Source organism: Pseudomonas sp. URIL14HWK12:I5, from assembly GCF_900176445.1.
GTDB classification, from domain to species: Bacteria; Pseudomonadota; Gammaproteobacteria; order Pseudomonadales; family Pseudomonadaceae; genus Aquipseudomonas; species Aquipseudomonas monteilii.
Genome location: NZ_FWXQ01000012.1, coordinates 1 through 56268, shown reverse-complemented (window position 1 = coordinate 56268; position 56268 = coordinate 1). Strand labels below are relative to the sequence as shown.

General features: G+C 62.8%; 50 protein-coding genes, 4 tRNA genes, 1 rRNA gene and 3 pseudogenes (1 of these 58 only partly in view). 19 read left to right on the top strand and 39 right to left on the bottom strand.

What is annotated here, in order from left to right:
- On the bottom strand, positions 1–111 hold the start of the coding sequence (locus B9A31_RS24130; RefSeq protein ID WP_019097588.1) for an arylesterase. The gene continues 495 nt to the left of window position 1, outside the view; 111 of the gene's 606 nt are visible here — the first part of the coding sequence; it begins with the start codon at positions 109–111; the stop codon falls past the left edge of the window.
- 10 nt (positions 112–121) lie between these two features.
- Between B9A31_RS24130 and B9A31_RS24125 the strand changes: the two genes are divergently transcribed.
- Positions 122–805: an ABC transporter ATP-binding protein gene (locus tag B9A31_RS24125; RefSeq protein WP_027609730.1), complete on the top strand. Its 684-nt coding sequence runs from the start codon at positions 122–124 to the stop codon at positions 803–805.
- The gene (locus B9A31_RS24120) at positions 805–3312 is read left to right on the top strand and encodes an ABC transporter permease (RefSeq protein WP_027609731.1); all 2508 of its coding nucleotides are present in this window, start codon (positions 805–807) and stop codon (positions 3310–3312) included. The genes B9A31_RS24125 and B9A31_RS24120 overlap by 1 nt, the downstream gene beginning before the upstream one ends.
- A 64-nt stretch (positions 3313–3376) precedes the next feature.
- Here the strand turns inward: B9A31_RS24120 and greB are convergent, their stop codons facing one another.
- The 4 genes from greB to B9A31_RS24100 all read right to left on the bottom strand — a co-directional run bounded on the left by greB (position 3377) and on the right by B9A31_RS24100 (position 6363).
- Positions 3377–3850 carry a transcription elongation factor GreB gene (gene greB, locus B9A31_RS24115; RefSeq protein ID WP_019097174.1) on the bottom strand — a complete coding sequence of 158 codons (474 nt, stop codon included), beginning with the start codon at positions 3848–3850 and terminating at the stop codon, positions 3377–3379.
- A gap of 11 nt (positions 3851–3861) precedes the next feature.
- Entirely contained in the window at positions 3862–4170 is a 309-nt protein-coding gene (locus B9A31_RS24110; RefSeq protein ID WP_019097175.1) for a hypothetical protein, read from the bottom strand.
- 223 nt (positions 4171–4393) lie between these two features.
- Positions 4394–4831 (bottom strand): DoxX family protein, encoded by a 438-nt coding sequence (locus B9A31_RS24105; protein WP_019097176.1) that lies wholly within the window; start codon positions 4829–4831, stop codon positions 4394–4396.
- Positions 4832–4944: 113 nt separating this feature from the next.
- Positions 4945–6363, bottom strand: a complete 1419-nt coding sequence (locus B9A31_RS24100; RefSeq protein ID WP_019097177.1) for an MltF family protein — start codon at positions 6361–6363, stop codon at positions 4945–4947.
- 156 nt (positions 6364–6519) lie between these two features.
- On the opposite strand from B9A31_RS24100, the gene B9A31_RS24095 reads away from it, so the two are divergent.
- The 3 genes from B9A31_RS24095 (at position 6520) to B9A31_RS24085 (ending at position 9349) form a co-directional block, all read left to right on the top strand.
- On the top strand, positions 6520–7317 hold the full coding sequence (locus B9A31_RS24095) for a TatD family hydrolase (RefSeq protein ID WP_019097178.1): 798 nt from the start codon (positions 6520–6522) through the stop codon (positions 7315–7317).
- A 109-nt stretch (positions 7318–7426) separates the two neighbouring features.
- On the top strand, positions 7427–8905 hold the full coding sequence (locus tag B9A31_RS24090; protein ID WP_019097179.1) for a methyl-accepting chemotaxis protein: 1479 nt from the start codon (positions 7427–7429) through the stop codon (positions 8903–8905).
- A gap of 75 nt (positions 8906–8980) precedes the next feature.
- Positions 8981–9349 carry an Mpo1-like protein gene (locus tag B9A31_RS24085; protein ID WP_016714764.1) on the top strand — a complete coding sequence of 123 codons (369 nt, stop codon included), beginning with the start codon at positions 8981–8983 and terminating at the stop codon, positions 9347–9349.
- Positions 9350–9381: 32 nt separating this feature from the next.
- Here B9A31_RS24085 and B9A31_RS24080 read toward each other — a convergent pair whose 3' ends face one another.
- From B9A31_RS24080 to B9A31_RS24070, 3 genes are all read right to left on the bottom strand, one after another.
- Positions 9382–10179: an acyl-CoA thioesterase gene (locus B9A31_RS24080; protein ID WP_025754400.1), complete on the bottom strand. Its 798-nt coding sequence runs from the start codon at positions 10177–10179 to the stop codon at positions 9382–9384.
- 86 nt (positions 10180–10265) lie between these two features.
- On the bottom strand, positions 10266–11033 hold the full coding sequence (locus tag B9A31_RS24075; protein WP_027609733.1) for a CHAD domain-containing protein: 768 nt from the start codon (positions 11031–11033) through the stop codon (positions 10266–10268).
- A 14-nt stretch (positions 11034–11047) separates the two neighbouring features.
- Complete coding sequence (locus B9A31_RS24070; protein WP_003250254.1) at positions 11048–11326, bottom strand: lipoprotein; 279 nt, start codon at positions 11324–11326, stop codon at positions 11048–11050.
- A gap of 180 nt (positions 11327–11506) precedes the next feature.
- On the opposite strand from B9A31_RS24070, the gene B9A31_RS24065 reads away from it, so the two are divergent.
- Positions 11507–12547, top strand: a complete 1041-nt coding sequence (locus B9A31_RS24065) for a patatin-like phospholipase family protein (protein WP_026020349.1) — start codon at positions 11507–11509, stop codon at positions 12545–12547.
- Positions 12548–12602: 55 nt separating this feature from the next.
- On the opposite strand, the gene B9A31_RS24060 is transcribed toward B9A31_RS24065, so the two are convergent.
- From B9A31_RS24060 to B9A31_RS24010, 11 genes are all read right to left on the bottom strand, one after another.
- Positions 12603–14474, bottom strand: a complete 1872-nt coding sequence (locus B9A31_RS24060) for a SurA N-terminal domain-containing protein (protein ID WP_019097183.1) — start codon at positions 14472–14474, stop codon at positions 12603–12605.
- A gap of 181 nt (positions 14475–14655) precedes the next feature.
- Positions 14656–14928: a nucleoid-associated protein HU-beta gene (gene hupB, locus B9A31_RS24055; RefSeq protein WP_003250246.1), complete on the bottom strand. Its 273-nt coding sequence runs from the start codon at positions 14926–14928 to the stop codon at positions 14656–14658.
- A 152-nt stretch (positions 14929–15080) separates the two neighbouring features.
- Positions 15081–17477: an endopeptidase La gene (gene lon, locus B9A31_RS24050; protein ID WP_025754403.1), complete on the bottom strand. Its 2397-nt coding sequence runs from the start codon at positions 17475–17477 to the stop codon at positions 15081–15083.
- A 164-nt stretch (positions 17478–17641) separates the two neighbouring features.
- Complete coding sequence (clpX, locus tag B9A31_RS24045; protein WP_003250242.1) at positions 17642–18925, bottom strand: ATP-dependent Clp protease ATP-binding subunit ClpX; 1284 nt, start codon at positions 18923–18925, stop codon at positions 17642–17644.
- Positions 18926–19033: 108 nt separating this feature from the next.
- Positions 19034–19675 carry an ATP-dependent Clp endopeptidase proteolytic subunit ClpP gene (gene clpP, locus B9A31_RS24040; RefSeq protein WP_003259400.1) on the bottom strand — a complete coding sequence of 214 codons (642 nt, stop codon included), beginning with the start codon at positions 19673–19675 and terminating at the stop codon, positions 19034–19036.
- Between the two features lie 91 nt (positions 19676–19766).
- A complete protein-coding gene (gene tig / locus B9A31_RS24035; protein ID WP_019097185.1) occupies positions 19767–21080 on the bottom strand; it encodes a trigger factor in 1314 nt (437 codons plus the stop codon).
- 247 nt (positions 21081–21327) lie between these two features.
- Positions 21328–21627 (bottom strand): DUF6388 family protein, encoded by a 300-nt coding sequence (locus B9A31_RS24030; protein WP_084297465.1) that lies wholly within the window; start codon positions 21625–21627, stop codon positions 21328–21330.
- A gap of 243 nt (positions 21628–21870) precedes the next feature.
- A tRNA-His gene (locus tag B9A31_RS24025) sits at positions 21871–21946 on the bottom strand.
- 44 nt (positions 21947–21990) lie between these two features.
- Positions 21991–22075, bottom strand: a tRNA-Leu gene (locus B9A31_RS24020).
- 52 nt (positions 22076–22127) lie between these two features.
- Positions 22128–22203 (bottom strand) — tRNA-His (locus B9A31_RS24015).
- Positions 22204–22244: 41 nt separating this feature from the next.
- A tRNA-Arg gene (locus B9A31_RS24010) sits at positions 22245–22321 on the bottom strand.
- Between the two features lie 270 nt (positions 22322–22591).
- Here B9A31_RS24010 and folD point away from each other — a divergent pair.
- The gene (gene folD, locus B9A31_RS24005; protein ID WP_016714772.1) at positions 22592–23446 is read left to right on the top strand and encodes a bifunctional methylenetetrahydrofolate dehydrogenase/methenyltetrahydrofolate cyclohydrolase FolD; all 855 of its coding nucleotides are present in this window, start codon (positions 22592–22594) and stop codon (positions 23444–23446) included.
- A 76-nt stretch (positions 23447–23522) separates the two neighbouring features.
- On the opposite strand, the gene B9A31_RS24000 is transcribed toward folD, so the two are convergent.
- Genes B9A31_RS24000 through B9A31_RS23975 form a run of 6 tightly spaced genes read right to left on the bottom strand, consistent with a single transcriptional unit; the run spans position 23523 to position 29442 of the window.
- Positions 23523–25262, bottom strand: coding sequence for an ABC transporter substrate-binding protein (locus B9A31_RS24000; RefSeq protein WP_019097187.1), 1740 nt, complete (start codon positions 25260–25262; stop codon positions 23523–23525).
- 39 nt (positions 25263–25301) lie between these two features.
- Positions 25302–25574, bottom strand: a complete 273-nt coding sequence (locus tag B9A31_RS23995; RefSeq protein ID WP_013971877.1) for a DUF2160 domain-containing protein — start codon at positions 25572–25574, stop codon at positions 25302–25304.
- 12 nt (positions 25575–25586) lie between these two features.
- Positions 25587–26387, bottom strand: a complete 801-nt coding sequence (locus B9A31_RS23990; protein ID WP_016714775.1) for a carbohydrate ABC transporter permease — start codon at positions 26385–26387, stop codon at positions 25587–25589.
- A 3-nt stretch (positions 26388–26390) separates the two neighbouring features.
- A complete protein-coding gene (locus B9A31_RS23985) occupies positions 26391–27254 on the bottom strand; it encodes a carbohydrate ABC transporter permease (protein ID WP_016714776.1) in 864 nt (287 codons plus the stop codon).
- Positions 27251–28348: an ABC transporter ATP-binding protein gene (locus B9A31_RS23980; protein WP_025754406.1), complete on the bottom strand. Its 1098-nt coding sequence runs from the start codon at positions 28346–28348 to the stop codon at positions 27251–27253. The genes B9A31_RS23985 and B9A31_RS23980 overlap by 4 nt, the downstream gene beginning before the upstream one ends.
- The gene (locus B9A31_RS23975; RefSeq protein ID WP_019097190.1) at positions 28348–29442 is read right to left on the bottom strand and encodes an ABC transporter ATP-binding protein; all 1095 of its coding nucleotides are present in this window, start codon (positions 29440–29442) and stop codon (positions 28348–28350) included. The genes B9A31_RS23980 and B9A31_RS23975 overlap by 1 nt, the downstream gene beginning before the upstream one ends.
- 223 nt (positions 29443–29665) lie before the next feature.
- Between B9A31_RS23975 and B9A31_RS23970 the strand changes: the two genes are divergently transcribed.
- Positions 29666–31414: a sigma-54-dependent Fis family transcriptional regulator gene (locus B9A31_RS23970; RefSeq protein WP_027609735.1), complete on the top strand. Its 1749-nt coding sequence runs from the start codon at positions 29666–29668 to the stop codon at positions 31412–31414.
- Between the two features lie 22 nt (positions 31415–31436).
- Here the strand turns inward: B9A31_RS23970 and B9A31_RS23965 are convergent, their stop codons facing one another.
- The 3 genes and pseudogenes from B9A31_RS23965 to B9A31_RS27870 form a co-directional block, all read right to left on the bottom strand.
- Positions 31437–33125: a putative bifunctional diguanylate cyclase/phosphodiesterase gene (locus tag B9A31_RS23965; protein ID WP_025754408.1), complete on the bottom strand. Its 1689-nt coding sequence runs from the start codon at positions 33123–33125 to the stop codon at positions 31437–31439.
- A 13-nt stretch (positions 33126–33138) separates the two neighbouring features.
- Positions 33139–33633, bottom strand: a pseudogene (locus tag B9A31_RS27875) (methyl-accepting chemotaxis protein); the annotation flags it as partial.
- A gap of 741 nt (positions 33634–34374) precedes the next feature.
- Positions 34375–34704, bottom strand: a pseudogene (locus B9A31_RS27870) (PAS domain-containing protein); the annotation flags it as partial.
- A gap of 265 nt (positions 34705–34969) precedes the next feature.
- Between B9A31_RS27870 and B9A31_RS23955 the strand changes: the two are divergent.
- The 5 genes from B9A31_RS23955 (at position 34970) to B9A31_RS23935 (ending at position 39444) form a co-directional block, all read left to right on the top strand.
- On the top strand, positions 34970–35284 hold the full coding sequence (locus tag B9A31_RS23955; RefSeq protein ID WP_025754409.1) for a helix-turn-helix domain-containing protein: 315 nt from the start codon (positions 34970–34972) through the stop codon (positions 35282–35284).
- A 228-nt stretch (positions 35285–35512) separates the two neighbouring features.
- A complete protein-coding gene (locus tag B9A31_RS23950) occupies positions 35513–36826 on the top strand; it encodes a C4-dicarboxylate transporter DctA (protein ID WP_019097194.1) in 1314 nt (437 codons plus the stop codon).
- 44 nt (positions 36827–36870) lie between these two features.
- Positions 36871–37575, top strand: coding sequence for a FadR/GntR family transcriptional regulator (locus B9A31_RS23945; protein ID WP_016714784.1), 705 nt, complete (start codon positions 36871–36873; stop codon positions 37573–37575).
- Positions 37576–37591: 16 nt separating this feature from the next.
- Positions 37592–38260, top strand: a complete 669-nt coding sequence (locus B9A31_RS23940; RefSeq protein WP_016714785.1) for a GntR family transcriptional regulator — start codon at positions 37592–37594, stop codon at positions 38258–38260.
- 122 nt (positions 38261–38382) lie between these two features.
- Entirely contained in the window at positions 38383–39444 is a 1062-nt protein-coding gene (locus B9A31_RS23935) for a hypothetical protein (RefSeq protein WP_016714786.1), read from the top strand.
- Between the two features lie 41 nt (positions 39445–39485).
- On the opposite strand, the gene B9A31_RS23930 is transcribed toward B9A31_RS23935, so the two are convergent.
- On the bottom strand, positions 39486–39914 hold the full coding sequence (locus tag B9A31_RS23930; protein ID WP_027609737.1) for a PACE efflux transporter: 429 nt from the start codon (positions 39912–39914) through the stop codon (positions 39486–39488).
- A 103-nt stretch (positions 39915–40017) separates the two neighbouring features.
- On the opposite strand from B9A31_RS23930, the gene B9A31_RS23925 reads away from it, so the two are divergent.
- From B9A31_RS23925 to B9A31_RS27860, 3 genes and pseudogenes are all read left to right on the top strand, one after another.
- Positions 40018–40896, top strand: a complete 879-nt coding sequence (locus tag B9A31_RS23925; protein ID WP_016714788.1) for a LysR family transcriptional regulator — start codon at positions 40018–40020, stop codon at positions 40894–40896.
- Between the two features lie 97 nt (positions 40897–40993).
- Positions 40994–42070: pseudogene (gene mcpA / locus B9A31_RS27865) on the top strand (methyl-accepting chemotaxis protein McpA); the annotation flags it as partial.
- A 114-nt stretch (positions 42071–42184) separates the two neighbouring features.
- On the top strand, positions 42185–42925 hold the full coding sequence (locus tag B9A31_RS27860) for a methyl-accepting chemotaxis protein (protein WP_371851099.1): 741 nt from the start codon (positions 42185–42187) through the stop codon (positions 42923–42925).
- 34 nt (positions 42926–42959) lie between these two features.
- Here B9A31_RS27860 and B9A31_RS23915 read toward each other — a convergent pair whose 3' ends face one another.
- From B9A31_RS23915 to B9A31_RS23905, 3 genes are all read right to left on the bottom strand, one after another.
- Complete coding sequence (locus B9A31_RS23915; protein ID WP_084297463.1) at positions 42960–44024, bottom strand: YkvI family membrane protein; 1065 nt, start codon at positions 44022–44024, stop codon at positions 42960–42962.
- Positions 44025–44095: 71 nt separating this feature from the next.
- Entirely contained in the window at positions 44096–44473 is a 378-nt protein-coding gene (locus B9A31_RS23910) for a RidA family protein (protein ID WP_084297462.1), read from the bottom strand.
- Between the two features lie 12 nt (positions 44474–44485).
- A complete protein-coding gene (locus B9A31_RS23905) occupies positions 44486–45622 on the bottom strand; it encodes an NAD(P)/FAD-dependent oxidoreductase (protein WP_084297461.1) in 1137 nt (378 codons plus the stop codon).
- A 115-nt stretch (positions 45623–45737) separates the two neighbouring features.
- Between B9A31_RS23905 and B9A31_RS23900 the strand changes: the two genes are divergently transcribed.
- The gene (locus B9A31_RS23900) at positions 45738–46331 is read left to right on the top strand and encodes a helix-turn-helix domain-containing protein (protein ID WP_016714792.1); all 594 of its coding nucleotides are present in this window, start codon (positions 45738–45740) and stop codon (positions 46329–46331) included.
- A 105-nt stretch (positions 46332–46436) separates the two neighbouring features.
- The gene (locus B9A31_RS23895; RefSeq protein WP_012271535.1) at positions 46437–47222 is read left to right on the top strand and encodes a sulfite exporter TauE/SafE family protein; all 786 of its coding nucleotides are present in this window, start codon (positions 46437–46439) and stop codon (positions 47220–47222) included.
- A 3-nt stretch (positions 47223–47225) separates the two neighbouring features.
- Here the strand turns inward: B9A31_RS23895 and B9A31_RS23890 are convergent, their stop codons facing one another.
- The 5 genes from B9A31_RS23890 to B9A31_RS23870 form a co-directional block, all read right to left on the bottom strand.
- On the bottom strand, positions 47226–47765 hold the full coding sequence (locus B9A31_RS23890; RefSeq protein ID WP_019097197.1) for a histidine phosphatase family protein: 540 nt from the start codon (positions 47763–47765) through the stop codon (positions 47226–47228).
- Between the two features lie 98 nt (positions 47766–47863).
- Complete coding sequence (locus B9A31_RS23885) at positions 47864–48196, bottom strand: DUF3325 domain-containing protein (RefSeq protein ID WP_019097198.1); 333 nt, start codon at positions 48194–48196, stop codon at positions 47864–47866.
- Positions 48193–49713 carry a PepSY-associated TM helix domain-containing protein gene (locus B9A31_RS23880; protein ID WP_084297460.1) on the bottom strand — a complete coding sequence of 507 codons (1521 nt, stop codon included), beginning with the start codon at positions 49711–49713 and terminating at the stop codon, positions 48193–48195. Before B9A31_RS23880 ends, B9A31_RS23885 begins: the two co-directional genes overlap by 4 nt.
- The gene (locus B9A31_RS23875) at positions 49710–49997 is read right to left on the bottom strand and encodes a hypothetical protein (protein WP_019097199.1); all 288 of its coding nucleotides are present in this window, start codon (positions 49995–49997) and stop codon (positions 49710–49712) included. Before B9A31_RS23875 ends, B9A31_RS23880 begins: the two co-directional genes overlap by 4 nt.
- A gap of 157 nt (positions 49998–50154) precedes the next feature.
- Entirely contained in the window at positions 50155–52395 is a 2241-nt protein-coding gene (locus tag B9A31_RS23870) for a TonB-dependent siderophore receptor (protein WP_084297459.1), read from the bottom strand.
- A 271-nt stretch (positions 52396–52666) separates the two neighbouring features.
- Here B9A31_RS23870 and B9A31_RS23865 point away from each other — a divergent pair, with 271 nt between their 5' ends.
- Positions 52667–53869, top strand: coding sequence for an MFS transporter (locus B9A31_RS23865; protein WP_084297458.1), 1203 nt, complete (start codon positions 52667–52669; stop codon positions 53867–53869).
- 57 nt (positions 53870–53926) lie between these two features.
- Here B9A31_RS23865 and B9A31_RS23860 read toward each other — a convergent pair whose 3' ends face one another.
- On the bottom strand, positions 53927–55735 hold the full coding sequence (locus tag B9A31_RS23860; RefSeq protein ID WP_084297457.1) for an ABC transporter ATP-binding protein/permease: 1809 nt from the start codon (positions 55733–55735) through the stop codon (positions 53927–53929).
- Positions 55736–55995: 260 nt separating this feature from the next.
- Positions 55996–56111: ribosomal RNA gene (rrf, locus tag B9A31_RS23855) — 5S ribosomal RNA — on the bottom strand.
- Positions 56112–56268 lie beyond the last annotated feature (157 nt).

The window sequence follows — 56268 nt, the reverse complement described above, 5'->3', positions numbered from 1 at the left end:
CAGGCCAAAACCGGCGCTGATACTATCGCCAACAATCAGCAGTGTTCCCGCCGCCGCGCTCTGGGCCAGGCAATACAGGGCCAGACCGGCACTCAACCACCACACTCGCATCGGATTCTCCATGGGCCCCAGCATTCTCGTTGCGCAGAACCTTAGCAAAGTGGTCCCCAGCGCGGAAGGTGACCTGACCATCCTTCACGCACTCTCCCTCGACCTGGCCCAAGGCGACAGCCTGGCCATCGTCGGCGCCTCGGGCTCCGGCAAGTCGACCCTGCTCGGTTTGCTTGCCGGCCTCGATCAGCCCAGCGCCGGCAAGGTCATCCTCGCCGGCCATGACCTGGCCCCCCTGGATGAGGACCAGCGCGCCCGGGTGCGCGCCGAACATGTGGGCTTCGTGTTCCAGTCGTTCCAGCTGCTCGACAGCCTCAACGCCCTGGAAAACGTGATGCTGCCATTGGAGCTGGACGGCCGCCGGGATGCCCGCGAACACGCGCGCACACTGCTGGAACGGGTCGGCCTCGGCAAGCGCCTGAGCCACACGCCCCGTCAACTGTCGGGCGGTGAGCAGCAGCGGGTTGCTATCGCCCGCGCCTTCGCTGCACAACCGGCGGTGCTGTTTGCCGACGAGCCCACAGGCAACCTCGACAGCCACACGGGCGAGCGCATCAGCGATTTACTGTTCGAGTTGAACAAGGAGCGCGGTACCACCCTGGTGCTGGTCACCCATGACGAACGCCTGGCCCGGCGCTGCCGCCGCCAGATCCGCCTGGACGCGGGGCGCCTGGTGGCCTCGGTGGAGGCCTGATGACCCACATGCCGTTGTCCCGCCTGTGCGGCCTGGCCCTGCGCCAGCTGCTGCGCGACATTCGCGCCAGCGAAGTACGCGTGTTGTTCTTTGCCCTGCTGGTGGCCGTGGCGGCCAGCACCGCCATCGGCTATTTCGGCGCCCGCCTCAACGGCGCCATGCAGCTGCGGGCCAGTGAATTCCTGGGCGCCGACCTGGTGCTGCAAGGCAGCGCCCCGGCCCGTGCGCAGCAGATCGATAGCGGCACTGCACTTGGCTTGCGCCATGCACAGGTGGTCGAATTCACCAGCGTGGTAAGCGGCGACAATGGCATCCAGCTGTCCAGCGTCAAGGCCGCCGACGGCGCTTATCCGTTGCGCGGGCAGGTACGCAGTGCGCCGGCCCCTTATGCCGAGGAGATGCCTGGCGGTGGCCCGGCACCGGGTGAAGCCTGGGTCGAACCCCGCCTGCTGGCGGCGCTGGGCCTGGCGATTGGCGACAGCATCGACGTGGGCATGAAAACCCTGCGCATGAGCCGCGTGCTGACCTACGAACCCGACCGCGCCAACAACTTCTACAGCCTTACCCCCCGGGTGATGATGAACCTGGCCGACCTCGAGGCCACTGGCGTCATTCAGCCGGGTAGCCGGGTTACCTACCGCGACCTGTGGCGTGGCGATACCGAGGTACTGGCCCAATACCGCCAGGCCGTGGAAAAAGACCTGGCCGCCAACCAGCGCCTGCGCGACACCCGCGATGGCAACCAGCAGATCGGCGGCGCCCTGGGCAAGGCCGAACGCTACCTGAACATGGCCAGCCTGGTGGCGGTGCTGCTGGCAGGCGTGGCCGTGGCCCTGTCGGCCAGCCGCTATGCCGCACGCCGCCTGGACGCCAGCGCCCTGCTGCGCTGCCTGGGCCTGTCGCGCCGCCAGGCACTGGGCCTGTATTGCCTGCAACTGGCCATGCTCGGCCTGGTCGCCGCCCTGGCCGGTGCCCTGCTCGGCTGGCTGGCCCAGCTGGGCCTGTTCCGCCTGCTGCAGGGGCTGTTGCCAAGCGTGGTGCCTGCCGGTGGCATCGTTCCGGCCCTGGCCGGCATCGGGACCGGGCTGGTGGCACTGGCCGGTTTCGCCCTGCCGCCGATCGCTGCACTGGGCCAGGTGCCCCCGCTGCGGGTGCTGCGCCGCGACCTGCTGCCGATACCGCCCAGCAGTTGGCTGGTGTATGGCGCCGCGCTGTTTGCCTTGGGCCTGATCATGTGGCGCCTGAGCCTTGACCTGCTGCTCACCTTCGCCTTGCTCGGTGGCGGCCTGGTCGCCGCATTGTTGCTCGGCGGCCTGCTGTTGCTCGGTTTGCGCAGCCTGCGCCAGTTGCTGGCCGGCGCACCGCTGACCTGGCGCCTGGGGTTGGGCCAGCTGCTACGCCACCCCACGGCCGCCGCCGGCCAGGCCCTGGCCTTCGGCCTGATCCTGCTGGCCATGGCCCTGGTCGCCCTGCTGCGCGCCGAACTGCTCGACACCTGGCAAGCCCAACTGCCCAAGGATGCACCCAACCATTTCGCCCTGAACATCCTACCGGATGACCGCGAACCGTTCGCGCAACGCCTGCACCAGGTCAATGCAGCCTCGGCGCCGCTTTACCCGGTTACGCCCGGGCGCCTGGTGCAAATCAACGAGCAGCCGGTGCAGCAAGTTGTCAGCAAAGACTCGGCGGGTGAACGCGCCGTGCAGCGAGACCTTAGCCTGACCTGGGCCGCCGAACTGCCCGAAGGCAATCAACTCACTGCCGGCAGTTGGTGGCAAGCCTTGCCGGCCGACAGCGAAATACCCGGCGTTTCGGTGGAAGCGGAGCTGGCCACCAGCCTGAAACTGCACATGGGCGACCTGCTGACCTTCGACATCGGCGGCCAGCAGCGCCAGGCCAGGGTCAGCAGCCTGCGCAGCGTGCACTGGGACAGCTTCCAGCCAAACTTCTACATGATCTTCCAGCCCGGCACGCTGCAGGGGTTGCCGACCACTTACCTGACCAGTTTCTACCTGGCACCCGGCCACGACCTGGATGTGGTGGCGCTGTCGCGGGCATTTCCGGCGGTGACCATCCTGCAGGTGGACGCCTTGCTCGACCAGCTGCGCAGCATCCTCGCCCAGGTGACCCTGGCGGTGGAGTATGTGCTGTTGTTCGTGCTGGCGGCCGGGCTGGCGGTGCTGTTCGCCGGCTTGCAGGCAACGCTGGACGAACGCATTCGCCAAGGTGCCTTGCTACGTGCGCTAGGGGCGGCGCGGCCATTGCTGGTGAAGGCGCGGCGTATCGAGTTCGGTTTGCTGGGTGCGGCCAGTGGGCTGTTGGCGGCAGTGGGTTGTGAACTGATTACCCTGGTGCTGTATCGCTATGCCTTCGATTTGCAGTGGAGCCCACACCCGTGGCTGCTGGTGTTGCCACTGGCGGGGGCGCTGCTGGTGGGCGGTGCAGGTGTGCTAGGGACGCGGCGGGCGTTGAATGCCAGCCCTTTGGCGGTGTTGCGGGAAACTTGAGTGTTACATTTGCCGGCCTCTTCGCGGGCTCGCCCGCGAAGAGGCCGGCACAAACAACATCAATCTATTGCCCGTACGAGATGCTGTTCACATACCAGGTCGCTTCACCGGTAGGCGTATGCACCAACACCTCATCGCCCTCCTCCTTTTTGAGCAAGGCACGGGCCATGGGCGAATCGATCGAGATGTAGTCGTTACGCCCGTAGATTTCGTCATAACCGACAATGCGAAACTTCATGGTCTCGCCATCATCATTCTCGATCTCGACCCAGGCGCCGAAAAACACCTTGCCTTCCTGCTGCGGCGAATAAGCCACCACCTTCACATCTTCAAGACGCTTTCGCAGATAACGCACCCTGCGGTCGATTTCGCGCAGCAGCTTCTTGTTGTACTGGTAGTCGGCGTTTTCGCTGCGATCCCCCAGGGATGCCGCCCAGGCAACCTTCTGAGTGATCTCCGGGCGATACACCCGCCACAGGTGGTCCAGCTCTTTCTTCAGCGCGTCGTGGCCTTCCGTGGTAATGATGTTGGTGCTCAACAGCGCACTCCTTAGCGGCGGGTAATCAGGCCTTGGCGCGCGATACGGGTGAGGTGGCCAATAACGTCTGCGGCCTCATCCTGCGCCGGAGCCTGGATGACGGCCAGGTCAAAACGGTCATTGCCGTACTGCGCCAGGTGGCAGCCGGTATCGGCGAACTGAATCAGAAATGCGCGCGCCTGGCCCTTGCGTCGAGACAGGCCTTCGAGGTGACGCAAAAGGGTGGGCTGATGCTGGCCGCCGAGCAGAATGCGCGGTGTGCGGGACGCCTGGTTGGCAGGCAATGGGCTTAAACAGACACTGGTACGTGGGCAACTCATGGAGCTTCTCTCCGCCTCGCGAATCCCGCTGGGCAGCGGTGGGAGGCGTCACCGAACCAGCGCTTTAGCGGTATTTCGGATAACCCGGATGGGGGCTTTCCTGCGCCCCGCAAGTAGCTGTTTAAATCGGCGCAGGCGGTATGCTAGAGCTACAAGCGGCAAGATACAAGCCTCAAACCGAAAGTGATCGGCCTGAGGCTTGGATCTTGCCGCATGGGTGGTATCAGCGGGCGATCAGGCGGTCCAGCGAGAAGCGGCCAGCGCCTTCGATCATGACGGCGACAGTGCCCGCCAGCAGGGCCAGGGCGAACTCATAGCCGTTATTGGACATGAACAGGCCGTTGCCGATATGCACCGAGAAGATCGCCACCACCAGGGTCACGGTCAGCGCCAGCGCCGCCGGGCGGGCCAGCAGGCCGATCACCAGGGCCAGGCCGCCGAAGAATTCTGCGCTGCCGGACAGCAAGGCCATCAGGTATCCCGGCGCCAGGCCGATGCTTTCCATCCACTGGCCGGTACCTTCCAGGCCATAACCGCCAAACAGGCCGAAGAGTTTTTGCGCGCCATGCGCCATGAAGATGATGCCAACCAGGATGCGGATCACGCTGAGGCCAGCGCCGGCGCGGGTGGAGAACAGGGCGTTGAGGGTCGTGTTGTTCATGTCGAAGCGTCCTTGAAGCGGAGAAGTTGTGTTGGGTTGGGCGCCATCATAATCAATTCAATAGATATGAAAATGGCAAAAAATCCAACATAACAATCGATAAAATCGATTTTTCAACGCCTCGCTACGCGCTCCAGGACCGCACGCTCGCGGTTGAACGCCAGGAAGTACTTGTTGACGCTATTGACGAAGTTGACCGGCCCCATGCCCACCTGCTCCATGGCGATGCGCTCGGTCTGGAAGAACCACTGGTTGCCGTTGAGGCCGCGCCGCCGAGCCTCCGCACGCATGGCCTGGACCCGCTCGGGGCCGAGGTTGTAGGCCGCCAGTACAAAGGCCATGCGTTCACGCTCGTTGATCTTGGGGCTGGCAAAGAACTTGCGACGGATCAGCGCCAGGTAACGGGCACTGGCTTGTACATTGCCATCTACCGTGGCGGTGTTGCTCACCCCTACCCGCTGTGCCGCCGAAGGCGTTATCTGCATCAGGCCGTGGGCACCGCCAGTGCCACGCGCGGCCGGGTTGAGGGTGGACTCCTTGAAGGCCAGCGCGGCCAGGTTGAGCCAATCGATCTGCTGCGCCTGGCCATGCTTCTGCAGTACTGCACGCACCGAGGCCAGGCGCTGACGATCCTTGCCGGCCAACGGGTTGTGCACCCGGTACTGGCGGCGGTAGATGCGCTCGAAGGCGGCATCCTGGTTGTCCGGTGCACGGTAGCCCTGCAGGAAACGATCGACCGTGGCCAGCAATTGCGGTGCATCGCGCCCTACATACCAACGCATGGCCTGCGGAGCCCCCAGGTGCACCCGGGTGTCCAGGCGCAGGCGTGGCATCACCCGTGCCCAGCGCCGGGCAATGGGTTGCTCGACCACCGTCAGGTGATAGATGCCCGCCTGCACCATCTCCAGCACATCCTCTACCGCCAGCGTTGAGTCGACCCACTCCACCTTGATCGGGGGCCGTTTGCGCAACGCCAGTTGCTGGTTGACCTGCTGGATCAGCGGCCCGGCGGCACTGGCACTGGTCAAGGCCACGGTGCGCCCGGAAAGCTGTTCGACCTTGCTGAAGCTTCGCTCGCCTTTGCGCCCAACCAGCGTCAGCGGCACCTGGTCGAGAATCGGCGCACTGCTGCTGACACCGCGCACGGTGCCGGGGTCAAGCAGCTCGCCCGGCGCTGCCAGGTCACCCTCGCCGCGGGCCAGTGCGCCTAGCAGTTGTTCCTTGGCCCGTGGGATGAGCTTGAGTTGAATCTCCTGGCCATCGGCGGCACGAGCATTGAGGTAATGCTCCAGGGCGCGCAGGCGGTAGTATTCGATGCCGACCGGCTCACCCTTGACTTCGCCTGAGCTGTTACGGCTTTGATTGACCAGCACCCGCAACACCTGGCTGGAGCGAATCTGTTGCAGGTCGCGCACCTTGGCAGGTGGGATATTCTGCTGCGGCCCCGGCGCGCGCGCATGGGCGGCACCGGACAGGGTCAGCCCAATCGTCAGCCCGAGCGTGAACAGGAAGGTGAGCCAGCATCGCAGCATGCAAAACGTGTCCGTGGTCGGTGGGCGGCATCCATGGTTTGCACCGCCAAGTGAGAAATGACGGCAAAAGACCACGGCAACAGCATGAAGTTCTTGGTTTTTTCAGACAAACGCGGTTTTTGCTATGCTGGCCGCCCCGCGGCACGAGATAGCACCATGCAACTGATCGATATCGGCGTCAACCTGACCAACAGCAGTTTCCACGACCAGCAGGCAGCCATTGTCGAGCGCGCACGTGAAGCCGGTGTAACGCAAATGGTGCTGACAGGCACCAGCCTGGCGGTCAGCGAGCAGGCACTGGAGCTGTGCCAGCAGCTGGATAACAGCGGCGCGCACCTGTTCGCCACGGCAGGCGTACACCCTCACGATGCCAAGGGCTGGGATGCCGGTAGCGAGCGCCGTTTGCGCCAACTGCTGAATGAGCCACGCGTGCGTGCAGTGGGCGAATGCGGTCTGGATTTCAACCGCGACTTCTCCCCTCGCCCGCTGCAGGAAAAAGCCCTGGAAGCCCAGCTGGCCCTGGCTGCGGAACTGCGCCTGCCGGTGTTCCTGCATGAGCGCGACGCCAGCGAGCGTTTGCTGGCGATCCTGAAGGATTACCGCGACCACCTGACCGGCGCGGTGGTGCACTGCTTTACCGGCGAACGCGAGGCACTGTTCGCTTACCTGGACATGGACCTGCACATCGGTATTACCGGCTGGATCTGCGACGAACGCCGTGGCACTCATCTGCACCCGCTGGTAGGCAACATTGCCGAAGGCCGGCTGATGCTGGAAAGCGACGCCCCCTACCTGCTGCCACGCAGCCTGCGTCCCAAGCCGAAGAACGGGCGCAACGAGCCGGCGTTTTTGCCAGAGGTGCTGCGTGAAGTCGCCTTGCACCGGGGCGAATCCGCCGAGCATACGGCTGCTCACACCACCGCAACGGCGCGGGCATTTTTCCAGCTTCCGTGAGCCCTGCGTGCGGGCTGTTGATATGTATCAACATCTTGCTGAGTAGATACAGGCACAATGATGGCACCTTGCCAATATTGTTTCCGCTCAACTCAGAGAAGACCTGCCCATGGGTGCCTGGCTTAGCAATGTTTCCCTGAAGTACAAATTCTGGGCCGTCAACGCGGTGGCCTTTGTCACGACCTTGCTGCTGGTGCTCTACGCCGTGCACCTGGAGCAACGCGCCCGCGCCGAGGCAGCGCAGGCCCAGGCGGCTGCACAAGCCCAGCTGATCGCCGCCTGGCCGGCTGGGCAAGCACTGCCCCGCCTTGCCAATGTCATCAGTTGGCCTGCGGGGCAAACGCCGACGTTCGCCGGTGAGGCGCTCGACCCCCTGCGCAACGCCCAAGGCTGGGTCGAACTGCCAGGCGCCTGGGTCCTCGGAGAAAACCCGCTGCGCGGCGCACAGGTGCTGCGCAACGGTGACCAGCAAGTGGCCGTGGTGGCACAGTCGCCAAGCCTGCGCCAGGTGTTCTTCGACCGCTTCAGTAACTACGCGGTGTGCGTGCTGATCCTGATGCTGGCCATGCTCGGCGCTTCGCAGTTGCTGATCCGCTTCCTGCTCAGCCAGCTCAACACCCTGAAAGACGTGATGCTGCATGTGGAGAAAACCGGTGACCTGGCCGCCCGCGTGCCGCTGGCCTGCGGTGACGAGGTCGGCCAGATGGCCGGGGCCTTCAATGCGATGCAGGCCACCTACCACCGGGTCGTCAGCACTGTTGCCCACACGGCGGCACAACTGGACTCGGGCGCCGCACGCCTGGCCGCCAGCATGAGCGACGTGCGCCACGGCATGCTCGGCCAGCAAAGCGAAACCGACCAGGCCGCCACCGCCATCAACGAAATGTCAGCGACGGTACACCACATCGCCGAGCATGCCGGTGCCACCCGCGACCTGTCGCAAACCGCCGACACGTTGGCCGGCAGTGGCAAAGAGGTGGTCAGCCGGGTACAGGACTCGATTTCCGGGCTTTCCAGCGGCGTGCAGCAAACTGCCGAAATGATTCGCCAACTGGCCGACGACAGCCAGAAGATCAACGGCGTGGTCAGCGTGATCCACAGCATCGCCGAGCAAACCAACCTGCTGGCGCTCAACGCTGCCATCGAAGCAGCCCGTGCTGGCGACCTGGGGCGTGGCTTTGCCGTGGTGGCCGATGAGGTGCGCAACCTGGCCAAGCGCGTGCAAACCTCTACCGACGAAATCACCACCATGGTCTCGGCCCTCCAATCGGGCACCCGCGATGCGGTGGAGTTCATGCAGGAAAGCTCTTACAAAGCCGACGACTGCGTGCGACAAGCCCAGGAGGCCGGCGAAGCGCTGGCCGAGATTACCGGCGCAGTGGCGCAGATGCGCGAAAGCAACACCCAGATCGCCGTGGCCGCCGAGCAACAAAGCCAGGTGGCCGAGGAAATGAACCGCGCCGTGGTGAGCATCCGCGATGTCACCGAGCAGACCGTGCAGCAGACGGTGGGCTCGGCCACCACCAGCAGCGAACTGGCGACCCTTGCCGGCGAACTCAGCAAGGCCATTGGCCAGCTCAAGCTATAGTCACCATAGCCAGCCTCGATTGGCCCCCGTCCGGAGGCCGCACTAAGCTTTGGGCATGACCGTGAGGAAATGCCCATGAGCAAGCGTCTGCCCAACCTGCCCGCCTGGCAGTGGCGTGGCTACCACCACAACCACCGCCACCCAACCAACCTCGTGCTGCACCTGATTGCCGTGCCGCTGTTCATTCTGGGTGCGCTATTGGTTCTGTCCGGCCTGTTCGCCCTGGATCTGGGGCAGATTGCTGTTGGCGTGATCGCCCTGATTGCGGGGCTTGGCTTGCAGCGCCAGGGGCACCGGCTGGAAGCCGAGCAGCCTGAGCCGTTCGCCAATCGTCAGGACGCCGTGCAGCGATTGCTGACCGAGCAGTTCATTACCTTTCCACGCTTTGTGCTGAGCGGGGCGTGGTGGAAGGCCTGGCGGGAGCGGCACAAGCACCGGCATTGATGCCAGGCGCTGTTTTGCGCTCTCAGGATTGATCAGGCAAATACGGTCACGGTCTGCCGGCTCAGGGCCAGCAACTCGCCCTCTGCCGTCCAAAGGGCGGCCGCAGCATGCCCATAGCCATCCCGCGCATGTTCGGTTTCCACGCAATAGCGGCACCAGTCCAAGGTCGACAATTTCGCAATAGGCTGGATGAACTCGATGGTCCAGGTCAGCGTACTGCCTGCAGCCGGTTGTTTGAGAAACGGCATCAGGCTCGGCGGCCAGGCATCGACCAGCGCCAGCAGGTGTGCTTCATTGACCTGTTCTTCTGCCACGTCCCGCAACCGCACCCAACCGCCCATCTTGCGCGACTGATTGCCACTGAACGGCAACCCGCCCACCGCCCAGCGCAATGCGACATGGCGCATGAACTCAGGTGTGACGCCTTTGATATAGGGCAGTTCAGGTGCGGCGTCTTCAAGCGCTTTCATTTCAATGGCCGGTAATGCCGGCACATCGACGACAGATGGCCGCCCCGCGCCGAAATTGCCTTGCACCAAGGTCACCACCTGGCCCTCCTGGACCGCGCGGCCCAGCAAGGTGCTGACAGCCTTGCCTTCGCGCAGCACCTCCACCTCGAAGCGAATGGGCACGTCCGCGGCCGCAGGCGCTACGAAGCTGATGGCCAGCGAGCGTACCGGGCGGCTGTCGGTGAGCTTGAGGTGCATGGCCTCATAGACCATGGCCGCCATCAGCCCGCCAAAGGCAGCGCGGCCTTGGGCCCAGCTGGGCGGGATGCTGACGGCTTCCGGGTTGGCTCGCACAGCGTCGAGCAGTTGATTGAAATTCATGGGCCGGCTCCTGCCTGCAGAAAGGGTCTGCCCATCCTAGCCAGCAAACCCTGGGCGATCAGCCCGCATATCGGTCATTGTTCGGGCTAACGCCGCGCCAGTGCCTGCAACAAGGCATCCAGCGTCACGTCCGACTGGCGCTCGGCTTCGTGTAACTCCTGCTCCCAGTTCGCTTGACAGGGGGCAAGGTCTGCATGGTCGCGCGCCTGCAGCAGCCACTGCAGCCGGTCATGCCAGCCCCCCAGGTCGCTCTGCGCCTTTTTCAGCAAGCGCTGCAGCTTTTTCCCGGCGTGGTCGAGCTGCGGGTAGGCTTCATCGCCATAGCGCGCACGCTTGATCAGCAAGCGCAGCCGGTGACGGTCGTGAGCCGGATCCCGCAAGGCTTTGTGCAATGTACGCCACTGCTTGACCAGGCGCTTGTCGATGCGCTTGCCCAGTGACTGGGTCAGCCCCTCACGGCCGGCTGCCCGCAAAAACAACGGAAACGCGTCGACAATCGCCAGCACACGCGCCAGCTGGGCGCTGGCAGCGACGCTGGCGAAGGTTCTGTCCCGCCCTTCCAGACGCCGCTGCCCGACCGCGACGTGGCCGCGCCCGATCAGTTCGGCGGCCAGCACCTCACGATCGCGCAGCGGCGTGGTCAGGGTACCCAAGGCCTTGGCGGCATCCTCCAGCTGTTCCACGCCTGGCAACCCGCGCAGGGGCCTGAGCAGGCTGCGCAGACGGCGCAAGGTGATACGCAGGTCATGCAGCGCCTCGCTGTCGGTATTGGCAGCCAGGCGCTCGCGGCACGCCAGCAGGCGTACCTGCACGGCCAGCATCTGGGCAACTACATGATCGAGCATGGCAGACATAAGACGCTCCTCGGTCAGCGCCCGGCGCGCGACTCACGAATGTAGAACCGCGCCTTCTCAGCCTTGCGGGTACAGCTTTCGTAGCCTTCGAACTGCTGCTGGGTCTTCGCGCCGGTCAGCAGCGACAAGGCTTTGGAGTAGCTCACGGCACCGGCAAAGCCTTCGGCTTTGGCCAGGTCCAGCTCCTTCCAGGCGGCATCCAGCTGGGTGGCGCAGCTGTCACGGTAGGCCGTCTTGCCCGCGCAGCCTGCCAAGGCCAGGGCAATCAGTGGAAGGCAGATCCAGGCTTTCATCGGTAAGACCTCAATGGTAAAAAAACGGTGGCTGTTCGACGCCCGGGCAACTGAAAAGTGCCCTGCCCAGCCAACTTTGCGTGGCCAGCATTATCACAGTAGCTCAGTGCGATCTACATTGAAGCACAGGCCGCCAAAGGTGCATTGTAGGACCATGGTTGCACGGCCCGAGGAATGTTCATGAGTAAACGCGTGGCACTGGTATTGGGATCGGGCGGCGCCCGGGGATATGCGCACATTGGCGTGATTGAGGAAATCGAGCGCCGGGGCTACGACATCGCCTGCATCGCCGGTTGTTCCATGGGGGCGGTGATTGGCGGCATCTACGCCGCCGGCAAGCTGGAAGACTACCGCAACTGGATCGAGAGCCTCGACTACCTGGATGTACTGCGCCTGGTGGACGTGAGCTTTCGCCTCGGCGCCATTCGTGGCGACAAGGTGTTCGGGCAGATCCGCAAGATCGTCGGCGAGATCAACATCGAACAACTGCGCATCCCCTACACGGCGGTTGCCGCCGACCTCACCAACCAGCAGGAAATCTGGTTTCAGGAGGGTTGCCTGCACCAGGCCATGCGCGCCTCGGCCGCCATCCCCAGCCTGTTCACGCCGGTGATGCAGGGCAATCGCATGCTGGTCGACGGCGGCATCCTCAACCCGCTGCCGATCGTGCCGGTGGTGTCCAGCCACTGCGACCTGATCATCGCGGTCAACCTCAACGCCACCAACCAGAAGCAGTATCAATTGCCGGTGATCGAGCGCCCGGCGGCGTTCAAGATGCGTTTTGACTCCCTGTTGAGCTCATTGGGCTCTCGTTTGCCGTTCCGGCGCAAGCCGGCGGAAGAGCTGATACGCATCGAACAGGAGATCGTTGCCGAAGGGCTGGCGCCGCCGAACCCGTGGCTGGCAGATGCCGCCAACCCGGAAGGCCAGCAACCGGCAGCGGCACCCGAGCACGAGGGGGCGCCCAAGTCGGCGACCGGCTCGTTCATCATTGACAACGTGGGGCCGGCTTCGCTGCTGGACTTGATCAACCAGAGCTTCGAAGTGATGCAGACCTCGCTGGCGCAGTACAAGATCGCCGGCTATCCACCGGATGTACTGATCAACGTGCCCAAGCGGGTGTGCCGGTTTTTCGAGTTTTACAAAGCGCCGGAGCTGATTGCCCTGGGGCGGGAGATTGCGCGGGATACGCTGGATAACTATGAGGGTGTAAAGCGCTAGCGCAGAAATGAAACAGGCCGCACGAGGCGGCCTGTTTCTTCATGCAGCGATCACCTTAGTAACGGGTGATGTCTGCATTGGCTTCCAGCTGTTTGCGGTAAGCCGCAAAGTCCTGCTGGCCAGCGCGCGACGCGAGGTAGCGGCGGATCTGCTGCTTCTCTTCGTCGGTGGCGGTGGCGCCTTCGTTAACACCCTTGAGCTGCAGCACCACCAGGCTACCGTCACGCAGCACTACGCTGCCGTAAACCGGCTTGTCCTTGGCCTGCGGCTTGCCGAGGCGGAACAGTGCCTGCAGTTCGGCCGGGTCAATACCGTCCTCGCCACGGGTAACAGCCTCATAGGCCTTCCAGCCCTGCCCTTCATGCACGCTGCCCGCTGCGATGGAGCCGTCACGCAGGCCGGCAATCAGCTTGTCTGCCTTGGCCTTGAGTTCGGCGGTCGCCTTGTCTTTGGCCAGCTGCTCGCTGATGTTCTTGGCCACGGCCTCCAGCGGCAGTTGCTCCGGCTTGCGGTGCTCCTTGACGCGCAGTACCACGGTGGTTTCCGGGTCGAGCTCGATGGCGGTGCTGTTGGCACCTTCGTCCAGCACTTCCTCGGAGAACGCAGCCTGTACCACGGAACGGTTGGCAGTGATGCCTTCGCCACCCTCGCGGCCGAAGGCTGCGGAGGTGTGCACCTTGAGGTTCAGGTCCTGGGCCGGCTGAGCCAGGTCGGAGGCCTCGTAGGCAGCATCCTGCAGCTGCTTGCTGGCGTCGACGTAACGCTGCTCGACCAACGGGATCTTCAGGTCGCGGGTCAGTTTGTCCTTCAGGCTGGCGAAGCTCGGCACTTCTGGCGCTTGCACGCCCAGCAGCTTGATCAGGTGGTAGCCGAACTCGGTGCGTACCGGGGTCGATACCTGGCCATCCTGCAGCTTGTACAGCGCGTCTTCAAAGGCCGGGTCGTACACGCCCGGGCCGGCGAAGCCGAGGTCACCACCGTTGTTGGCCGAGCCTGGGTCCTGAGAGAACTCCTTGGCCAATGCGGCAAAGTCTTCACCCTTGGCCAGACGCTGCTCAATCTCTTCAGCACGGGCCTTGGCCTGGGCGTCGGTGACTTTATCGTTGACCTCAATGAGGATGTGCGCGGCATGGCGCTGTTCCGCGAGGTTGGCGATTTCTTTCTCGTACTGGGCCTTGAGCTCTTCGTCGGTCACGTTGACCTGGTCGAAGAACGCCGACTTCTTCAGCTCGATGTAGTCGATCACCACCTGGTCAGGCGACATGAACTCCTTGGCGTGCTGGTCGTAGTGCGCCTTGACCTCTTCGTCGCTGACCTTGACCGAGGCCGGGTCGGCCTTGAAGGTCAGGGAAGCGAAGTCGCGGGTCTGCTTCTCCAGGCGGGCGAAAGCATCCACCTGCTGGTCGGTGACGAAGCTGCTGCCGGCCAGGCCGGTGCGCAGCTGGCCAATGAGCATTTCCTCGGCAAGCATGTCACGGAACTGCATGCGGCCGTAGCCCATCTGGCGGATGACCTGGTCGAAGCGGTCAGCACTGAACTTGCCGTCCACCTGGAATTCCGGCGTCTGCAGGATCACCTGATCCAGCGCGGCTTCGGAGAAGGCGAACTTGGCATCTTCGGCGCCTTGCAGCAGCAGCTTGCGGCTGATCAGGCCCTTGAGGGCCTCTTCACGCAACAATTTGTCATCCAGCAGCGCCGGGTCGAAATCCTTGCCCAACTGTTGCATCAGCTGACGGCGCTGCATGTCAGCGGCCTGGCTGAGCTCGTTCTGGCTGATGGTCTGGCCGTTCACCTTGGCGGCGTCCTGGCTATGGGTGGCGGCCTGGAAAATGGCTTCAAAGCCGGTCAACGCCATCAACACGACGATAAGGCCGATGATGGTCTTGGCAATCCAACCTTGTGAATTGTCCCTGATATTTTGCAGCATGCGTCCCCCAGAAACGGCTGTACCACTGCGTCGACAACCGCGGAGCGTGGGTAGAATCCTGATAAAAGAAAGGCGCATCCGAGGATGCGCCTTTGCTTAGCAAACGTGTCAGGCGGGAACGTTTGCGCCCCGCCATCACCGTGCTCGGACCAGGCCAGGCCGGGTCCGGCTGAAAGACGACTTAGTTGACGGCGTCTTTCAGGCCTTTGCCTGCCTTGAAACCTGGAACCTTGGCGGCTTCGATCTTGATCGCCTTGCCGGTTTGCGGGTTACGGCCAGTGCGCTCGGCGCGCTCCTTGACCGAGAAGGTACCGAAGCCAACCAGTACCACATCGTCACCTTGCTTCAGGGCGCCGGTGACGGATTCGATGACTGCGTCCAGCGCACGGCCGGCTACAGCTTTCGGGATGTCAGCAGATGCGGCGATAGCGTCAATCAGTTCCGACTTGTTCACTCTAAGTCCCCTTATTTCTCTATTGAGTTTGTTTCTAAGTATGTAATGAAAAGCTTATGAAACGTGCGCTGGGTGGCCTGATGACAATAGCGTGCCGCTTTATAGCAAGGCCCCGAAAAAACTGTCAAGGAAAGCCCCCCAGCCAAAAACTACTAATGCGTGCTGATTCGTTCCTTAGCATCGCCGTCGCGCTTTTCATCTTTGGCGACAATCTCCGGAGCCACATCTGGCAAGGGCTCCGGGGCGTATTGCAGCGCAATTTGCAGGACTTCGTCAATCCATTTGACCGGTTTGATCTGCAGATCCTGTTTGATATTTTCAGGAATCTCCTTCAAATCGCGAACATTCTCCTCGGGAATGATCACCGTCTTGATCCCGCCACGGTGTGCCGCCAGCAGTTTTTCCTTCAACCCGCCAATGGCCAGCACCTGGCCACGCAGGGTAATTTCGCCGGTCATGGCAACATCGGCGCGCACCGGAATCTGCGTCAGCGCCGACACCAGCGCGGTGCACATGCCGATACCGGCACTTGGGCCATCCTTCGGCGTAGCGCCTTCCGGCATGTGGATATGCACGTCATGCTTCTCGTGGAAGTCGGCGGCAATACCCAGGCTGCGGGCGCGGCTACGCACCACGGTCTGTGCGGCAGTGATCGACTCGACCATCACATCGCCCAACGAGCCGGTCTTGATCAGCTGGCCTTTGCCGGGGATGACCACGGCTTCGATGGTGAGCAGTTCGCCGCCCACCTGGGTCCATGCCAGGCCGGTGACCTGGCCGATCTGGTCCTGTTGCTCGGCCAGGCCGTAGCGGAACTTGCGCACGCCCAGCAGGTGTTCCAACTGCTCGCTGGCCACCTTGACCTTGACCTGCTTCTGTCCGGTATGTTCCTTGACCACCTTGCGGCATACCTTGGCAATTTGCCGCTCCAGGCCCCGCACACCGGCTTCGCGGGTGTAATAGCGGATGATGTCGCGGATCGCCGAAACGTCGACTTCCAGCTCTTCTTTCTTCAAGCCGTTGGCCTTGACCTGCTTGGGCACCAGGTACTTGACCGCGATGTTGATCTTCTCGTCCTCGGTGTAGCCCGGCAGGCGGATGACTTCCATGCGGTCGAGCAGCGCCGGCGGGATGTTCATCGAGTTCGAGGTGCACAGGAACATCACGTCCGAGAGGTCGTAATCAACCTCCAGGTAGTGGTCGTTGAAGTTGTGGTTCTGCTCCGGGTCGAGCACTTCCAGCAGCGCCGAGGCCGGGTCGCCACGCATGTCGCTGCCCATTTTGTCGATTTCGTCGAGCAGGAACAGCGGGTTGCGCACGCCCACCTTGGTCATCTTCTGGATGAGACGGCCTGGCATGGAGCCAATGTAGGTGCGGCGGTGACCACGAATTTCGGCTTCGTCACGCACGCCACCCAAGGCCATGCGCACGAACTTGCGGTTGGTAGCGGCCGCGATCGACTCGGCCAGCGAGGTCTTGCCGACACCGGGAGGGCCGACCAGGCACAGCACCGGGCCACGGATTTTCTTGACGCGCTTTTGCACGGCAAGGTATTCGAGGATGCGTTCCTTGACCTCTTCCAGGCCATAGTGGTCGGCATCGAGAATTTCCTCGGCCTTGGCCAGGTCCAGGCGCACTTTGCTCTGGGCCTTCCACGGTACCTGCACGAGCCAGTCGAGGTACGAGCGCACCACGGTGGCTTCGGCCGACATCGGCGACATCTGCTTGAGCTTGTTCAGCTCGGCCTGGGCCTTGGTGAGGGCATCCTTGGGCAGGCCAGCGGCTTCGATGCGCTTTTTCAGCTCTTCGACTTCGTTGTGGCCTTCATCGCCATCGCCGAGTTCTTTCTGAATGGCCTTCATCTGCTCATTCAGGTAGTACTCGCGCTGGCTGCGTTCCATCTGCTTCTTGACCCGGCCGCGAATGCGCTTTTCTACCTGCAGCAGGTCGATTTCGGCATCCAGCAGCGCCAGCACGTGCTCGACACGGGTTGGCAGGTCGACGATTTCGAGAATTTCCTGCTTCTGCTCGATCTTCAGGGCCATGTGGGCGGCCATGGTATCGACCAGACGCCCTGGCTCTTCGATGCTGTTCAGCGAAGACAGCACTTCGGCAGGGACCTTCTTGCCCAGTTGTACGTATTGCTCGAACTGCGACAGCAACGTGCGCACGAACACTTCCGACTCGCGCTCGGCGGCGTCGGTTTCGTCGATCAGGGAGACTTCGGCACGGATGTGCCCTTCTACTTCGGTGAAACGCTCGACAGCGCCACGCTGCTCGCCTTCGACCAGCACCTTGACGGTGCCATCAGGCAGCTTCAGCAGTTGCAGCACGGTGGCAACGGTACCGACGCGGTACAGGGCGTCCTCGCCCGGGTCGTCGTCGGCCGGGTTCTTCTGGGCCAGCAGAAGGATCTGCTTTTCGCCCGTCATCGCGGCCTCGAGGGCCTCGATAGATTTTTCGCGCCCCACGAACAGCGGGATAACCATGTGCGGGTAAACAACGACATCGCGCAATGGCAAAAGAGGCAAGTCGAGGGTGGTCTTCATGATTTCGCCTCTACAGCGGCCTTATGGCCGGAAACCGGTGGAAATGATGCTTGGACCTAATGTGGGGGTACACTTGGGAAATTACAAGCGCTAGCGCAGGAAAAGCAGAAAGGGGCCCGTAGGCCCCCTCCTTGCTTGCAACCGTGAACCGGCCTTTGCCTGAATCAGGCGTCTGGCGCGGCCTTGGCTTGCGGCTCGCTGTTTTCGTAGATCATCAGCGGCTGCGAGGTACCCTCGATGACGCTCTCATCGATCACCACCTTGCTGACATCCTTCTTGGAAGGGATCTCGTACATGGTGTCGAGCAGCACGCCTTCGAGGATCGAACGCAGGCCACGGGCGCCAGTCTTGCGCTCCAGAGCCTTGCGGGCAACGGCCTTGAGTGCATCACTGCGGAACTCGAGGTCGACGCTTTCCATCTCGAACAGCTTGGCATACTGCTTGGTCAGGGCATTCTTCGGCTCGGTGAGAATCTGCATCAGCGCAGCCTCGTCCAGCTCGTCGAGGGTCGCCAGCACCGGCAGACGGCCAACGAATTCCGGAATCAGGCCAAACTTGACCAGATCGTCCGGCTCGACCTCACGCAGGGACTCACCAACCTTCTTGCCCTCTTCCTTGCTGCGCACTTCGGCGCCAAAACCGATACCACCTTTGGTGGAGCGGTTCTGGATAACCTTTTCCAGGCCCGAGAACGCACCACCACAGATGAACAGGATGTTGCGGGTATCAACCTGCAGGAATTCCTGTTGCGGGTGTTTACGGCCACCTTGCGGCGGAACCGAAGCCACGGTGCCTTCGATCAGTTTCAACAACGCCTGCTGCACGCCCTCGCCCGAAACGTCACGGGTGATGGACGGGTTGTCCGACTTGCGCGAGATCTTGTCGATCTCGTCGATGTAGACAATGCCCATCTGGGCCTTTTCCACGTCGTAGTCGCACTTCTGCAACAGCTTCTGGATGATGTTCTCGACGTCCTCACCCACATAACCGGCTTCGGTCAGGGTGGTGGCGTCGGCAATGGTGAACGGTACGTTCAACAGGCGTGCCAGGGTTTCGGCGAGCAGGGTCTTGCCCGAGCCGGTCGGCCCGATGAGCAGGATGTTGCTCTTGCCCAGTTCGACTTCGTCACCCTTCTTGTCACGCTGGTTCAGGCGCTTGTAGTGGTTGTACACCGCTACGGCCAGCACCTTCTTCGCGCGCTCCTGACCAATGACGTACTGGTCCAGGATGCCGCTGATTTCTTTCGGCGAAGGTAATTTGTGCGCGCTGCTCTCGGCCTGGGCTTCCTGCACCTCCTCACGGATGATGTCATTGCACAGGTCGACGCACTCGTCGCAGATAAATACCGAGGGCCCGGCAATCAGTTTGCGCACTTCGTGCTGGCTTTTGCCGCAGAAGGAGCAATAAAGCAATTTGCCGCTGTCCTCGCCGTTACGGGTGTCAGTCATTCGATCGATCCAATCCGGTAGGCTTGCAACACAAGATGAAGGCAATTGCGGGCTTTTTCAAGTCCGCAGGTAGGCGCTTTGCGCACCTACCTGCTCTGGCACCCCGGTTCAGGAGGCCAGTTGCCGCTTGTCGTAGACCGAGTCGATCAGGCCGTACTCGGCCGCGCGCGAGGCGCTCATGAAGTTGTCACGTTCGGTGTCGCGCTTGATGGTCTCGAGGTCCTGGCCGGTGTGGTAGGCCAGCAGCTCGTTCAGACGGGCCTTGATATTGAGAATTTCCTGGGCATGGATCTCGATATCGGTCGCCTGCCCCTGGAAGCCGCCCAACGGCTGGTGGATCATCACGCGCGAGTTCGGCAGGCAGTGACGCTTGCCCTTGGCACCGGCAGCCAGCAGGAAGGCGCCCATGCTGCAGGCCTGGCCGATGCAGATGGTCGAAACGTCCGGCTTGATGAACTGCATGGTGTCGTAAATCGACATGCCGGCGGTGACGGAGCCACCCGGCGAGTTGATGTACAGATGGATATCCTTGTCCGGGTTTTCCGCTTCAAGGAACAGCAGTTGCGCAACGACGAGGTTGGCCATGTAGTCCTCTACCGGGCCGACCAGGAAAATTACACGCTCCTTCAACAGGCGCGAGTAGATGTCGTAAGCGCGTTCGCCACGGGCGGACTGCTCGATAACCATCGGGACCAGGCCGCCTGCGGCCTGGATGTCAGAGCTCTGCTGAATATAAGAATTGCGGGACATGTCCTGCGCTCACTCCCAAATAGTCATGGCTTGAATACGCACAAGCCAGCTCGAAGGCTGGCTTGTGGGGGTTTCCTACGAGAGAACCGTATTACTCAGCTTCGGCAGGAGCCTGTGCTGGTTTAACGGCATCTTCGTACGAGACCGACTTGTCGGTCACAGTCGCTTTCTGCAGAACAGTATCTACAACTTGTTCTTCCAGCACAACCGAACGCACTTCGTTCAGTTGCTGGTCGTTCTTGTAGTACCAGGCGATGACCTGCTCAGGCTCCTGGTAAGCCGAAGCCATTTCTTCGATCATTTCGCGAACCTTGGCGTCGTCCGGCTTCAGTTCGAACTGCTTGACCACTTCAGCAACGATCAGGCCCAGCACAACGCGGCGCTTGGCTTGCTCTTCGAACAGCTCGGCTGGCAGTTGCTCTGGCTTGATGTTGCCACCGAACTGCTGAACAGCCTGCACGCGCAGACGGTTGACTTCGTTTTCCAGCAGGGCTTTGGGCACTTCGATCGGGTTGGCGGCCAGCAGACCGTCCATGACCTGGTTCTTGACCTTGGTCTTGATCGCCTGACGCAGTTCACGCTCCATGTTCTTGCGAACTTCGGTGCGGAAGCCTTCCAGGGTCGATTCCTTGATGCCGAACTGGGCGAAGAATTCTTCGTTCAGCTCTGGCAGCACAGGGGCGGCAACGCTGTTGACGGTGATGGTGAACTCAGCGGCTTTGCCAGCCAGGTCCAGGTTCTGGTAGTCCTCTGGGAAGGTCACGTTGACAACGCGCTCTTCGCCAGCCTTGGCGCCAACCAGGCCGTCTTCGAAGCCTGGGATCATGCGGCCGGAGCCCAGTACCAGCTGGGTGCCCTTGGCCGAACCACCGGCGAACACTTCACCGTCGACCTTGCCGACGAAGTCGATGTTGACCTGGTCATCGTTCTGCGCGGCGCGCTCGACGGCTTCAAAGCGGGTGTTCTGCTTGCGCAGCACTTCCAGCATGTTGTCCAGGTCGGCGTCAGCCACTTCGGCGCTCAGGCGCTCGACGTTGATCGACTCCAGGCCGGCAACGGTGAACTCAGGGAACACTTCGAAGGTGGCGACGAATTCCAGGTCCTTGCCCTTTTCGAAGGACTTGGGCTCTACTGCCGGAGCGCCAGCCGGGTTCAGCTTCTGCTCGACGATGGCTTCGTAGAAGGAAGCCTGGACCAGGTCACCGAAAGCCTCTTGGCGGGCATCGGCCTCGAAGCGCTGACGGATCACGCTCATTGGCACCTTGCCTGGGCGGAAGCCGGCAACCTTGGCGCGCTTGGCAGTCTGTTGCAGACGCTTGTTGACTTCGTTCTCGACGCGCTCGGCCGGAACGGCGATGGTCATGCGGCGCTCGAGAGCGGAAGTGTTTTCAACAGAAACTTGCATGGATATTCCTCGTTGCACAGACGTTAGCCGGCGTTAGCCCGACTCCAGAATCAAGGGCAAGTATTCTAGTGAGTCGCGCAGCAGAAGTCACCCCACTCGGGACGACGGGAAACCACGCCGGTCGATTAACTTTCAAGGCCCGCACGGCGCACCGCCAGACCTGTTTCAATAAGGGCCGCACGACACCTGGGGCGCCCTACAGCCGAAATACCTTGTCAAACAACTGCCAACAACGATTTCGCTTCCTTTATTCAGGGTCGATTTCGTTGAACTGGCAGTACTCTTCCCATTGCATCCCCAGCGCCTCGGCGACCTCGCGGTGCGTCTCCAGGCGCATGGCCTGCAGTTGCTCCGGAGTTTCGGCGATCAGTTGCAGGGCCAGCTCCCAAGGCTGGATACCCTGCTCCTCGGCCGCATCCTCGAATGCCCATTCGATCTGCTGGGCCTGCTCGCGCGGATCCAGCTCGCGGACCTCTTCGAGCAGCTGCGGACTGGCCTCGGCAAAGCGCTGTAGCGCCAGGGCCTGACGGGCTTCTTTTGCGATCATCGGGTTGTTCCTCTGCCGGCCAACTGGGCCGTTGTTTCAACCGGCTGAAATCTAACAGCTTTTATTGGGGTGTCACCAGAGGATTGCAAGGGGGAATTGCGTCGCGGTCGCTAGTTTCTGGCGTGAGGTTTGTGGCGCTCGATCTCACAGGCGCCAGAACACTCAAGACATGCACACCGCAGCCACACAACCCCAAAACAAAAAGGCGCCCGATCTCACGATCAAGGCGCCTTTTCAAGAATATGGGGTGGACGATGGGAATCGAACCCACGACAACTGGAATCACAATCCAGCGCTCTACCAACTGAGCTACGCCCACCATATTGCAGTCTTGCGATGTTGCGGTACTACCTTACAGAAGCATGGTGCGGACGAAGAGACTCGAACTCTTACAGCTTGCGCCGCTGGAACCTAAATCCAGTGTGTCTACCAATTTCACCACGTCCGCGTAACGCTTAAAACAAAGGCGCCAGATGCTATCGAGGCGCCCTTGAAAAATATGGGGTGGACGATGGGAATCGAACCCACGACAACTGGAATCACAATCCAGCGCTCTACCAACTGAGCTACGCCCACCATATTGCATTACCGCCTACTTGCGTGCCAAAGCTGCCTAATGGCGCACCCGGCAGGACTCGAACCTGCGACCATCCGCTTAGAAGGCGGATGCTCTATCCAGCTGAGCTACGGGCGCTTAAGCTTGAAGCCTAACCGAACGAGACCTTAACAGATAACTGCTAAACCACTCATTCTGCCCGACTTAGCCAACCAGTGCTAGGCTGTGCCCGACAAGTGCGGCGAATCTTATAGTCGACCCTGTACCTCGTCAACACCTTTTTAAAAAAAATTTAAATTATTTAAGGGGTTAGGGGATTTGCCCGACCACCCGCCTTTGCCCGTGGGCCGTGTCGTGCGAGAATGCGCGCTCTTTATTGTTTCCTTCTCGATGGTTAATCACGCGTCTATGACTGCACACCTAATCGATGGCAAGGCGATCGCCGCCAACCTGCGCAAGCAGATCGCTCAACGTGTCGTGGAGCGTCGCCAGCAAGGCCTGCGTACGCCGGGCCTGGCAGTGATCCTGGTCGGCACCGACCCCGCCTCCCAAGTCTATGTCTCGCACAAGCGCAAGGACTGCGAAGAGGTCGGCTTCATTTCGCAGGCATTCGACCTGCCCAGCGAGACCTCGCAGCAGGCCCTGACCGAGCTGATCGACCGCCTCAATGACGACCCGGCTGTCGACGGCATCCTGCTGCAGTTGCCGCTGCCGGCGCACCTGGACGCCTCGCTGCTGCTCGAGCGCATTCGCCCGGACAAGGATGTGGACGGTTTCCACCCGTATAACATCGGCCGCCTGGCCCAGCGCATCCCGCTGCTGCGCCCGTGCACGCCGAAAGGCATCATGGCCCTGCTGGAAAGCACAGGCCAGGACCTGTACGGCATGGATGCGGTGATCGTTGGTGCTTCCAACATCGTGGGTCGCCCGATGGCCATGGAACTGCTGCTGGCCGGCTGCACCGTCACCGTCTGCCACCGCTTCACCAAAGACCTGGCTGGCCATGTCGGGCGCGCCGACCTGGTGGTCGTGGCCGCCGGCAAGCCGGGCCTGGTCAAGGGTGAGTGGGTCAAGGAAGGCGCTATTGTCATCGACGTGGGCATCAACCGCCAGGAAGACGGCAAGCTGGTCGGCGACGTGGTCTACGAGACCGCCCTGCCGCGCGCTGGCTGGATCACGCCGGTGCCGGGTGGCGTCGGGCCGATGACCCGTGCCTGCCTGCTGGAAAACACGCTGTATGCGGCAGAAGAGCTGCACAAGTAACACGGCGCAAAATGAAAACGGCACCTCTGGCAGGTGCCGTTTTTTTTGCCTGTGGTTAATCACTGAGCTTAGGCGATCACTTCCTGGCCGCTTCCCACGATTTAAGCAGCTCGTTGTAGCTGACCGTCTCGCCCTTGGGTTTTTCGTTGGCCAGCTTGGGTTTCGGAGCACCCGGCTGGTCGAACCAGTACTGGGCATCCTTCTCCGGGTTCAGCTTGGGCGCACAGGTGGCCTGGGCATTGGACCGTTGCAAGCGTTCCATCATGCGGTCCTGATCCCGCGCCAGGCCATCCAGCGCTTCCTGCGGGGTCTTCTCGCCGCTGGCCACCTCGGCGATATGGCTCCACCACAACTGCGCCAACCGTGGATAATCCGGTACGTTGGTACCGGTGGGTGTCCACTGCACCCGTGCCGGGCTGCGGTAGAACTCCACCAGCCCACCCAGCTTGGGTGCCAGGTCGGTCATGGCCTGGGAGTTGATGTCCGACTCGCGAATCGGCGTCAGGCCGACGATGGTCTTCTTCAGCGAGACGGTCTTGGAGGTGACGAACTGGGCATACAACCACGCTGCCAGGCGTTGCTTCTCGGGGGTGGACTTGAAGAACGTCCACGATCCCGTGTCCTGATAGCCCAGCTTCATTCCCTCCTCCCAATAAGGTCCCTTCGGCGAGGGCGCCATGCGCCACTTCGGCGTGCCATCGGCATTCACCACCGGCAATCCGGGCTTGGTCATGTCGGCGGTAAACGCGGTGTACCAGAAGATCTGCTGGGCGATGTTGCCCTGCGCCGGCACCGGCCCCGCCTCGGAGAAGGTCATGCCCTGCGCTTCCTTGGGCGCATAGGCACGCATCCAGTCCACGTACTTCTGGGTGGCATATACAGCGGCCGGGCCGTTGGTGTCGCCGCCACGGGTCACACTGGAGCCCACCGGGTGGCAGTCCTCCACGCGTATGCCCCATTCATCCACCGGCAGGCCGTTGGGCAGCCCTTTGTCGCCACCGCCGGCCATGGAGAACCAGGCATCCGTGAAGCGCCAGCCCAGCGACGGGTCTTTCTTGCCGTAATCCATATGGCCATAGACGCGCTTGCCGTCGATTTCCTTGACGTCTTCGGTAAAGAACTTGGCAATGTCTTCATAGGCCGACCAGTTCACCGGCACACCCAGCTCGTAGCCGTACTTTTCCTTGAACCTGGCCTTCAGGTCAGGGCGCTCGAACCAGTCGGCGCGGAACCAGTACAGGTTGGCGAACTGCTGGTCGGGCAGCTGGTAGACCTTGCCGTCTGGCGCAGTGGTGAAGGAAATGCCGATGAAGTCCTTGAGGTCCAGGGTCGGCGAGGTGTAGTCCTTGCCTTCGTTGGCCATCAGGTCGGTGATCGATTCCACCTTGCCGTAGCGAAAGTGCGTACCGATCAGGTCGGAGTCGTTGACCCAACCGTCGTAGATGTTCTTGTCCGACTGCATCTGTGTCTGCAGTTTCTCCACCACGTCGCCTTCCTGGAGCAGGTCGTGGGTCAGCTGGATGCCGGTGATTTCGCTGAAGGCCTTGGCCAGCACCTTGGATTCGTATTCATGGGTGGTGATGGTTTCCGACACCACGTTGATCTTCATGCCACGGAACGGCTCGGCGGCCTTGATGAACCACTTCATCTCGGCCATCTGCTGTTCCGGGGTTAGCGTCGATGGCTTGAACTCGCTGCCAAGCCATTTCTTCGCTGCGTCCTCGTATTGGTCGGCCCAGGCTGTGCCATGCACGCTGGCCAGCACCAGCAACGCGGCCAGGGTCAAATGTCGCGTTTTATGCTTGTTATCGAACATTGTGATCTCCCGTTTCTGTTAATCCACAGGGCCGCTCGCTCAGCCCCAGCGCAGCACCACCACCAGCCACGCCAGCGACAGCAGCGAGGCCACCCACAACGGCCACTCGCTGACGCCGACCACCAGCAAATGCAGGTAGGCGCTGGCCAGCAGGCCGATGAACAAGCGGTCACCCCGGCTGGTGACCAACGGCAAGAAGCCGCGCCGCTCCACGCAAGGGCGGCGCAGCTCAAGCAGTGTCATGCCCAGCAGCAGCACACCAACGGCAGCAAAGAACAGCGCCGTCGGCAAGGTCCAGGCCATCCACTCCATGCGTTGCCCTCCTCACACCCGGCCCAGGGCAAAGCCCTTGGCCACATGGTTGCGCACGAACCAGATCACCAGCATGCCCGGCAAAATGGTCAGTACCCCCGCCGCCGCCAGCACCCCCCAGTCGATACCCGAGGCCGACACGGTGCGGGTCATCACGGCCGCAATCGGCTTGGCATTCACCGAGGTCAGGGTGCGCGCCAGCAGCAGCTCGACCCAGGAAAACATGAAGCAGAAAAACGCCGTCACGCCGATACCAGAGCCAATCAGCGGAATGAAGATCTTCATGAAGAAGCGCGGGAAGCTGTAGCCGTCGATGTAGGCCGTTTCGTCGATTTCCTTTGGCACACCCGACATGAAGCCCTCCAGGATCCACACCGCCAGCGGCACGTTGAACAGGCAATGGGCCAGGGCCACGGCTATATGGGTGTCGAACAGGCCGATCGACGAGTACAGCTGGAAGAACGGGAGCAGGAACACCGCCGGGGGCGCCATGCGGTTGGTCAGCAGCCAGAAGAACAGGTGCCGGTCGCCGAGGAAGCGGTAGCGCGAGAAGGCATAGGCCGCCGGCAGCGCCACCAGCAACGAAATCAGCGTGTTCAGGCACACGTAGTACAGCGAGTTGATGTAACCGCTGTACCAGCTGGCATCGGTGAAGATCACCCGGTAGTTGTCGAGGGTGAATGCCTGCGGCCACAGGGTCAGGCCGCCAAGGATCTCGGTGTTGCTCTTGAACGACATGTTCAGCAACCAGTAGATCGGCACCAGCAGGAAGAAGAAATACAGCAGCAGGGCCAGCGTTTTGCGCGTGCTCATGGGCTAGTCCTTGTCGGCATGGGTCATGGCTGTGTAGAACAGCCACGACACCAGCAGGATGATCAGGAAGTACACCAGCGAGAACGCCGCCGCCGGGCCCAGGTCGAACTGCCCCACGGCCATGCGCGTGAGGGTCTGGCTGAGGAAAGTGGTGGCGTTACCCGGCCCGCCACCGGTCAGCACGAACGGCTCGGTGTAGATCATGAAGCTGTCCATGAAGCGCAGCATCACCGCGATGAGTAGCACATTCTTCAGCTTGGGCAGCTGGATGTGGCGGAACACCGCCCAGCCCGAAGCACGGTCGATGCGCGCGGCCTGGTAGTACACGTCGGGGATGGCGCGCAGGCCCGAATAGCACAGCAGTGCCACCAGTGACGTCCAGTGCCATACGTCCATCACCAGCACCGTAAGCCAGGCGTCGAACGGGTCGCCGGCGTAGTTGTAGCTGACCCCGAGCTTGGCCAGGGTAGCGCCAAGCAGGCCGATGTCGGCACGGCCGAAGATCTGCCAGATGGTGCCCACCACGTTCCACGGGATCAGCAGCGGGATGGCCATGACGATCAGGCACACCGACGCCATGCGCCCCTTGGTCGGCATGGTCAGGGCAATGCCGATGCCCAGCGGGATCTCGATCAGCAGTACGCAGGCGGAATAGATGAACTGGCGCAGTAGCGCATCATGCAACGCCGGGTCGCGCAGCACCTGGCGGTACCAGTCGGCACCGACGAAGTAGCGGTTGGACTGGTCGAAAATATCCTGCACCGAGTAGTTGACCACGGTCATCATCGGTACCACCGCGCTGAACGCCACCAGCAGGAACACCGGCAGCACCAGCCACCAGGCTTTGTTGTTCGGCACTTTGTTCATGGCCCGGCCTCCAGCAGCACATCGTCGACGTACAGCATCAACCACTGCGCCGGCAAGCTGACCCAGGCCTGATCCACAGGCAACGGGCGGTCCTCGCCCAGGCGCGCCTTCAGCGCGACACCGCCTACTTCGACGGTGACGATGCGGTAGGTGCCCAGGTCTTCGATATCCAGCACGCGTGCGGGGATGGCGCCATCGAACGGGCTGTCCCACAGCTGCACGAATTCTGGTCGGATGCCCACTTGCAAGCGCCCGCCTGCCGTTGCCGCCAGCCGTTCGCGCAGGCCATCGGGCAGCGCCAGGTGGACATCACCAAACGCCACCCCGTCGGCTTCGGCACGCACCTCGATCAGGTTCATGCCCGGGCTGCCGATGAAGTAGCCGACAAAGGTATGCCGGGGCCGCTCGAACAGCTCACGCGGGGTGCCGAACTGAACGATGCGGCCACCGTGCATCACTGCGATCTTGTCAGCGAAGGTCGATGCCTCCAGCTGGTCATGGGTGACGTAGATCATGGTGATGTTGAACTGCTCGTGAATCTGCTTCAGCTTGCGCCGCAGCTTCCACTTCAGGTGCGGGTCGATCACCGTCAGCGGCTCGTCGAACAGGATCGCCGACACGTCATCGCGCACCAGGCCGCGGCCCATGGAGACTTTCTGCTTTTCGTCGGCGCTGAGGTTGCGCGCCTTCTTGCGCAACACGGCAGACAGGTCGAGCACCTCGGCAATTTCTTCCACCCGGGCACGCACCCGGGCTTCATCCAGCCCTTGGTTGCGCAAGGGGAAGGCCAGGTTGTCGAACACCGTCATGGTGTCGTACACCACCGGGAACTGAAACACCTGGGCAATGTTGCGCGCTTGCGGCGACAGCTGGTTGACCGGTTTGCCGTCGAACAGCACCTCGCCATGGGACGGCGTCAGCAGCCCGGAAATGATATTGAGCAGGGTCGACTTGCCGCAGCCCGACGGCCCAAGCAACGCGTAGGCGCCGCCCTGCTCCCATACATGCTCCAGCGCGTGCAGGGCATAGTCCGCCTCGCTGGCGGGCTGGCGACTGTAACTGTGCGCCAGTTGGCGCAGGCGGATTTCGGCCATCACCCTCTCCTTGCCTGGCGCAACCCCGGGGCCTGCACCAACGCCCCGGCGCTGTCGAAGACGAACAGCTTGTGGGTGGGGATGAACACGCGGATCGGCGTGTCCACCTGGTATTCGTGAACCCCGGGCAGGTGCAGGATCATGCGCCAATGCTCGTTGCGCACATGCAGGAAGGTTTCGGAACCGCTGATCTCCGCCAGCTCCACCAGCACCGCCAGTTCCAGGTCATCATCGTGGGCCGGCACCAGGGTGATATGGCTGGGGCGCACGCCAAAGCGGTAGTCGCCTTCGGCAAGCGCCTGCAAGTCGGCATTGCGGGCAAAATGCACGGCCTGGGCCAGGCTCACCTCGTTGCCACTGATACGGCCAGGCACCAGGTTGATCGGCGGCTCGGAGAACAGCTCGGCCGCCAGCACACTGCCCGGGCGCTGATACACCTCGGCGGTGGGGCCGCTTTGCACGATGCGGCCCTCATGCACAAGGGTGGTGGTGCCGCCCAGCGCCAGCGCCTCGTTGGGCTCGGTGGTGGCGTATACCGCAATGCAGTGGCGCGCCGCGAACAGCTCGCGAAGCTCCTGGCGCAGGCCTTCGCGCAACTTGTAGTCGAGGTTGACCAACGGCTCGTCAAAAAGGATCAACGAGGCATCCTTGACCAGCGCCCGGGCCATCGCCGTGCGTTGCTGCTGGCCGCCGGACAGCTCCAGCGGCAGGCGCTGCAGGTAGGTTTCGATGCGCAACATCTCGGCAGTTTCCTGCACACGCCTGCGGATGTCCGCCTCGGTCATACGCGCCTGGCGCAGCGGCGAGGCGATGTTTTCGTACACGCTCAGGGTCGGGTAATTGATGAACTGCTGGTACACCATCGACACGTTGCGCTGGCGCACCGGCACACCCGTCACGTCCTGGCCATCCATCAGCACCCGGCCCCGGTCCGGGCGATCGAGCCCGGCCATCAGGCGCATCAGGCTGGTCTTGCCGGCCAGGGTGCGACCCAGCAGCACGTTGAACGAACCAGGCTCGAAACGCAGCGAGGCATCGACGATCCACGGCTGGTTGTCGACGCTGCGACTGACCTGCTCCAGCACCAGGGACATGGCATGGCCTTCTTGTCGTTGTTGTCTGCCGGGAACAGCCAGTTCCGTGCCAGTTGCTCCCCGATGCTCTGGCTTGGGGCCTCGGCCGCAGACCATGCAAACCGGGGGTTCACAAATGAACACATTCACTGAACAACTGAACACCTGCCGGTTTGACAATGAACACCCGTGAACAACACTGAACAGCGGTCCGCCCATAACAACAACCACACAGGACAGGCCCATGGCCGCATCCGCTTCGACCCATGCCCAACTCATCCAGGCATCCTGGGCCCGCTGCCGCGATCACGGTTTGCAACCGCAGCACGCACCGGACTTCGACTGCCTGACCCGCGCCGAACTCAGCGAACTGCTGGAGAAACGCCAGGCCCTGCTGCGCCTGACCCGCGAGGAAGTGCTGCCGCAATATGCACACCTGCTGGGCAACGCCAGCTACCTGGTGATGCTGGCCGATGCCAGCGGCTGCCTGCTCGACAGCTGGGGTTCGCGGCGCTTCATCGAACCGCGCCAACAGCATGGTTTCAGCGCCGGCGCCCACTGGCACGAGCGCGGCGTTGGCACCAATGCCTTGGGCACCGCGCTGATTTGTGCCCAGGCCATTCACGTCGGCCAGGACGAGCACTTCCTGCGCCAGAACCGCTACATGTCCAGCGCCGCCGCCCCCCTGTTCGACGCTGCGCGGCAACTGGTCGGGGTGTTCGACGTGGCCAGCGACGGCTATCTGCCGCCCAGCCAGACACTGGGCCTGGTGCGCATGATGGGCCAGAGCCTGGAAAACCGCCTGATCTTCGCCGCGCATGCCGACCAGCATGCACAACTGATCTTCAACAGCGCCTCCGACAACCTCGACAGCCCCTGGGCCGGCCTGCTGGTGTTCGATGAGCATGGGCAGGTGCTGGCCGCCAACCACCGGGCCGACAGCCTGCTCGGTGGTAACCCGTTGCAGCAGAACATCGAGCAGCTGTTCCAGTTGCCCCTGCAGCAGTTGCTCAGCCATCCCCGGCAACAGCCCTTCGCCCTCCAGGCCACCGGGCGCAACCGCTTTCATTGTCAGTGGCAACCGCCACGCGAAACACCCCGCCGCCCTGAACCTGGCAACAGCGAACCACGCCTGGAAAAAGCGCGAGTGCAGGCCGGCCTGCTGCTGGAAAAGGACATTCCAGTGTTGGTGCAGGGTGAAACCGGTGTGGGCAAGGAAGTGTTCGTGGAAACCCTGCACCGTGCCAGCAGCCGCGCCGACAAGCCCCTGGTCGCCGTCAACTGCGCGGCGATCCCGGCCGAACTGGTGGAGTCGGAGCTGTTCGGCTACGACAAAGGCGCGTTCACCGGCGCCCACCACAAAGGCAACCCGGGGCTGATCCGCAAGGCCGACCACGGCATCCTGTTTCTCGATGAGATCGGCGACATGCCGCTGCCTACCCAGGCCCGCCTGCTGCGCGTGTTGCAATCGCGCAGCATCCAGCCGCTGGGCAGCGGTGAACCGGTAGCGGTGGATATCCGCGTGGTGTCGGCGAGCAACCGCGACCTGGCCGAAGAGGTGCGTGCCGGGCGCTTTCGTCAGGATTTGTACTACCGCATTGCCGGGCTGACGGTGGTGCTGCCGCCGCTGCGCGAGCGTGCGGACCGGCGGCAGTTGATCGACCAGGTGCATGCCCGCTACCGCGAGCCTGGGCAACCGGCGCGGCTGCCCCCGGCCATTATGGAGTTGCTCGATCAGCACCCCTGGCCTGGCAATGTGCGCGAACTGGTCAGTGTGCTGCAGGTGGCACTGGCTTTGGCGGGCAGCGGGCCCGTCGGCGTCGAGCACCTGCCTGCAGGGTTTCTGGCCGAGTTGCAGGTGCCTGTGCTGGTGGCGACCGAAGCGGTAGACCTGCAGACGCTGGTTGAACAAGCCAATGGCAACCTGTCAGCAGTGGCGCGCGGCCTGGGGATCAGCCGGACCACCCTCTACAAGCGGCTGCGTGAGCGATGAATCTATTGACCTGCACGGCCGCTCAAGGATTACGCCACTGGACCGGTTGCCGGTAAGCCTGTGCCCAGGCTTGCACTTCACTGGCCGGCATAGGCCGGGCAATGCAGTACCCCTGCGCCAGCTCGCAGCCCAGCCCCATCAGCACCCGGCCGTGCTCGACGCTCTCCAGCCCCTCGGCGATCACCTCCCGGCCAAAGGCCCGGGCCAGGCCAATCACCGCTGCTGTGAGCGCCAGGTCGTCCTGATCATGGAGGATGTCACGCACGAACGACTGATCGATCTTGATCGTCTGGGTCGGCAAGCGTTTCAGGTAACTCAACGACGAATAGCCGGTGCCGAAATCGTCCAGCGAGAAGCGCACGCCCAGTGCGCGGCAGGCGTCCAGGCAACGGCTGACGTGCTGCAGGTTGTCGATGGCAACGGATTCGACGATTTCCAGGTCCAGCCTGGCCGGGTCCACCGCCGGGTACGCTGCCAGCAGCTGCTGCAGGCGCTCGGCAAAGTCACTGCGCTGTAAATGCCGCGCGGCGATATTCACACTCAGCGACCAAGGCTGCCCTTGCTGCTGCCAGGCCTGCAACTGGATCAAGGCCTGGTCGAGCACCCACTCGCCGATTTCAACGATCAGGTCGGTCTGCTCTACCCAAGGCAGGAAATCGCCGGGCGGCACCACGCCACGGCCTGGCCGCTGCCAGCGCAGCAAGCCCTCGAAGCCCAGCACCTGGCCGCTGCGCAGGTTGACCTTGGGCTGGTAGTAAAGGCAAAGCTCTCGGTTGTTAAGGGCCCGTCGCACCCGCGCCACTGTCTGGTGAGTGGCCTTGAGCTCCTGCTCCTGCGACACGTCGAACACGTGATACCGGTTGCGCCCGCGCTGCTTGGCCACATACATGGCCTGGTCGGCATGGCGCACCAGGGTATCGGCATCTTCATCATCCTGCGGGTACAGGGTCACGCCGATACTGGCGCTGAGCGAAAGCGTGTGCCCCCGAACCACACAGGGGGCCGCCAATGCCCGCAATACCCGCCGCAGGGCTGCATGCAGCTTTCGCTCATCATCGAAGTCGCGCAGGATCAGCACGAACTCGTCGCCCGACAACCGGGCCACCGCATCACCCCCGCGCAGGATGCGCTTAAGGCGCTGCGCCACTTCCACCAGCAGCAGGTCGCCCACCGCGTGCCCGTAACCGTCGTTGACCGCCTTGAAGCCATCCAGGTCGAGCATGCACACCGCCAGCGGGATGTCTTCACGCCGCGAGTAGGCCAGGGCCTGGTTCAACAGGTCGGACAGGTAGGCACGATTTGGCAGGCCAGTGAGCACATCGTGCCCCACCCGCCATTGCAAGGTGTGCAGCAGTTGGCGTTTCTCGGTGACGTCAAAGCGGATCGACACGTACTTGCGCACCAGGCCGGTCAGCGGGTCGACCAAGGGCACCATGGTGCTGTCGACCCAGTACAGCGAACCGTCCTTGGACCGGTTGCAGATCTCGCCCTTCCACACCCGCCCGGCGGCCAGGGCCCGCCACATGCCGACGAAGAACGCCGGCTCGTGCAGGCCGGAGTTGAGGATACGGTGGTTGGCTCCCAGCAGTTCCTCGCGGCTGTAGCCCGAGATGCTGCAGAACTGCTGGTTGACGTAGGTGATGTTCCCACGCAGGTCGGTTTCCGAAAAGATCGCGGCCGCGTCCACGGCCGCGCGATAGATATCATCCATAAAGCATCCTGCCTTAGCGGTTGAAGCGCTCCACCAGGGCGCGCAATCCGGCGCACACCTGTTCCAGTTCGGCGCCGCGCGAGGCAGCGGCGTTGGCGCTGTGGGCGCTGTGCTGGGCAATACCGGCTACGCCGTTGATCTGCCGCGAAACATCTTCGGCCACTGCCGACTGCTGCTGCGAAGCGGTCGCCATCTGCTGGCTCATGTCGCTGATGCGCTGCACCGCATCGCGAATGCCATGCAGCGCCTGTCGCGCTTCCTGCACCTGGGCAACGCCCAGTTCGGCACCTTCGATGCCCTGGCTGGCGATCACCACGGCTTCTTCGGCGCCACTGCGCAGCGCATCGATGATGGCCTGGATGTGCAGGGTCGACTGGCGGGTCTTGTCGGCCAGCGCCCGCACCTCATCGGCGACCACGGCAAAGCCGCGCCCTTGCTCGCCCGCACGCGCTGCCTCGATGGCAGCGTTGAGGGCCAGCAGGTTGGTTTGCTCGGCAATGCCGCGGATCATCCCGGCAGCCTCCGCGATGGCACCGGTCTGACCGGCCAGCTGGCTGACCGCCTGGTTGATCTGCGTCACGGTGCTGGCCAAGGTACGAATGGCTGCACCGCTGGCATCTGCCACCTGGCTACCCTGCTCGGCCAGCAGGTGCGCGGTGTGTGCCTCGGCGGCGGTCAACTGGACATGGTTGGCCACTTCACCGATGGAGGCAGCCATCTGGTTCATTGCGGTGGCGCTCAGGTCGGTTTCGGCACGTTGCTCCAGCAGCGCGGCCTCGGTGCCGCGCGACAGCTGCCCGGCATCGTGGGCGGCCACGGCCATTTGCCCGGCCAGGTCGCTTAACCGCGTCAATGCGGTTTTCAGGCGTGCCTCTTCGCTGATCAGCATCAGTTGCAGTTGCCCCGCGGCACCCGGCAAGTCGCTGTAGGTCAAGGCTGCAACCGGGTCGGCGAAGGCACCGTCGGCGCCTTGCACAACCCGCTGCAACTGCCGGCCAATGGCATCGCTTGCCCACAGGCCGTAGGCCAGGAACAGCCCCAGGGTCAGCCCCTGCCCCACCAGGCCAGGCCATAGCTGGTTGGCGCCCAGTGCCAGCAGCCCGCCCGCCAGTGGCAAGGCCAGCGCCTGCGCCAGCACGTTCAGCCGACGCGGCACCGACACTGCCGCCTGGCCGTTGCGCAGCCGCGCATACAGGGCTTCGGCACGGGCCACCTGCTCACGCGTGGGGCACACCCGCACCGACTCGTAGCCGACCACACGCCCGCCTTCGAGGATAGGCGTGACGTAAGCGTTGACCCAGTAGTAGTCGCCGTTACGGCAGCGGTTCTTGACGATGCCCATCCAGCTCTTGCCAGCTTTCAGGTAGCGCCACATCAACGCGTACACCGCCGGCGGCATGTCCGGGTGGCGCACCAGGTTGTGCGGGCTGCCGATCAGTTCGGCCTCGCTGTAGCCGCTGATAGCGGCGAATTCGGGGTTGCAGTAGGTGATCAGGCTGGCGGTATCGGTAGCAGAAATCAGCCGCTGATCAGGGGGAAAACGTTGCTCGACCGGGGTAACCGGCAAGTTGAGGCGCACGATGAGACTCCATTCACTGACGTACCGGTACTCAGCTCATCGACAACCATCGGAACCGATCCGTAGCGATCCGCTCCAAATGGCACATGCGCTTCCCGCCGTTGGGCACGAGGCCGAACCACGCAGGGATGTTGACGATGACTGACCGGTCAAGCCGTGAATTCTACGAAATTCATCACATAAATAAAACAAAGGTGATCAATCATGGCGTTGCGCCATGTTGATAGATATCGTTAAGTTCTTGATTCTAAATGGGAATTAAGTGATGACGAGATCAGCTTTGGGTACCGCCCTGCGCCGCTACCGCAAGCTGGCGGGCCTGACCCAGGCACAACTGGCCGAACGGACCGGCTTCGATCCCAAGACCATCAGCCGCTTCGAAACCAGCACCTATACACCCAGCATCGATGCACTCATGGAGTTTGCTCAGGTGCTGGGCGTCAAACCCAAGGACTTCTTCGCCGAGCCGGACGACGAAGAGGAGCAGCGCGCCTACCTGTTCGGCGTCATCCACAACGCACCGCCCAAGGATCTTGGCAAGCTGATTGCAGCAGTGGAGCAGGCACTGGCCAAGCCCTGAACTGATTCGCGCATACCCACTTCACGGCATGCACCGAAGTAGAGCCTGGCAGGCCAGATTGCCCCATAACTGGTCAGACCGGTAAGGCCGAAAACCCTTGCAAAGTCGGATTTTTCGCGCTTTTATGGCCCCGCGCTGAACAAACCGGTAAGACCACAATAATTAAGTCCTGCGCTCTTTCGCCCCGTGCGGCTACCGAAGCAAGGACACCGATCAGAGATCAATCCCATGCTTAAATGGTGCTCGCGTTCGATCTTCCTGCAAGTCGTGCTCGGCCTTGCCCTCGGCATCGCCTGCGGTCTCAGCTTTCCCGACCTTTCCCTGCAACTCAAGCCCCTTGGCGACGGCTTCATCAAGCTGATCAAGATGCTCATCGGCCTGATCGTATTCTGCGTGGTGGTCAGCGGTATCTCGGGCGCGGGCGACCTGAAAAAGGTCGGGCGCATCGGCCTGAAGTCAGTGATCTACTTCGAAGTGCTGACCACCCTGGCGCTGGTGATCGGCCTGGTGTTCGCCTTCAGCAGTGGCATTGGTAGCGGTGCAAACATTCACCTGGACCAGTTGTCCACCGCCGATGCCAACGGCCTGGCCGAGCGCGGCCAGCACATTCACGGCGCCACGGCGTTCTTCATGGACCTGATCCCCACCTCGGTGATCGGTGCCTTCGCCGACAACAACATTCTTCAGGTGCTGTTGTTCTCGGTACTGTTCGGCAGTGCGCTGAACCTGGTGGGTGACTCGGCCGCCGGCATTTCGCGGCTGATCAACGAACTGAGCCATGTGATCTTCCGCATCATGGGCATGATCGTACGTCTGGCGCCTATCGGCGTATTCGGCGCCATCGCCTTCACCACCAGCAAATACGGCCTGGAATCGCTGCAGCACCTGGGCGGGCTGGTCGCACTGTTCTACCTGACCTGTGCCGGCTTCGTGCTGATCGTGCTGGGGACGGTCATGCGCCTGTCGGGCCTGAAGCTGTTGCCGCTCCTCAAGTACCTGCGTGAAGAGCTGACCATCGTGCTGGGCACCGCCTCTTCCGACGCCGTGCTGCCGCAGATCATGCGCAAGCTGGAGCACCTGGGCATTGGCAGCTCCACCGTCGGCCTGGTGATCCCGACGGGGTACTCGTTCAACCTCGACGGCTTCTCCATCTACCTGACCCTGGCCATCGTGTTCATCGCCAACGCCACCGGCACGCCGCTGGAAATGACCGACCTGCTGACCATCCTGCTGGTGTCGCTGGTGACGTCCAAGGGCGCTCACGGCATCCCAGGCTCGGCACTGGTCATCCTGGCCGCCACCTTGACCGCCGTACCCGCGATTCCGGTGGTTGGCCTGGTGCTGGTGCTGGCAGTGGACTGGTTCATGGGCATCGGGCGGGCATTGACCAACCTGATTGGCAACTGCGTGGCCACCGTGGCCATCGCCCGCTGGGAAAAGGACATTGACCTGGAGCGCGCGCAGAACGTGCTCGACGGCAAGCCCGGCTTTGCCCCCACGCCGCGCAAACAGCCCAACACGCACCATCAACAGGAATTCTGAACCAGAGCGGCCGGCGATCACGCCGGCCCTTGCAGGAGCGAACCGTGATCAGCTCATCAACCGTCGTCAACTCAGTGGTGGAAAAACTGCGCCAGGCCTTGGCCCGGGGCCAATGGCGCACCGGCGACATGCTGCCGGGCCAGCGCGAGCTGGCCGAACAACTGGGCATCAGCCGCCCTAGCCTGCGCGAAGCGGTGACCGTGCTGGAGACCCTGGGCCTGGTCCGCTCGTTGCCAGGCAAGGGCGTACTGGTACTGGACGCCGATGCCACCCTCCAGGAACCCGGCATCGACACCAGCGCTGCGGCCAGCCTGGCCGACGTACTGGAACTGCGCTACACCCTTGAGCCCTTCATCGTTGGCCTTGTGGCGCAATCGGCCAACAGCCAGGACATCGGCCAGTTACGCCTGACCCTGATGGACATGCGCGAAGCGCTGGAGGCCGATGACAGCGAAGCCGGCGTGAAGGCCTACATCGCCTTCCATGAAGCGCTGTTCGCGCTCACCACCAACCCGATCTTCCAGAGCGTGGTGCAGCAGACCGGCAATGCCCTGAAACAGAGCGCCGACATGCTGCGCAACTCGCCCGAGCACCTGGCGGCGCGGCTAAAGGAGAACGAAGCAGTGGTACGTGCCATACGTGAACGCAACAGCGCCCAGGCCAGTGCCCAGATGCGCCAGCACATCCTCGCCGAAGGCCAGCGCATGGGCATTTCGCTGAACATCCCGGACGAACACCCGCATCCATGACCCCAGGAGAGCGACCATGAACGCCGCCCCTCACCTGCCCGCCCTGCTTGCGGCCGGCGAAACCCGCCTGTCGGCCGAGCAGATCTACCCCCGGCTGTTCGACGCCATTCTCGAACAGCGCCTGCCCCCGGGCGCGCTGCTGCCCGAGCAGGCGTTGGGGCATGCCTTTGGTGTCAGTCGCACCGTGATTCGTCGTGTGCTTGGGCGCCTGTCCGACCAGCAGGTGGTGGTGCAGCGCCCCAGCCACACCGCGCACCTGGCCGCGCCCGACCCGGATCAGGCACGTCAAGTGCTCAGCGCCCGGCGCCTGGCCGAAACCACGCTGATTACCCTGGCCACCCAGCGCGCACGGCCGGCGCAGGTGCGCCAGCTGCGGCAACTGGTAGAGCGCGAGCGCCAGCACCACGAAAGCGGTGAGCGCTGCGCGGCGATCCGCCTGGGCGGTGAGTTTCACCTGAAACTGGCGCAGGTGGCGGCCAATGCGCCGCTGGCACGGTTCCTCAATGGGCTGGTGCCGATGACCTCACTGATCATCGCCCGCTACGAATCACCGTGTTGCGACCACTGTGCATGGGAAGAACACGCGGCCATCATCGATGCCGTGGAGCAAGGCGATGCCGAGGCGGCGTTGGGTTTGATGCACAAGCACCTGGACCGCCTGGAAGCAAAACTCGACCTGAATTGATCGTTCATGCTGACGCGGTCCTACAGGGATTGCGTCGCCTAAGCGATAAGGTGCACGGCAGTACTTCGCACGCCACCCTATACTGCAAAAACCACCCCAGCCTCTATCAGGGAGGCGGTTGCGTGAGTGCTCGAATCCTTCTGTTGCTGTGCCTGCTGTTGGCCCTGGCCGGCTGCGCGGGCAAGCGCCCACCTGCCCCGCCTACGCCTGCGGTGCTCACGCCCGCCGCCTGGCAACGCATCGACCAGGAGCTGATCGACGCTTCGGTCGGCGCAGCCGGCTCGGCCAACGACTATGCCCGGCGCTCCATGCGGGTATGGAAGGAACAGGTACAACAGCGCACCGAAAGCGACTTCATCCCTTGGTTCACCGGTTACTGGACCCAGCAGTGGCTCACCCTCAAAGTGGCCTGGTACAAGCTCGACAGCGGCGAAGGCCGTGAACCTGCGGAAAAGCGCCTGGCCCTGTACCTGCAGGAGCAATACCACGAGCGGGTGATCGAGCCGGTGGCCGAGCAGATCAATCCCGAGGGCATTCGCGACCGCGCCTGCGAGCTGTACCTGCAGCTGCTCGGCCAGCAGCTACCCGCCATCATCAGCCGCTACAACGCGCCGCCCGAGCAGGTCAGCCAGCGCCTCAACCGCATCCCCGCCATCCACCTGGGGCCGCCGGATGCGCGTAATGCCAGCCTGTACCAGTTGCTTCGGGCCAAGTCGCTGGACCAGCAACCGGCCTGGCAAGCCATGCGCCAGCACTTGCATGAGCAGGCCAGCAAAGGCCCCGGGCGAACCGATGTCGGGTTGAACTCGGTGGCCACCCAGGCCAGCGAAAAGCTCGGCGCTACCCTGGCGCCGCGCGGCATCGCCAGTGCCGTAGCGTCGGCGGTGGGCAAGGTGGCGGGGGCGATGATTTCGATTGCCGCGGCCGGCTACGGCATGATGACCCATGACCGCGAACACCCGCAGATGGTCGAACAGTTGCGGGTGATCCTCAACGTCGCGCTGAACCAGGAATGGCAAGAGTTGATGGAAAACCGCCAAAGCGGGGCCATGGCGGGAGTGTATTACTTGTCGGGGCAGGTTGAGGACAGTTTGCTGGCCAGTGTGCCGCGACCGGTTGAACAACCTGCGGAGCAGCAGGTAAAGCAGCAGCAAGAGCCTTTGATCATTCGCCTGCCGCCTTAGGGGTTGCCTGTACCTGCGCAGAGGCCGGTACAGGAAACCTGTCAGGCAGCGGCCATCGCGGAACTTGGCAGCCCGAACACCCGATCAAACGCCCAGTTGTAGGCAAAGGTGTAGCAAGGGACCAGCACGATGAACGCCATGTCCACCAGCAACGCCTCCACCAGTGTCATGTCGAGCCACCAGGCAATCAGCGGAATCAGGTAAACCACCAGCGTCAGCTGAAAGCCGATGGCATGCGCCACCCGCCGCGCCACGCTGCGCCCACGCGTGGCCTGGCGGCTCTCCCACCCTTCGAACAAGGTGTTGTAAACCAGGTTCCAGAGCATGGCGATGGTGGTGATCATCACCGCCAGCGGCCCGGTATGCGACGCCTGGGTGTCCGACAGGTAAGCCAGCCCGAGGGTCGACATGCACAACCCGATCAGCTCATAAAAAGTCACGTAGACCAGTTTGCGTTTCAATCCCTGCACTCGGGGTTACCTCCAATGACAAAAAGCGATGGGGCGCGATCATGCTTCACCATGCTTGACAGCAAAAGTCAGCAGCTGTCAGATCAACTGACAGGAGCCTGCCATGAACTTTTCCAGCGACAACATCCAGCTTTTTCTAGCCGTGCTCGACTGCGGTTCGTTTTCTGCCGCCGCGCGCGCCCTCAGGCGCGTGCCTTCAGCCGTGAGCATGGCTATCGGCAACCTTGAAGCGGAACTGGGCTACAGCTTGTTCGAACGGGGTTCGCGTGAGGTTCGCCCAACTGCCCAAGCCCTGGCCCTGGAACCACACGCCAGACTGATTGGCGAACAATTGGGATTGCTGCAGGTACACGCACTGGAGCTGTCCCAAGGGCTGGAAAGCAGCCTGACCCTGGCCGTGGTACCAGACATCGACCACCGGCCACTGTTGGCGGCTATCGCACACCTTGGCGAACGCCACCCGCTGCTGGATATCGCCCTGCTCAGCGCCCCGCAGGAAGAAGCCCTGCACCTGCTGGACAGTGGCCGCGCCGACCTCTGCGTGGCCTTTGCAGGCCTGCAGGTCGACGCCCGCCGAGGCTTCCAGCACATCGGCATGGAGTCGCTGGTGGCCACTCTGTCGCCGGCCCACCCGGCCTTGCGCGAGGGGCGCATCCATTACCTCGAAGACCTGACCCAGGTGCGTCAGATTCTGGTGCGCAGCCGCGACCTGCCAATGGCCGACCCGCGCCCGCTGATCGGTGCAGCGCACTGGTCAACCGACAGCTTCGACCTGGCGTTGCAAATGGTGGAAGCAGGCCTGGGCTGGGGCGACCTGCCGTTGTCGCGGGTTGCGCCGCTGCTCGCCAGCGGACGCCTGGTGCGCCTGGGTTTTCGCAATACACGCAACGAGTTGCAGTTGCCGGTACACATCTTGTGGCGCAAGCAACAACCGCTGCAGCAAGCCGCACGGCTGTTGATCCAGCAGTTGAGTAACCGTTGATTACCGTCTGTCGAAACGGCCGTAAGAATTTTCTGTAAGTACTTCAATCTTTTACCCCTTTAGCCGATATCCCGGTCGACAGGCCCCGCAGTGCGTCATGAGCGCGCTGCGCCCTCCCTTCATTGGCTCAAGGTCTCGAAACATGAACCTGAAATTTCGCCACAAGATCCTGCTCAGCGCCTGCGGCGTCGTGGTCCTGGCATTTGCCCTGTTCACGCTCTACAACGACTACCTGCAACGCAACACCATCCGCCAGAACATCGAAGCGTCGGTGCAGCAATCCGGTGCACTGACCGCCAGCAGCGTGCAGAACTGGATGAGCGGGCGCATCCTGGTGCTGGAAAACCTGGCCCAGGACATCGGCCAGCAAGGTGCCGGCGAGACCCTGGCCGGGCTGATCGAGCAGCCGTCCTACACGCGTAATTTCCTGTTCACGTACCTGGGCCAGGCCAACGGTGCGTTCACCCAGCGCCCGGACGCCCAGATGCCTGCCGGTTACGACCCGCGCCAGCGCCCTTGGTATGGCGCCGCCGCCAGCGCCGGGCAGACCGTGCTGACCGCCCCCTACCAAGGCGCGGTCGGCGGCCTGATGGTCACCATCGCCACCCCGGTGAAGAGCAAAAGCAACGGCGAGCTGATCGGTGTGGTCGGCGGTGACGTGACCCTCGACACCTTGGTCGAGATCATCAACTCGGTCGACTTCGGCGGCATCGGCCACGCCTTCCTGGCAGACGCCAATGGCCAGGTGATTGTCAGCCCCGACAAAGACCAGGTGATGAAGAACCTCAAGGACATCTACCCCGGCAGCAACCTGCGGATTGCCGCCGGCATGCAGGATGTCACCCTCAACGGCCAGGACCGCATCATTTCCTTCGCCCCGGTAGCCGGCCTGCCGTCGGCGCAGTGGTACATCGGCCTGTCGATTGACAAGGACAAGGCTTACGCTGCACTCAGCCAGTTCCGCACCTCGGCGATCATCGCCATGCTGATTGCCGTGGCCGCCATCGCCGGCCTGCTTGGCCTGCTGATCCCGGTGCTGATGAGCCCGCTGACCACCATGGGCCGCGCCATGCGCGACATCGCCGAGGGTGAAGGCGACCTTACCCGCCGCCTGACCGTGCAGAACAAGGACGAGTTCGGCGAACTGGCCACCTCGTTCAACCGCTTCGTCGAGCGCATCCATGCCTCGATCAGCGAAGTGTCCTCAGCCACCCGCCTGGTGCACGACCTGTCGGAAAAAGTGGTCAGCGCTTCCAACGCGTCGATCACCGGCTCGGAAGAACAGAGCATGCGCACCAACAGCGTGGCGGCGGCCATCAACGAACTGGGCGCCGCCACCCAGGAAATCGCCCGCAACGCCGCCGATGCTTCGCAGCATGCCAGCGGCGCCAGCGAGCAGGCGCACGGCGGACGTGAAGTGGTAGAAGAGGCGATCAGTGCCATGACCGCCTTGTCGCAGCGCATCAGCGAGTCGTGCGCGCAGATCGAAACACTCAACGCCAGCACCGACGAAATCGGCAAGATTCTCGACGTGATCAAGGGTATTTCGCAGCAGACCAACCTGCTGGCACTGAACGCCGCGATCGAGGCGGCCCGTGCCGGTGAAGCCGGCCGTGGCTTTGCCGTAGTGGCCGACGAAGTGCGCAACCTGGCACACCGTACCCAGGAGTCGGCGGAAGAGATCCACCGCATGATCACCAGCCTGCAGGTAGGCTCGCGCGAAGCGGTGCACACCATGAACACCAGCCAGGTGTCCAGCGAGCAGACCGTGCAGGTAGCCAACCAGGCCGGTGAACGCCTGGCCAGCGTGACCCAGCGCATTGGCGAAATCGATGGCATGAACCAGTCCGTGGCGACCGCGACCGAAGAGCAGACCGCCGTGGTCGAGAGCCTCAACCTGGACATCACCCAGATCAACGCCCTGAACCAGCAGGGCGTGGAAAACCTGAACGAAACCCTACGTCATTGCGACCAGCTGGCCCAGCAGGCCGGGCGCTTGAAGCAGCTGGTGGGCAGCTTCAAAATCTGATGGACCCGAAGAGGGGCGCTGTGCGCCCCTTTTTTTATGCCACAGCCGCTTTCGTGGCCCTGTCCCGCCGCACCCAGGCCAGCAACACCGCCGCCATCAGCACGAAACCCAGGTAGCCAAACAACGGGTACACCTCCCCCACCAGGCTGATGAACCCCACCAGGCTGCAGCCAAAAGCCACCACCCCGGTTATCACCGAACCCCAGCGGAACGTTGCGGTGCCCGCCGGCAGCAGCCGCGAAAGAAACGAAAACAACGTACCCACTGCCGTGTTGACGATCATGCCGAAGATGATCAGGCACATCACCCCCCCCAGCAGCGGTGACACTTCGTTGGCAATCGACAGCATCGGCATGGGCAAGTCGGCCACGCTGTCCAGGCGCGACAACAACCCGGCACTCATCACCAGCATCAGGCCGCCCAACGCCGCCCCCCCCAGCAGGCCACCCCACACTGCAGTTTTCTCGCCCTTGGCCGAGCCCCCCAGAATGGCCAGAATCGGCGCACCGGCAACGATGTTGTACGACACATACAGAAACGCGCCCAACAGCCAGTGCCGGGTACCGGCCTGCTGCTGGCTGGCCAGCTGGTCGAGCGCGGCGAAGCTCTGTTCACGGGTAAACACGGCGTACAGTGCAATCGCCGAAGCCACCAGGATCAACAGCGGTGTGATGGCACCGATGGCCAGGATCACCTTGCGCACGTCCAGGCACACAATCGCCACCACCACCAACGTCACCAACACGCTGCCGGTCAGTGCCGGAATGCCGAACTGTTGCTCCAGCAACGCGCCCCCACCGGCCAGCATGACCACCGTGACGGCAAACATGAAAAAGGTGATCAGCCAGTCGACAAACAGGCCCAGGTAGCGACCGCAGATGGCCTGTATCACGTCCTTGTGCGAGGTGGCCTGCTGGCGGTTGCCCAACCCGGCCAGGGCCATGCCAAGGAAGGTAAACAGGGCTGCACTGACCAGTGCCCCCACCAACCCCCACACACCGAAATCGACAAAGAACAACAACAGTTCCCGCCCCGAAGCGAAGCCCGCCCCCACGATCACGCCGACAAATGCGCCGGCAATCTTCAGCTGCTCTTGCATGTGAACCTCTGGATTTATTGTTGTTGTTTTGCTGCCACCGCATCGCTTTTGCGGGAGCGGCCTCTGCTCAGTTACAGATCGCCGACAAACGCCTGCACTTCAATCTCCACGTCCACTCCCAGCGCCAACGCCGAGGCCACTGTCGAGCGCACCGGCAACGCGGCACCGAAGAACTCCTTGTACACCTCGTTGAAACCGGCGAAGTGGCTCATGTCCGACAGCCATACCGTGGCCTTTACCACCTGGTCGAAACGTGCGCCGCAAGCCGCCAGGCTTTCGGCAATGCGCTCGCAGGCGGCGCGGGTCTGGGCCTGGATGTCACCACGCACCACTTCACCGCTGGCGCTCAACGGCACCTGGCCAGAGAGAAACAGAAAACCACCGGCCTTCACTGCACGGGAAAACGGGAACGGCAGGCTGCTGGGAAAGCGCTGGATGTCATTGCTCATGGGATGCTCCTTTCAAGGTTGCTGGAAACGGGCCGGGGACAGACGCTCGGGCGCCACACCCTGGCTGACAAGGCTAGAGCACAGGGGTTGGCCAAGCAGCAGGTCGGCGGCCAGGCGCGAAGCCCCCGCTGCCGACTGGATGCCATAGCCACCTTGCGCCGCCAGCCAGAAGAACGCAGGGGCGTGTGCATCGAAACCCACCACCAGGTCGCCGTCTGCAACGAACGAACGCAGCCCGGCCCAGGTGTGACTGGGGCGGCGGATCTTCAAGGTGGTCATGCTTTCGATGTTGTAAATGCCCAACGCCACATCGAGCTCTTCCGGCGCAGCATCTTGCGGCTCGACCGGGTCGGCGTTGGCAGGCGAACCGAGCAATTGCCCGGCGTCGGGTTTGAAGTAGAAGCTTTCGTCGACACCAATTACCGCTGGCCAGCGGGCGAAGTCCTGGTCGGCAGGGCCCGGAAAGGTGAATGCACTGCGCCGGCACGGTTGCAGGCCGATGCGCCCCACACCGCATTGCTCGGCCACACAGTCCGCCCAGGCACCCGCGGCATTGACCAGCTGACGTGCCTGCAGACGGCTGCCACCAGCCAATTCCACCTGCCACAGGTTGTCCAGGTACACGGCCTGGATCAGCTCGGCGTTGCAGCGCAGTTCACCCCCGGCAGCGCGATAACCGCGCAGGAAGCCTTGGTGCAAGGCATGCACATCAAGGTCCATCGCGCCCGGCTCCAGCACTGCGCCAGCCAGGGTTTCGCCGCGCAGACTGGGTACCAGTGCCAGCGCGGCATCACGGTCAAGCAGGCTGACCTCGGTGCCATTGGCCAGGTTCTGCGCGTGGGTCTGCTCAAGCAGCTCGCGCTGTTCCACGCTGGCCACATACAGGCAGCCGCGCGGCTCCAGCAGCGGGTGCTCGCAGAAGCCTTCCGGCGGGGCTTCATAAAAGGCCCGGCTGGCGCGGGTCAGCGCCTGGATCTGCGCAGTGCCGTAGGCCTCCATGAACATGGCCGCCGAACGCCCGGTGGAATGGTAGCCAGGCTGTGCTTCGCGCTCGATCAGCAGCACCCGCTGCTGGCCAGCCAGGCGATAGCCCAGCGAGGCACCGGCAATGCCGGCGCCGATGATCAGGGTGTCGTAGATCGGGGTCATGCACGCTCCTGACAAGCAAATTATCATTTATGAGAATTCTAATATATGAGAATTTAGAAATGCGCAAGTGTCCAAGGTAAGATGCCCGACCACCGCCGTATGCCGAGAACGCTGAATGCCCGCTGCCCTACCCCTGCTTGACCGCGCCGTAGTCGGCCAGCGCCTGCGCCAGGTGCGCAAGGCGCGCCAGATGACCCTCAAGCAATTGTCCGAAGCCAGTGGCGTACCGCTGTCCACCTTGTCGAAGATGGAGCTGGCACAGGTGTCGGTCAGTTATGAAAAGCTCGCCGCCGCTGCGCGGGCGCTGAATGTCGATATTGCCCAGTTGTTCCGCTCCGGTGCCACGGTCAATGCCCCGGTGCCCGTGACCGTGGTGGTCGATTCATTGCCGGCGGCAGCGGGCTACTCGACCGGCACGTATGACTACCACCCGATCGCCGGCGACTTCCCCGAGCGGCGCATGACGCCGGCTTATGCCCGCATCATCGCCCGTGAACGCGGCCAGTTCGACGACTTTATCCGCCACCCCGGGCAAGAGTTCGCCCTGGTGCTGAGCGGGCGGGTGCGCATCGAGTTCGAAACCGGCGAAGCGGTGAGCATCGGGCCACAGGAAACGGCGTACTTCGACAGCCAGGTGGGGCATATTTACCTGTCCGAAAGCGAGGACGGCGGCGATGCGCATGTGATGGTGGTGATGACGGATCGTTAATCCGCGTCGGTTATAACCTAATAACGAACAAGTCTATTTGGCTATAAAAAAATCTATATGCTGGCTGCATCCGATAACGGGCAAAGTTGGGCAGTCGAGTAGCGTATGGATGTAGGTTCTTTTGGTTTCACCATTGCTGGCCTGGTCGTGGGTTTCATCGTCGGCATGACCGGCGTCGGTGGCGGCTCGCTGATGACCCCGATCCTGTTGTGGTTTGGCATCAACCCGGCTACGGCCGTCGGTACCGACCTGCTCTATGCGGCCATCACCAAGGCCAGTGGCGTCTGGGTGCATGCGCGCCAGAAGAACATCGACTGGAAAATCACCGGCCTGCTCAGCCTGGGCAGCGTGCCCGCCGCTGCGCTGACCCTGTGGTTCCTCAGCACCCTGCACACCGACACCTCGGCGCTCAATGCCATTATCAAGCAAGGCCTGGCGGTGGTGCTGATCCTGACCGCGCTGGCCATCCTGTTCAAATCGCGCCTGCAGGCCTTTGCCAGCCGTCATGCCGGTGACCACTACCACCTCAGCGATCGCAGCCTGAACATCCTCACCGTACTCACCGGCGTTGTGCTGGGAGTAATGGTCACACTCACCTCCATCGGTGCTGGCGCCCTGGGCACCGTGGCGTTGTTCCTCCTGTACCCGTTCCTGGTCACACGCCGCCTGGTCGGTACCGAAATCGCCCACGCCGTCCCCCTTACCCTGGTAGCAGGCCTGGGCCACGCGGGCATGGGCAACATGGACTGGTCGCTGCTGGGCTACCTGCTGCTGGGCTCGCTGCCAGGCATCTACCTGGGCAGCCACCTCACCGGGCGCATCTCCGACCGGGTGCTGCGCCCGTGCCTGGCGGCGATGCTGCTGCTGATCGGCTACAAGCTGGCGTTCTGAGCCTCATTCCAGGCGCAGTCGCCACTGCCCGGTAAAGCTCAGATCCAAGCGCGACAGGGGGAGCACGTCGATACGCTGGCTGGCCTTCATCGGGCAACCCAACACCTGAACCAACACAGCGCGCATGACCATGGGGTGGGTCACCGCCAGCCAATCGCCCGGGCTGTCGAAGGCTGCCAGCCAGGCGGCCAGGCGCTGGCACAGGGCGGCGAACGACTCCCCCCCGTGCGGCGCACTGGCCGGGTCCTGTAACCATTGCGCCAAAGCCTCAGGCTGCTCAGCCTGCAATTGCTTCAACGCCAGCCCCTGCCAGTGACCCAGGTCGCAATCGGCCAAGCCCGGTTCGACCTGCACCTGCCCCGACAACCACGTAGCGGTCTCGCAGGCTCGCCGTTCTGGCGCAGCCAGCAGCTGCATGCCGGGCAGCATGGCGTCGGGTTGTTGCGTTAACGGCAAGATGCCGTCATCTGTTCGGTGCAGACGCCCGGCCTTCTGGGCCGGGGTCAGGGCATGGCAGATCAGGGTCAGGCGGACGGCTTTCACCGGGGCTCTCTCGCAGCAGGCTGGGCCCATGGTTTAACACGCTGCGAAGCTTTTGGCTGCAACTATGTCGTAGCAGCCTTTACCGCGATCAGGCCCGGTCAAGCTATCAGCGAAACCAGCCCCCACACCGGCACCGCAGCCACCAACCCCATCGCCATCCGCGGCCAGTACGGCAGCAGCATCACCAGCAGCAACCCCGCCAGCGACAGCACGCCGAACCAGGCCACCGGCCCCATGGCCCAACCCCAGGCCTGGGCGCACAGCACCAGGCTGGCCAGCAACGCCAACCAACCGGCGCTGCGCAGGCCCATACGCAATACGCGTGGGCACGCCCGATTCCACACCTGCTTGTAATGCCGCTCCAGCCCTTGGCACAGCCCAAGCATGCCGGCGTAGGCGAACAACACGCCACCTATGATCCACATCATCATGCCTTGACCTCCTGTTGCCGACCTACCCTGGTCTTCCGTTGCGCTGGTTGTGCTTGCCACACCCGCCAGGCCACCAGACCAAGCAACACCCCCAGCACCAGCGCACAGCCCGCTACGCCGAGGCGCATCGTGTCTTCGAGGCCGCCAAATGCACCCAGACCGATGCACAGCAATGCCGCCAGCAGCAGTTGTTCGACCCAGGCGCGCCGCGCCGGCCTGACGCCGGCATGCCACAGCGCCAGCAGCCATACACCGAAGAACGCGCGTACCTCCCAGCTTTCCCGCTGCATCAAATCCACCGGTAGCAAACGGCTGGCCCACAGTAGCCCGACGCATGCCAGCAGCAGGCCGCTGATAAAGCCCACGTTGCACACTTCGGCCAGCCGGTACCAACGCCGTGCCGATGTTTCGGCGGTGGCGCTGGCGTATTTACGCCCACGCTTCACGCAGAACAGCACCAGGCCGCTGGCGATCATCAGGCAACTGATCAATCCGCACATGAAGTACAGCCAGCGCATCGGGTAGCCGCCGAACTGGGCGAAGTGCAGGCCGACCATGACCCGTTGGGTCAGCGGCGCCGCACGCCATTCAGGCACGTCGCTGAGTAACGCCCCGCTGACGCCGTCGAAAACCATGGCCTGCCCCTTGGCGAGGGCGATGCGGTTGCCCAGTTCGGGGCGGATTTCGATACGCGCCGCTGCAGTGTTGGGGTTACGAATATTCAAGCCGCCAATAGGCCCCAGCCGCGCCTCGGCCTGGGCCAGCAACGGCGCCACGTCGACCAGGGTGGCCGGCTGCCTGGCCAGGCCACGGGGCTGCTCCAGGCGGGCATTACCCTGTGCCTGGAAGTAGGCGCGGGTGTCACCGGCGAAAAGTGCATCCACCCCGGCAGGGATATAAATGAGCATGAAGATCACCAGGCCGGTATAGGTGATCATCAGGTGGAACGGCAGCAACAGCACCGCGCTGGCGTTGTGAAAATCCAGCCACGAGCGCTGGCCCTTGTTCGGCCGGAAGGTGAAGAACTCCTTGAAGATTTTCTTGTGGATGACAATGCCGGTCACCAATGCGGCCAGCATCACCAGTGCCAGCGCGCCGACCACGAAGATGCCCCAGTTGCGCGGCAGGTCGAGGGTGAAGTGGAAGCGGAAGAAAAAGTTGCCGCCGACGCTGTCACGCACCTCGATGGCTTCGCCGGTGCGCGGGTCGAGCTGTACGCCGCCGCCGTGGCGCCGCTCACCGGTGGACACGCGCAGGCCTGGCGAGCGCTCGCTCGGTAAGCTGATGCCCCAGTTGCCGGCCTTCGGCTCATGGGCCTGCAGGTAGGCGATGGCACGCTGGGCGGCGGCGGCCTCGGACACCTGCGTGGCCGGGATTTCCGGCTGCATCCAGTGATTGAGCTCCTTGTCGAACACGGCCAGCGTGCCGGTAACGAAGATGGCGAACAGCAGCCAACCGAAGATCAAGCCGGCCCAGGTGTGCAGCCAGGCCATCGACTGGGTGAAGGTGTTTTTCATGCCAGGCGCTCCAGTATCTGTGGCCAGAAACCGACCAGGGCCAGGGGCACGGCCAGTGCCAGCGGCGCCCAGGCGCGCAAGGCATCACGGCTGGCGAAGGCCCAGAGGATGGTGGCGGTGTAGAAAATGAACGCGGGCAGGGTCGCGACGATGATCGCGTCGGTGGCAGGCAGCGGCAGGATGCGGGCCAGGCAGGCAGTGGCGGCATAGCTCAGGGCGTAGCCGCCGAGCAGTGCGGCACTGGTGCGGGAGATAATCTGTAGCCAGGCAGGGGCTTTGATCATCGGAAGGCTCCTTGGAGTCCAGTGATGAGGCCAGGGCTGCTGCGCAGCCCAATCGCCGGCAAGCCAGCTCCCAAAGGGACTGCACAGGGCTCGTTGACTGTGCAGTCCCCGTGGGAGCTGGCTTGCCGGCGATTGGGCCGCACAGCGGCCCCGTGGATCAGAAGTTGATATTCAGCGCAGCAAACACCGCCCTGCCCGGCTGGTTATAGGTGTTGGCCCCCGAGCTGCTGGCGTTGCCGCCCCGCAGGATCTGCTTGTCGAACACGTTGTTCACGCCTACCCGCACGTCGTAGTTGGCGTTGAACTTGTACCCGGCACTCACGTCCACCAGGCCATACGCCTCGACGTCCTGCTGCGCGGTCTTGTCGTACTCTTGCTGGGTGCGGTAGTTGTAGGTCGGTGACTTCTGCTTGCCAAAGTAGGTACCCGCTACCTGGAACGACAGCTGCTCGGTGGCGCGCCAGTCGAGGGTGGTGTTGACGGTGTATTCCGGGATCACCGACAGTGGCTCGCCGGTTTCGCGGTTGTCGTTCTCGAGCATCCAGGTCAGGTTGGTGTTCCAGTCCAGGGTCGGTGTCAATTCGATGAAGAAGTTGCCTTCGATACCTTCCACCCGCGCTTCGCCCGCGTTCTCCCACTGGGTCACGCGGCGACCGCTGTTAATGGCGTAGAGCACATCGGTCCCGCCGATGATCTTGTTCTTGTAGTCGTTGCGGAAGTAGGTCGCGCTGGTACGCCAGGTACCACGGTCGTACAGCAGGCCGATTTCCTTGTTGACGCTGATCTCTGGCTTGAGGTCGGCATTACCTTGCAGGTAGCAGCCGCCGGAGTTGGTCTGCTGCACACTGCAGCCCTGGCCACGGCTGTAGAGCAGGTAATTGGGGTTGGACTGGTACAGGTTCGGTACCTTGTAGGCACGCGCAATGCCACCCTTGACCGACAGTGCCTCGGTCAGTTTGTGCGACAGGTTCAGGCTTGGGCTGAAGTTGTCGCCAAACATCTCGTGATGGTCAAAGCGCAGGCCGGGCGTCACGGTCGTATCACCCAGGACGATATTGTCCTCGACGAACAACGCATAGCTTCTGGCCGTCATCTTCGTATCGCTGCGATCGAAGCCGCTGATCGCATCACTGCCCGAACCGCTGGGATCGAAGCTTTGCGGGCGGAACGAGCCCTGGTCGTTGAGCGACTCGTACAAGTACTCACCGCCCAAGGTCAGCACATGTTCAGTGCTGCCCATGGCGAACGGCAGGTTGACCTCACTGCTCAAGCGGGTGTTGCGCAGCCGCGACATCGCCGCGCCACTGTCGTTGATCGCCCCTTCCGGGCCACCGGCCAGGCCCTCGTTGAGGCGCCAGTTACGCACGTACTCGTACGCCAGGGTGGTCTTGCTGGTGCCCCAGGTAAAGTCGCCCAAGTGGGTCAGGTCGTACGTGCTGCGCTGCATGATGTTGGTTTCGTGGCCATACAGGCTGGAAATCAACGCGACATCGCTGCCGCCGTTGCTGTTCATGGTGTCGCCCGCGTAGATGTTGCCCTGACGGCTGTAGCCTGCGCTGGCTTCAAGGCGGTGCTCGTCGTTGAGCTTCCAGCTCAGCAAGCCATTGATGTCTTTGTTACGCACACCTTCACGTCCGGCAACCAATGCGCTGTTGGCGTGGCTGGCGTTGATGTCGAAGTCGTCGGCGTCGGTCTTGGCCAAGCCGCCATACAGGCGGAACCCGAGGTTGTCGGTAAGGCCGCCACCCAGGTTGAAGTTGGCGCGGCGGCTGGCGCCTTCGGCGCTGTCTTCCGGCAGTTGTGTATACAGGCTGACACTGCCCTTGAGTTCGTCGGTAGGGCGCTTGGTGATGATGTTGACCACCCCGCCCATGGCGCCGGAACCGTAGCGTGCGGCAGCCGGGCCGCGCAGGATCTCGATGCGCTCGACCGCTTCGGCCGGCACCCAGTTGGTTTCACCTCGGGTATCGCGGTCGCCGTTCCAGCCATAACGCACGGCGTTGCGTGCGCTGGACGGTTTGCCGTCGATGAGGATCAAGGTGTTCTCCGGGCCCATGCCGCGCAGATCGATCTGGCGGTTGTTGCCCCGCGCGCCGCTGGCGCTGTTGCCGGTCAGGTTGACGCCGGGCTCGCGGCGGATGATATCGGACAGGTCATTGGTCGGCGGGTGGCGCTTGATGTCTTCGGCAGTGATGATCGACGAGCCCAAGGCCTGGCGTGCCTCGCGCTCGGCGGTGATCAGGGTGTCCTGGATCACCAGCACGTTGTCGGCGACCGACACTTCCTGCACCTCACCCGCACGCTGCTCCTCGGCTTCAGCCGCAGTGGCCATCATGGCCGGCGACGCCAGCGCGACGAACGCCAGGGCCAGGCTATTGGGTGAAGTTCTGCACTGCATGGGTACATCTCCTGCGATTCATGAGCGAAAAGGCACATCCCTGTCGGAAACCGGGGGCCCTTGCCCACCGGCCCCACAAACACAGTTTGGTGGCCAACAGGGGAGGTAAATATAGAGAGATGCGAATGCGAGTACATCTTATTTACGAAGTTTACATGTTTGTAACGGAACTTTGCTGAAACCCGGGATAGAGCAGTTAACCACCCATCGATTTGCATCCTGCACGGAGGCTCCTACAGTTTCGAACGTAGCAACTCTGTCGGGAGCCCAGATGCGCAGCAATGAAGACAGCCGCTCTGCACACACCTCCAGAAGTCTGCCGAAGATCCCTCGCAGCGTCTGGGCGCTGGGCTTCGTGTCGATGTTCATGGATATCTCCTCGGAGATGATCCATGCGCTGCTGCCGCTGTACATGGTTACCGTGCTCGGCACGTCGGTAGTCGCGGTGGGCGTTATCGAAGGCATTGCCGAAGCGACCGCATCGATCACCAAGGTGTTTTCCGGCGCCCTCAGCGACCGGCTGGGCAAGCGCAAGCTGCTGACGGTGCTCGGTTATGGCCTGGCTGCGCTGACCAAGCCGGTGTTCCCCATTGCCTCCGGGCTGGAGTGGCTGACCGCAGCACGTTTCGTGGACCGGGTCGGTAAAGGCATTCGCGGGGCGCCGCGCGATGCGCTGGTGGCCGATGTCACCCCCGCCGAGCTGCGGGGCGCGGCGTTCGGCCTGCGCCAGGCGCTCGATACCGTGGGCGCCTTCCTCGGGCCGTTGTTGGCAATCGTGCTGATGTGGCTGACCGCGAGCCACTTTCAAGCCGTGTTCTGGGTAGCGGTGATCCCGGCATTTGTAGCGGTATACATTCTCATCGCCTTCGTTCGCGAACCTGAAACGCGGCCTGCCTCACGGCCGGTACGCACACCGTTGGCGCTGCACGAGATGGTGCACCTCGGGTCGGCGTATTGGCGACTGATCGGCCTGGCAACGTTATTTACCCTCGCCCGCTTCAGCGAAGCGTTCCTGCTGCTGCGTGCCCAGGACATGGGCCTGGCACCGCTGTGGGCGCCGGCGGTGCTGGTCTTGATGGCGCTGTCCTACTCACTGTCGGCCTACCCTGCCGGGGTGTTGTCGGACCGGGTGGGGCGCCGAGGCGTGCTGATGGCCGGGTTGGGTTTGCTGATCGCTGCCGACCTGCTGCTGGCCCTGCTACCGGGCTGGGGCGGGCTGGCCCTGGGGGTTGCGGCCTGGGGCCTGCACCTGGGCTTCAGCCAAGGTGTCTTCGCGGCCATGATCGCCGACAGTGCCCCGGCCAACCTGCGTGGTACCGCCTTCGGCCTGTTCAACCTGCTGACCGGCGTGGCACTGCTGGCCGCCAGCGTGGTAGCCGGGTTGCTGTGGGATGGTGCAGGATTTCAGGCAACCTTTCTGGTCGGCGCGGGGTTCGCTGGCGCCACCCTGGCGGGGTTGACACTGCTGCGCTGAGCCTGGGAGGAGCCCGGCTGATCGCCATGCTGACGGTGATCAGCACCCGGACGCAAACTAGGCCAGCGCAGCCTCCTGCTCCAGCAATGACCAACCGCCATGCCCATCCACTTCCAGCCGATGGGTATGGAACGCTGCCAGCGTGCTGCGGTGGCCGACACTGACCAGCAGTGCCCCCGGCATTTCCGAGCGCAACAACGCATACAAGGCATGTTCGAGGCCCTCATCCATCGCCGAGGTGGACTCGTCAAGGAACACCACCTGCGGCCGGTTGAACAGTACCCGGGCGAATGCCAGACGCTGCTGCTCACCCACCGAAAGAATGTGTGACCAGTCGCAACTGACGTCCAGGCGCTCGGCCAGGTGAGCCAGGTTGACCTGGCGCAACGCCTGCTGCATCCGCGCCTCATCCTCTGGCTTGCTGGCTGCCGGGTAGGCAATGACAGTACGCAAGTCACCCAGAGGCAGGTACGGGCGCTGCGACAGGAACAGTGCCTGATGGCCCATTGGCCGCCTGACCTCACCTTCGGCATACGGCCAAAGGCCCGCCAGGGCGCGCAGCAGCGTGGTTTTACCACTGCCCGATGGCCCTTTGATCAAGAGCGCCTGACCCGCGTGCAGGCTCAGGTCCAGGTCGGCAATAAGGGCGTGCCCGTCCGGACGCAGCACCTGCAGGCGGGTGATCTGCAGCGCATGCGCCTGGTCTTCGGTCAGGACGCGTGGCAATGCGCTCGCCTGCTCATTGGCATCGAGAAACCCGGTCAGACGGTCGAGGGTCGCCCGGTACTGGGCAAACGCATCATACGACTCACGGAAGAACGATAACGAATCCTGCACTTGGCCAAATGCCTGGGACGTTTGCATGACGTCGCCCAGCTTGATCGCGCCGCTGAAGAAACGCGGTGCCTGCAGAATGAACGGGAACACCACGGCAACCTGGCTGACGCCCAGGTTGAAACCACTGAACTTGAGGTTTCGGTACACCAAAGCCCAGGCATTCACGATCAAGGCTGCAAAGCGGCCTAGCAAAGTGCCCCGCTCGACCTGAGCACCTTGGTAGAAGGCGATGTTCTCGGCATTTTCACGCAAGCGCATCAGCGCATAGCGGAAATTCGCAGTGAGTTTTTCGTTGAGGAAATTCAGGCGGATCAATGGGCGCCCAAGGCGGAAGGCGACCCAAGTGGCGATGATGACATACAGGTACACGGCAAACACCATCGCCCGGGGGATCTCCACCCCGGCCACCGTCAGCGGTGCCGACAGCCCCCAGAGAATGCCGGTAAATGCCACCAGCGAAACCAGCGCACTGACCGCGCCCAACGCCAGGCTTACCGAGCTGGTGACGAAAGCGTTGATATCCAGTTCGATACGCTGATCGGGGTTGTCCACTGGCTCGGCGAGGAACTGGCCGCGGTAGTAGGCATCGCCTTTCATCCAGTCGTGGGTCAGACGCTCGGTGAGCCAGACCCGCCAATGAATGCTGAATGCCTGGGTTACATAGAACGTGAAAAGCGAGCGCAACACATGAATGGTAGCCAGTACGGCAAAGACGCCAAGCAAGTACCAGAACGCGGTTTGATCAAGCCCCTGCAAAGCGCTGTAGAAGCCGTTGTACCAGAACGAGAACAGCACGTTCAGCCGTACAGAGAACAGTGTCAACACCAGCAGCAACGCAAACACCAACAGCGGCCGCCAACTGCGCGTGAAACTGAAATAGGGCCCGGCAAGCTGCCAGAACTGACTGCCCCAGCGCGTGCAGCGCACGGCCAGTGTGGCGGCTGCGGCGAAGCAGACTAGGGTGATGAACGAGGCGATTGCCAGCCAGCTCAGGCTCTCTTGCAAAGCCTGGTGCCAGTTCATTTCCATGGTGGGTATCCGTGCTGAGTATTTCCGCGAGCGTAACATTGCTCCGCGATTCGTCAGGCATAGATGACGCACATTTCATGATTGCTTTGGTTTTTTGAAGCAAGCGACGTGGTGGATGGCACCGGCTCCGCCGGTGTTCGCGGCTAAAGCCGCTCCTACAGGGATCTGGGTAAAGCCGAGACTTGCGTGGGCTTGGCTTTTTCAGGCCACAAAGACAAAACCCCTACCTGCATGCGCAGATAGGGGTTTTGCTAAATGAATCTTGACGATGACCTACTCTCACATGGGGAAACCCCACACTACCATCGGCGATGCATCGTTTCACTACTGAGTTCGGGATGGGATCAGGTGGTTCCAATGCTCTATGGTCGTCAAGAAATTCTGTTGCCAGAATGTCCGTGAACACTCTTGGCCAATTCGGATATGCGATATTTGTGATGTTGCGAACTTTCGGGTCTTTCGTCTTCACCACCACAATTCGGCTTACGCGCAAATTGCTTGGGTGTTATATGGTCAAGCCTCACGGGCAATTA

Bases quoted from the DNA above. Each gene is read 5' to 3' on its own strand.
- B9A31_RS24125 (WP_027609730.1), top strand. From the start codon at position 122: ATGGGCCCCAGCATTCTCGTTGCGCAGAACCTTAGCAAAGTGGTCCCC.
- B9A31_RS24120 (WP_027609731.1), top strand. From the start codon at position 805: ATGACCCACATGCCGTTGTCCCGCCTGTGCGGCCTGGCCCTGCGCCAG.
- B9A31_RS24110 (WP_019097175.1), bottom strand. From the start codon at position 4,170: ATGAGTTGCCCACGTACCAGTGTCTGTTTAAGCCCATTGCCTGCCAAC.
- B9A31_RS24105 (WP_019097176.1), bottom strand. From the start codon at position 4,831: ATGAACAACACGACCCTCAACGCCCTGTTCTCCACCCGCGCCGGCGCT.
- B9A31_RS24100 (WP_019097177.1), bottom strand. From the start codon at position 6,363: ATGCTGCGATGCTGGCTCACCTTCCTGTTCACGCTCGGGCTGACGATT.
- B9A31_RS24095 (WP_019097178.1), top strand. From the start codon at position 6,520: ATGCAACTGATCGATATCGGCGTCAACCTGACCAACAGCAGTTTCCAC.
- B9A31_RS24090 (WP_019097179.1), top strand. From the start codon at position 7,427: ATGGGTGCCTGGCTTAGCAATGTTTCCCTGAAGTACAAATTCTGGGCC.
- B9A31_RS24085 (WP_016714764.1), top strand. From the start codon at position 8,981: ATGAGCAAGCGTCTGCCCAACCTGCCCGCCTGGCAGTGGCGTGGCTAC.
- B9A31_RS24080 (WP_025754400.1), bottom strand. From the start codon at position 10,179: ATGAATTTCAATCAACTGCTCGACGCTGTGCGAGCCAACCCGGAAGCC.
- B9A31_RS24075 (WP_027609733.1), bottom strand. From the start codon at position 11,033: ATGTCTGCCATGCTCGATCATGTAGTTGCCCAGATGCTGGCCGTGCAG.
- B9A31_RS24070 (WP_003250254.1), bottom strand. From the start codon at position 11,326: ATGAAAGCCTGGATCTGCCTTCCACTGATTGCCCTGGCCTTGGCAGGC.
- B9A31_RS24065 (WP_026020349.1), top strand. From the start codon at position 11,507: ATGAGTAAACGCGTGGCACTGGTATTGGGATCGGGCGGCGCCCGGGGA.
- B9A31_RS24060 (WP_019097183.1), bottom strand. From the start codon at position 14,474: ATGCTGCAAAATATCAGGGACAATTCACAAGGTTGGATTGCCAAGACC.
- lon (WP_025754403.1), bottom strand. From the start codon at position 17,477: ATGAAGACCACCCTCGACTTGCCTCTTTTGCCATTGCGCGATGTCGTT.
- clpX (WP_003250242.1), bottom strand. From the start codon at position 18,925: ATGACTGACACCCGTAACGGCGAGGACAGCGGCAAATTGCTTTATTGC.
- clpP (WP_003259400.1), bottom strand. From the start codon at position 19,675: ATGTCCCGCAATTCTTATATTCAGCAGAGCTCTGACATCCAGGCCGCA.
- tig (WP_019097185.1), bottom strand. From the start codon at position 21,080: ATGCAAGTTTCTGTTGAAAACACTTCCGCTCTCGAGCGCCGCATGACC.
- B9A31_RS24030 (WP_084297465.1), bottom strand. From the start codon at position 21,627: ATGATCGCAAAAGAAGCCCGTCAGGCCCTGGCGCTACAGCGCTTTGCC.
- folD (WP_016714772.1), top strand. From the start codon at position 22,592: ATGACTGCACACCTAATCGATGGCAAGGCGATCGCCGCCAACCTGCGC.
- B9A31_RS24000 (WP_019097187.1), bottom strand. From the start codon at position 25,262: ATGTTCGATAACAAGCATAAAACGCGACATTTGACCCTGGCCGCGTTG.
- B9A31_RS23995 (WP_013971877.1), bottom strand. From the start codon at position 25,574: ATGGAGTGGATGGCCTGGACCTTGCCGACGGCGCTGTTCTTTGCTGCC.
- B9A31_RS23990 (WP_016714775.1), bottom strand. From the start codon at position 26,387: ATGAGCACGCGCAAAACGCTGGCCCTGCTGCTGTATTTCTTCTTCCTG.
- B9A31_RS23985 (WP_016714776.1), bottom strand. From the start codon at position 27,254: ATGAACAAAGTGCCGAACAACAAAGCCTGGTGGCTGGTGCTGCCGGTG.
- B9A31_RS23980 (WP_025754406.1), bottom strand. From the start codon at position 28,348: ATGGCCGAAATCCGCCTGCGCCAACTGGCGCACAGTTACAGTCGCCAG.
- B9A31_RS23975 (WP_019097190.1), bottom strand. From the start codon at position 29,442: ATGTCCCTGGTGCTGGAGCAGGTCAGTCGCAGCGTCGACAACCAGCCG.
- B9A31_RS23970 (WP_027609735.1), top strand. From the start codon at position 29,666: ATGGCCGCATCCGCTTCGACCCATGCCCAACTCATCCAGGCATCCTGG.
- B9A31_RS23965 (WP_025754408.1), bottom strand. From the start codon at position 33,125: ATGGATGATATCTATCGCGCGGCCGTGGACGCGGCCGCGATCTTTTCG.
- B9A31_RS23955 (WP_025754409.1), top strand. From the start codon at position 34,970: ATGACGAGATCAGCTTTGGGTACCGCCCTGCGCCGCTACCGCAAGCTG.
- B9A31_RS23950 (WP_019097194.1), top strand. From the start codon at position 35,513: ATGCTTAAATGGTGCTCGCGTTCGATCTTCCTGCAAGTCGTGCTCGGC.
- B9A31_RS23940 (WP_016714785.1), top strand. From the start codon at position 37,592: ATGAACGCCGCCCCTCACCTGCCCGCCCTGCTTGCGGCCGGCGAAACC.
- B9A31_RS23925 (WP_016714788.1), top strand. From the start codon at position 40,018: ATGAACTTTTCCAGCGACAACATCCAGCTTTTTCTAGCCGTGCTCGAC.
- B9A31_RS27860 (WP_371851099.1), top strand. From the start codon at position 42,185: ATGCGCACCAACAGCGTGGCGGCGGCCATCAACGAACTGGGCGCCGCC.
- B9A31_RS23915 (WP_084297463.1), bottom strand. From the start codon at position 44,024: ATGCAAGAGCAGCTGAAGATTGCCGGCGCATTTGTCGGCGTGATCGTG.
- B9A31_RS23910 (WP_084297462.1), bottom strand. From the start codon at position 44,473: ATGAGCAATGACATCCAGCGCTTTCCCAGCAGCCTGCCGTTCCCGTTT.
- B9A31_RS23905 (WP_084297461.1), bottom strand. From the start codon at position 45,622: ATGACCCCGATCTACGACACCCTGATCATCGGCGCCGGCATTGCCGGT.
- B9A31_RS23900 (WP_016714792.1), top strand. From the start codon at position 45,738: ATGCCCGCTGCCCTACCCCTGCTTGACCGCGCCGTAGTCGGCCAGCGC.
- B9A31_RS23895 (WP_012271535.1), top strand. From the start codon at position 46,437: ATGGATGTAGGTTCTTTTGGTTTCACCATTGCTGGCCTGGTCGTGGGT.
- B9A31_RS23885 (WP_019097198.1), bottom strand. From the start codon at position 48,196: ATGATGATGTGGATCATAGGTGGCGTGTTGTTCGCCTACGCCGGCATG.
- B9A31_RS23880 (WP_084297460.1), bottom strand. From the start codon at position 49,713: ATGAAAAACACCTTCACCCAGTCGATGGCCTGGCTGCACACCTGGGCC.
- B9A31_RS23875 (WP_019097199.1), bottom strand. From the start codon at position 49,997: ATGATCAAAGCCCCTGCCTGGCTACAGATTATCTCCCGCACCAGTGCC.
- B9A31_RS23870 (WP_084297459.1), bottom strand. From the start codon at position 52,395: ATGCAGTGCAGAACTTCACCCAATAGCCTGGCCCTGGCGTTCGTCGCG.
- B9A31_RS23865 (WP_084297458.1), top strand. From the start codon at position 52,667: ATGCGCAGCAATGAAGACAGCCGCTCTGCACACACCTCCAGAAGTCTG.
- B9A31_RS23860 (WP_084297457.1), bottom strand. From the start codon at position 55,735: ATGGAAATGAACTGGCACCAGGCTTTGCAAGAGAGCCTGAGCTGGCTG.